Genomic DNA, 57,671 nt, shown 5'->3' with positions numbered 1-57,671 from the left:
ATCGTGTCCTTCACCGTAGCCAACTTGAGCGGCATTGTCGACGGTCACGTGAAGATCGAATGGCCTGAAGTGAGCTACTTCAACGACTATGACATTCAATTGGCATTCGACGCGTTGACGCTGGAGAAGCTTAAAGACGAAAGTACGAATCCAGACACGGGCACGAATCCGGACACAGGCACAAATCCGAACACAGGCACGAATCCAGACACAGGCACAAATACGAACACGGGCACGAATCCAAACACCGGCACGAATCCAGACACAGGCACAAATCCGAACACGGGCACGAATCCAAACACCGGCACGAATCCGGGCTCGGGTACGACACCGGAATCCGGTACGGGCACCGGCACGAATCCGACGGATACAAACGGCGGCGGAACGACCGAGCCTGCGGTCAAGTTCACCGATACGGCGGGACATTGGGCCGAGAAGTCCATCCAGCAGGCGATCGAGCGGGGCATCACCCAAGGCTTCGCGGACGGAAGCTTCCGCCCGAACGCAACGGTATCCCGCGCGGAGATCGCGGTGTTCCTCAGCCGCGCGCTGAAGCTGGCTCCGAGCGCTGCGGGCTCGGTCGGGCTGACCGACGCGGAAAAGCTCCCGGCGTGGGCGAAGGACCACATCCTTAGCGTCGCCGGCGCGGGTCTGATGACCGGCTATGCCGACGCCACCTTCGGTGCGGGCGACACGATCACGCGCGCGGAGATCGCGGTCATCGTCGCGCGCGCGCTCAAGCTGACGGCGCCGGCGAACGCGGCCTTGACCTTCGCCGACGCCGACCGCATCCCTGCATGGGCGCAAGGCGCCGTCGCAGCGGTCGTGGAAGCCGGCCTCATGGAAGGGAAGGGCAACAATATCTTTGACGCAAAAGCAGGCTTGACCCGCGCGGAAGCGCTGACCATGATCATCCGTCTGACGGATCGTCTGGAGCAGAACCAAGCTTAACGGCCAGAGCCGGAAGCATCCCTTACGGGGCTGCCTCCGGCTTTTTTTGCGTGTTCATACACTGCCCGGAGGCTCCGATGAGCGCGAGGCCGATTCTCGCAGCACCGCGGAGTTAAGCAACGGACACAGTATCCCCTATTTCCCTGGATCGATGGAATTTGGAGGGAAGACGGACATTGGGTCTGCTATGCGAGACAAAGGAGGCCAAAGTGTGCGGCGAGTAGCGCAATAACGAATCTCCTGTCCGCTACCTTGCAAAAAAGGGCAAAGTCGGGGAAAATAGCGCATCTGATGTCCGCGGGCGCCTGCGTGATGGAGTACGCTACAAAACAGCATTGACATGCCGCCAAACGGAATTCTATAATTAAAAGACACTAAAAGGTGTCCGATAGAAAGGCCAGATGACAGCAGAAATCTACATTTTTGTTAAAAATAAAGGGATAAATGGAGGGAAAGCCATGTCTTACGTCGTCGACTTTAAAAACGTGTCCACGGTAGGTTTGGAATCTTCGCCTGTAGCTGATGCGCTGGCGGGTTTGCGTGCCAACGAAGCCCGTTACTTTATGAACAAGTACGAGCATGCATTCACGGTTGTGCCGGCTAGCGAGAGCCAAGACAGCCTTGATTATGTGAACCGCATCTTGAAGGAAGAACGGGGCATCACGTTTGCCGCCAAGCCTTTGGAGACGTCGCGCTTCCAGGTAGAGGATATCCTGTTTACTTACGTCTTTTATGAAGACGGTCTGTCGCTCAACGTCATGTACACGGTCGAGGATGCCAAGAAGCGCGCCGTTGGCTTCAAGCTATCCGAGGGGATGGAAGTGCCCAAGGAGCTCGAGGAGAAGTTCAAGTTCGCGAGACAGAAGTCCAAGCTGGCCGGGACGATTCGAGGCTCGTACTTTGTCATTAAAGGCGAATATTAAATCGACGATTTAAGAAAAACGTCAGGGGAGGTCGCAGGTCGCCTTGACGTTTTTTTTGAGGTTTGGCGGACAGCCGAAACTCGATTGCGCGGAACGCCTGTCGACGGCTCATCCGACAGCCGTTCCATGGGCCGCGTGTCATCGCCAGCGTCGTTCTTTCGCCGCAATACCTGCAAATATACATCTTTTCATGCCGATATCGCCTCGTTTAATCAGGATAGATGCAAAAACGCAGTTATTTCTCTTCATCAGCCCGATTTCCGGCTTGCACTTTGCATTTACCTGCATATTTGCAGGCATTCCATCGCATCCGTTGTTTGGCGGTAAAATACCTGTATAAATGCAGGCTTTTCGACCAACCAAACCGCCAAACCGCCAAACCGCCAAACCGCCAAACCGCCAAACCGCCAAACCGCCAAACCGCCAAACCGCCAAACCGCCGAACCGCCAAACCGCCAAACCGCCGACCCGCCGACCCGCCGAACCGCCAAACATTGAAAAGCTCCGTCACGCTCAAAGCGCGCTTGCCTCGTTACCCCCGTATCCCCCGCATAGCCCGTATCCGCACGATAGAAAACCCGACTCATATGGCATGACCCGCCTCAAATTGCAGCGCCGCGCCTTTATTTTGTCAACATGATCCGCACGCTGGTATCTTATCGGTGGACGGGTATGTTCATAATGGATAGAATGTAATACGGACCACAAGCCCCAAATAATATGACGCACAAGAGAGAGTGGATGTTAATGATACAAATAACGGTACCTACGCCGGATGTCACGATTCACAAGCAGGAAGCGCCCGAGTTAAGCCACATCTACGGATTTACGGATTTTATCCTGATCCCGAGAGATAAAGCGGGAATCTTTATGTTCTATAACGACAAGGACGAGCTCCTGTTCGTCGGCAAGGCGCGGAAGCTGAGGCCGCGGATCAAGAAGCATTTCGAGGATACGGCGTCGGTTATCAAGGACAAGCGGAACGAAGTGACGAAAATCGAGGTTTGTCTGGTCGAGGATGCCGTCCATCGGGAAATTTACGAGACGTACATTATTAACGAATATAAGGCCAAGTACAACGTGGAAAAAGTGTTGTATAAATAACAAAAATGCCCCTCGTCCACTTCGGTGGTCAAGGGGCATTCTCATCTATGTGCCGGGTTGAAATTGTAAGTTGGTTGCGGGGGCAGGATTTGAACCTGCGGCCTTCGGGTTATGAGCCCGACGAGCTACCGGGCTGCTCCACCCCGCGATAGTTAACGAAGCATGTTGAACATGATCGTTGGTCAGGTTTCTCATATTACAGCAGTTCGAGACAATATGCAAGTGCCGGACGAAAAAATTATCGATTGCGCTTGTCTCGGGCGTGCTCAAGCTGTTCAAGACCTTCCCGCCGCAGCTCGGCGACATGATAAATCTGACCGTCCCGCGCCGGTCCTTGCACGTTGCCTGCCGAGATGAGCGTGTCATGGCGGATGCCGAGCAAGTCTTTGTCGTTCTCGTACAGATGCTTGTCCGTATTAGGCTCGTGAAACATTCGTTCGCGAGCGGCCGAATCGTTTAACCCCGCTAGCTGTTGCAGGCTGAGGCCATACTTCTTTAACACGTCCGGCATCGACTCGGCCATCGCCTCCTTGTTCTTCTGGAACAGGGCGGCCATCTTTTCCCCGCGGCCTATACTTTTTTCTTTCTGCTGGGCTGCCTGCTGGCGCTGTTCCTTAAGGCTAAGCGGCCGCGCGGTCGTCACCTTGAGCAGTTCGCCGATAAACCCTTCGTGCATGAACAGGCCGCCCAGCTTCGCGAGAATATCGGGATCCGAATGGAAGATGCCCATCGTGACGTTGGCGATGTTGTCCTTGAGCCATAGCGCCGAGAGATCTTTGACGTAGCTCGTAATGCCGGACACTTCGTTTAATTCATTGCCCTTCTCCGGCATCAGTTCGCCGAGCGTGCTGCTCTTGTCGACATTGTTTTTCTCGATCGGCAGCCGATCGGACGTATACAGCTCCTCTTGGATCGCGCGCATGCGCATGAGGCTGGGCTCCAGAATCTTGTACGCGATCGAATCCACGATCATCGCGACGTAAGCTTCCGCTTGCTTGGCCGTAGCGCGTTCGTACTCGGCTACAGGCGCTTCGGCTTTTGACATAAGATGCTTGGACTTCTTGCCCCCGGAAGCCGACGGCTTTTCCGGTTTAGGCTCCTTTTTCCCCAGCAGCTTGGAGACCGCGGGACGTACGACGCCTTCAATCTCCGCTTTGTGCGCGTCCATGGCGATTTTAAAGTGGTCGGTCGGTTCCGTTTTTTCCGCATCCGCGTCGGCTCTCATCTCGTGCACCGTCAACGCGTCGGTCGCGATATTGATCTGCGGCTTGCCGCTGCCCTTTTTAAAGCTTTTCGTCAAAGGCATGTCCAGGATGTCTTTCAGCGTCGCTTTCCAGTTGTTTTTCTTTAGCTTCTCGTACTGGTTAAGCGGCATCTCCGTCGACAGATGGCCTGGCTCGATCGCGATTTCCTTGTCGAGATTTTTCCTGTCGAATGCAAGTCCCGATTTCTCCAGCTCATCCATCATTTTTCCGACGGATTCGGCCTTTTTGGCTTTTTTGAGCTCCTGCTCGAAGATGTCGCTCACATGCTTGACCTGCGCGGGATCGGGCACGTTGACATCGTCCGAGATGGTGTTGACGACAAAAGGGGGCGTCACGAGCTCCAGCGCCCGGTCGGCATCCGTCTCGATCAGAAAGTGCTCCTTCGAGTAGGGCAGCGCGCCTACGGACTTGGCGACCTCGAGATGAGAGATGCCCTGCAGCAGCTCTCCCGTCTCGAATTGCGCGAATTCGAATTCCAGCCCGACTGTCGTGTATTTCTCCGTGGGGGTATCGGCTGCCTGTATTTCGCCCTCCTCCTGCTTGGTTTCCTTGATCTCCTTCTCGTCCTGCGGCTCGGTTACGCTGACCGACGGGGTCGGCGCATCCACGGACGTCCGGTTTGCTTGTCGGGCTTTTTCGGCGGACTCTTTTTTTCTTTTCTCCAGGAAGGCGTCCAGCTTCGGAGTGCTTCTTCCTTCTCCTTGCAGCGCTTCGATTTGCGCGGCATTTTGTTCGCCAAGCAGGCCTTTGAGCGACTGGCTTTGCGTCGGCACGCGGAGCATCTGAATGACCGGTCCGCCGTTCGAGACTGGACGAGAGGCACCGGTCGCCTGGAGCATTTGCAGGGCGGCCTGATTGCCAAGCTGCCGCTGGATGGCTTGCAGCTGGGCGGCAGGCCGGGGACCGATATGGCGAGCGGGGGACATGGAGGCCTGCCTATAAGAGGCCTCGTCCCCGCGTGCCGGACCTGCGGCGCCACGTTTAGGCAAGCTTTTCGACATGGGCGCGTTCGACACCTCCAGATTGAGAGATAGATTCGCCGGCCGCGCTTCGGGGCGGCGATCGACGAGCAATGCCGCTGACGTTCATTATTGCCTCCTCCCATGTGTTGGATGTTTAGGATGCATTCGACTCGCAGCGTTCCACATCCTTCCTTTTCGCAAAAATAAGTATAAAAAAAGCCTCCCTGCAACCGATGCAGTCGGGCTCGTCCGCGCTTTATTCGGCTTGTGCGCTTGCACGGACCAAGGGCAGAAAGAGCTCGTCCACGATCTGGACGATCGTGTCGCCGGTTACCCGCCCGTGCGTGGTCAGCATCTCGTACCGCAGCAGGTCGACCGGCAGGGAGACGACGCGCTCGGGCAGCTGATCCGGCTGCAGCTCGCCGCGCTTCTCCGCATGGGCGACGATCGACTTCATAGCGGCGAAGAGCGCGTCCTCGGACCGCGGCGGCAGCGGCTTGGACATCGGGTGCTCCTGGCCGGGATATTCGCTCATGAGCCCATGGATGGTCTCGGGACCGATCGCTTGCAGCGGCTTCAGAATTCCTTGCAGGAAGGTCAGCACATCCGTCCGCAGATCGCCGGTATCCGCAGCTTCGATGGAGGGCTTGGGCGCGAACTTAACGAGGGCGGCGATGACGAGCTGCGATTTGCTCGGCCATCTTCGATAGACCGCCGTCTTGTTGGTCTGCGCCCGCACGGCCACGGCTTCCATCGTCAGACGGTTATAGCCGGTCGTCTCCAGTTCGTCCCATGCCGCCTGGAGAATCGCGTTTTCAAGCACGTCTCCCCTCCGGCGCGTTCCGGCGCTGCCGCCCGGGGCTTGCTCTTTTTTCGAATCCGCCATATCGATCCCTCTCAACGTTCTTGTGACATGAAGCATACGACGCTTTTTATTTATTATATTGCATTTTTCATGGGGATCGCATATCTTATTCATATAAGGTACGGTACGTACCGTACTCTAAATTAACAAGAAGAGGTGACGTCAAATGGCAAGCGTCAATGCGGAGACGAGAGCGGTCAAACCGCCAAAAGAAAAAATAGACGCCGGCGTACTGAGGATCGCGCTGATCCTCGTCTTCGGCGCCGTCGCGTCCCAGCTGGATTCGACCATGATCAACGTGGCCATCGACAAGCTGGCAGCCGACCTGCACAGCACGGTGTCCGCGATCCAATGGGTCGTAACGGGTTATGTGCTCACGATGGGATTGGCGGTGCCGATCTCGGGATGGGCAATACAGCGCTTCGGCGGCAAAAAAGTGTATGTATGCTCGCTCGTCATATTCCTGGCCTCATCCGTCTTATGTTCGCTGGCTTGGAATACGGGCAGTCTGATCGGCTTCCGGCTGCTGCAGGGCGTCGGCGCAGGGCTGCTCATTCCGACGATGCAAAACGTGCTCGTGCAATCGGCGGGCGGCCGCAATCTCGGCAGGCTCATCGCGATCATTAGCATTCCCGCGTTGATCGGCCCAATTCTCGGTCCCGTCATCGGCGGTCTGCTCATTCAAAACCTCGATTGGCGCTGGATTTTCTACGTGAACATCCCGATCATGCTCGTCGCGATCTGGCTAAGCTGGCGCCATATTCCGACCGATGAGCCGGTCCGCGACAAGCCGAGGCTCGACCTCATGGGCCTGCTGCTATTGTCCCCGGCCTTTGCCGGCCTTATCTACGGAATATCCGAGGCCAGCACGCATGGCGGCCTGGGCAACCTGAAGGCCTCGCTCCCATTGGCGGGCGGGATCGTCCTGACGGCAGCTTACATCGCCTATGCGCTGCGCATGAAGCAATCGCCGCTGCTCGATCTGCGGCTGTTCCGATCGCGTCATTTTCTCGCTTCGAACGTGACGCTGTTCCTGACGGGGATGGTGATGAACGGGGCAATGCTGCTGCTGCCGCTGTATTACCAGCAAGTGCGCGGGGAGGGCGTGCTGGATACCGGGCTGCTGCTCATTCCGCAAGGGCTTGGCATGCTGGCGACGCGGAGCTGGATCGGCGGTCTGGCGGACCGGATGGGCTCGCGCAATATCGTGCTGCTCAGCCTGGCGGTGACGGCGATCGGTACGATTCCCTTCGCGCTCGCCGGAGCGGATACGAATCATGTCCTCCTCGCGGTCGGGCAGTTCGTGCGCGGGGCGGCGTTAAACGGCATCTTCATACCGATCATGGTGTCCGCCTATACGGGGCTGAGCAAGCAGCAGATTCCGCACGCCAGCATCTCGACGCGGATCTTCCAGACGATCGGGGGCGCGTTCGGCTCGGCGATTCTGGCGACGGTCATCGACCATCAGATCAGAAGCGCGGCGGTTGCCGGCATCGATGCGGTTGCCCACGCTTATCAGGCGGCATTCTGGTGGTCCTTCGGCTTCACCGTGCTGGCGGTCGTTCCGGCCTTCATGCTGTCGAAGGGGAAGAAATAAGGCTAGAGGCGAGGCAAAAAGCAAGGCATGAGGCATGGCAAGAAGCATGGCAAGAAGCATGGCAAGAAGCATGGCAAGAAGCAAGACAAGAAGCAAGACAAGAAGCAAGACAAGAAGCAAGACAAGAAGCAAGACAAGAAGCAAGACAAGAGGCAAGGCGAACCCGCGCGAACCTGCACGAGAGGCAGATGGGCACCTGTGCGGGTGCCTTTTGCTTGCTAGAACAGAACGTGTAAATTTAGCTGAAATTCGTCACAGGCAAGCGTACTTTCGGTATGCCAGGGTTATTCGATGGTTATTGGGTTTGCAGATTTACGGGATTGCAGGTTAGCGGGATTGCAGGTTTGCGAGTCGAAAAGCCTGCATTTGTACAGGTATTTTTCCACCGAACAACGGATGCGATGAAAAACCTGCAGATGTGCAGGTAAATTCAAATCATAAGCCGGAAATGGGCCTGATGGAAGAAAAAACCTGCACATCTGCATCTATTCGGTTTAAAAAGGCCGGCATCGGCCGAAATAGATGTATATATGCAGGCATTTACGGCAAAACGGCAAAAAGAAAGCACAGCGCTGGCGCCGATCGCCCAACCCATCGGAACGAACTGGCGGAGGATGAGCCACCGACAGGTATTCCGCTCAAATCAAGCTTGATCGTCAACCATTTGCGGGAACTGCGCGCACGTTGACAACAATAGGTTTAGATACTAAACTATGTCCATGGATAAAAACAACCGATCTCCCTCCAAGGGAAGCCGTAATCTCGGCCAATTGTTTTTGCAGCTCCGACGGCTCGAACGCCAGCCTCAGCAATTCGGAAGCGCCGGTTCGATCACGCCAAGCGAGATTCATACGATCGAAGGGATCGGCTATGAAGGCGCCGTTCTGATGAACGAGCTCGCCACCCGCCTGGGCGTAACCAAAGGCGCGGTCTCGCAGCTAGTCGTACGTCTGGAGGCCAAGCAACTGGTGACTCGTTCCGCGTATCCGCAGGATTCGAGAGCGACGTTAATCTCACTGACCGATAAGGGGAAGGAAGCGTACAAAGTCCACGAAGAGCTGCATATTCAGTTTTACGATCAGCTTCGCGCCGAGTTGGGGCAGGAGGAAATTGAGATTTTCGAGAAGTGCATTGAAAAATTAAACGCGATGCTGCAAAAATAAATTTTTTTATTAACTAGTTTAATATCTAAACAATAATCAAAGCAGCAAATCGGAGGCGGCAAAAAATGAAAAATTACATCGTAATCATCGGCGGTTACGGGCATGTCGGACAAACGATCTGCAGGGAGCTGGGCGAACTTTATCCTGGAAAGGTCTATGCGGCGGGGAGGAGTCTTGCGCGAGCGGAGGCATTCGCCCATTCTACCGGGGGCCGCGTCAGGCCGCTGCAAGTGGAGCTGAGCAAGGGCTTTGACCCGGGCTTTGCGAGCCGCATCAAGCTGGTCGTCATGTGCCTGGACCAGACGGACACCGCATTTGTGCGGTATTGCCTCGAAAACAACATTCGTTACGTCGACGTTTCCGCGAACGGCTCCTTCCTGACGCAGGCGGAAGGCCTCCATGCGGTTGCCGGCGCGAACCGGGCGACGGCGGTTCTGAGCGTCGGACTCGCGCCGGGACTGACGAACCTGCTGTCGCTTAGCGCCAAGAATACGATGGACAAGCTTGACCAACTCGATATCTCCATTATGCTGGGGTTGGGCGACCGGCATGGAAAGGCGGCCATCGAATGGACGATCGACAACCTTGTCACGCGGTATCGCGTCACTAAGGAAGGCGAGGCGGTCGAGGTTGCCAGTCTTACGGATCCTGTGACAACGAGCTTTGGCGACCGGCTGGGCCGCAGGAAAGCGTACCGGTTCAATTTCTCGGACCAGCACGTGCTGCCGCGCACGCTGGGCGTGCCGACGGTGTCCACGCGGCTATGCTTCGATTCGGCTGCGGCTACGGGATTGCTGGCATGGTCGAGAAGGATGGGGCTGTTCCGTGTCCTGCGCGTACCGTTTGCTCGCAATACCGCCGTTCGGTTATTCGGCGCGATGCGATTCGGCCAGGATCTATATGCCGTAAAAGTCGACGCGCGGGGAAAGAAGGACGGACAGCAGGCTTTGGCCGAATATGTGCTGCAAGGCAACGAAGAAGCGCGTATAACGGCCAAGGTAGCCGCTGCTGTAGCCGAAAGGGTCTATACCGCCGAGCTGCCGCACGGCGTCTATCATATCGAACAGTTGTTTCAAATGAACGATATTTTGCCCCTTATCGAGCAGGACGTCGCTTTTGAAGCTCGAATTCATGGAAGTGTGTAAAGTATTAAGGGATGGCTTCGTAAAATAAATTGTGGGAGGCTTGCAGCATGCTAAAAATTCCGTACTTCGACAACGCCGAAGTTGAACTGGTCGAGGAGCTCGATCCGGACGCGCCGGAAGAAGCGGCTACCCTTGCGGCATTTCTCTCGCTCACTGCAGCGGATCGGCTGGCGGATACCCGTCACGTGTATGCCTACTACAGAGACTTTTATGAGGCGGTTGGCGGTGAAGGCTGGATCGACGAGGAGATGGGCGTGCCCGAGGCCCCTGCCGACATCTGGAATTACGTGACACCCGGCGGGATCGAGCTGCGAAAGGGGCGGAACGGCGACGACAACTGGTACGTCCTCATGGAAGCGAACTGCGGGTGGGAAGCCGAGCACGGCTTGATGATGGTCTGGCGCAACGGCACGACGCTGAGCAAGGTCGGCGGCTACGACGGCCATGCTACCAATGTCAACGCCCGTGCCAACCCCAGCTTGGCGAACGTCGTCTACGCGGCGAGTAACCCGAAGTATACGACGCGCCTGGGCGAATAAGCTTTTAACCGGACAGGGCGGCATCCGCAAGCTGCACGCCCTTCCAACAAGATTGGATGACCTCGTTCACATGATCGGGCGTCAATTCGATGACCCCTTGAAGATGCGCCTTCAGGATGTACACGAACGACCCGTAATGCATCTGCACCATCATGCCGGGATCCAGCGCGACGAACAGCTTCTGCCGAATCGCTTCCTCGTACAATTGGTTCATGGGTCCGCACCATCCGCCGACATACACGGCTTTCTTCACGTCGTCGTAAATATAAGGCGAGAAAGAATACTGCTCGATGAATTGAAAGCCTTGCGGGTACTGCTTGCCCAGATCGACGACCCGCTGCCAGCCCAACTCGAACTTTTCGCGAATCGTCCCCCCTTGCGACAGACCTGCCCGCACGTACTCGCCGTTGAAGGTAACGATGGCTTTGTAAAGCTCGTTGACGATATCCTCTTTGCTCTGAAAGTAATGATAAATATTGCCCGTCGATACCTTCGACTCCTTCGCGATGAGCGACATCGAGGTGGCCTGCAGTTCTTTGCGGATAATGATATCGAGCGTCGTCTCGAGGACGGCGCGCTGCACTTTGTTGTAAGACTCGAACATTAGAAATCCCCCATTCCCGATACCAAACGAACGTTCATTCTATTCAGCATATACAGAATGCTTTTATCCGTCAATACAGCGGAAGAATGCTGTCGCAGCCCGTTCATTTGCAGGCATCGGGGAATGGGATCCAAGCAGGCGTCACCGATAGCTTTCAGCCATTTTCTCCAGGTAATCTTCGATCGGCATTGCGTTCCGAAGCGCCATCAGGCCGTTGCCCGCCGCGCCGACTACCGTGCGGAATCTTGTGCTCTCGCCCGTCGCCTGGGCGACGATGGCATCCACAATTGTCTGCGGGTCGTCTAACTGGCCGCTGTCGCCCGCCTTGTTCATAACCTGCTCCAATTTTCCGATCATCTCATCGTAGTCCCTGATCTGCGCGTCGCGGTTCCATACGATACTCTCTTTGAACTTGTTGCCCGCGGAGCCGCCTTGCTCGATCAGTCGGAGCTCGATATTAAACGGCTTCAATTCGTAATACAATCCTTCCGTCAATCCCTCTAATGCAAATTTGGACATGTTGTACAGCGAGCCGAGCGGCACGGCTGTCGTGATCCCCATAAAGGAGCTGATATTGATGAACATGCCGCCGTCGTTCGCTCTGAAGTGAGGCAAAAACCGGCGAATGACGTTGATCGGACCTCGCGTATTGACGGCGAACTGCCAATCGATGTCTCCCTCCTGGGCGAGTTCCAGCGGACCGTAGGTGCCCATGCCGGCGTTATTTACGACGACGTCGATTTTTCCGAATGCGGCAATCGCTTGTTCCACGGCGGAACGGACCTGCCCGACGTCGGTGACGTCCAATTTGAAGATCCGGATGTTCTCGTAGGCCGAGAGCTCGGTTTCCTTCTCGGGCGTACGCATGGTTGCCGCGACGTTCCAGCCCAGTTGCGCAAAACGAATGGCCGTCAGCTTGCCAAGTCCGGAGCTCGTGCCTGTGATAAAGACTGTTTTTGTCATGGGAATCCCTCCATATTTTCGATAGAACGTTCAATCTAATTGCGTCAAGACTTCGAGCCATATCGAGACTGCAATTCGCATCAAGGTATTAGATCGAATGTTCATTCTAATATTAATCCCGGTTTATTCGATTGTCAATGTATGTTGGCGTGCGAGGACGGGTGCCGGGCTCGAAGATGCACAATTGTAGTGCGAGCAGCCTTTATTTCCCCAGATACTTGAACGAATACATATGCGTCTTGGTCAGGTCGATTACTTCCTGGATGAACGCTTCCTTCGATTCTTGAAAGTCGTGCCGGATCCAATGAAGCACAAGCCCATAGAAGCCGTAGGCCGTATATCTCTTAAAGTAATCCATATTGACTGGGATGCTGTTGATCGTCTCGAAGACAAACTGTTCCTGGTAAATCTTCAAAATCGTCTGCGGGAATTCCGTAAGCAATCCCGGCAGCGTATCGCCATATTTGATTAGCTCGAAAAAATCCCGGTGCTCGTAGATGTAAGCCACGATATTAAAGGAGGGCGCGTTCAGCTTCTCGGTAAATACTTTTTGTCCGTGAACGTAGGGTTCGCCTACGGCGGACTCCAGCCCTTGCAGCGTAGAAATTAGCAGGTCTTCGGCGAGCTCGAATTTGTCTTGATAGTGCGCATAAAACGTACTGCGATTATAGGCCGCGCAATCGACGATATCTTTGACGGATACGGCATGAAATCCTTTTTCCTTGATGAGCTTGATCAGCGCCGACTTTAAATGCTCGTTCGTCCGGTCCCGCCGCGGCGATGTCGCGGATTTTTCGTTATTCAACGCGATATTTCCTCCCGAAAAAGACACTTTGGCGCCATCTGTCTACGAGGTAGACACTCCGTAATTTGTTGATGATTGTTACCTGCGGCCAGAATAGTACAATTAAATTGTGAACAAGATAGTCACAATTGGCGGCGCTGCCTGAGACTATTACGACATATTTTACTGGAGGCGTCAGCGATGGGCAAACTGCAGAACAAGGTAGCCGTCATTACCGGGGGAGCATCCGGGATCGGCGCGGCTACGGCAAGGCTATTCGTATCCGAGGGAGCCAAGGTGGTCCTCGTCGATTTAAATGAAGAAAAAGGCAAGGCGTTCGAGAGCGAGCTAAAGGCGCTTAACGCCGACGCATTGTTCGTTAAAGCCAATATCACAAGTGAAGAAGAAGTCGCTCATATTTTCAAACAAACCGTCGAAGCCTTCGGCAAGGTCGATGTCGTCTTCAACAATGCCGGCATCGGGCGCGTTCATTCTTCGCACGACCTGGCCTATTCGGAGTGGCGCAACACGGTGAACGTCGACCTGGATGGCGTCTTTCTGGTCGCACGCGAAGCGATCCGCGAGATGCTGAAGACCGGCGGAGGCGCGATCGTCAACACAGCGTCGATGTACGGCTGGGTCGGCTCGCCCGGGTCGGCTGCCTATAATGCGGCCAAGGGCGGGGTCATTAATTTGACGCGCTCGCTCGCGCTCGAATATGCCGAACAGAACATTCGCATTAACTCATTATGCCCAGGTTTTATCGATACGCCTATTATTCCGGAAGAAAGCAAGCAAGCGCTGGCCCAGCTCACGCCGATGAAGCGTCTCGGCCAAGCCGAGGAGATGGCAAAAGCCGTGCTCTTCATGGCTTGCGACGACTCGTCGTTCATGACCGGCAATAGCTTGACCGTCGACGGCGGCTATACAGCTCAATAAGGAGAGGTGCTTTCACATGAGTTCATTTAACGATAAAGTCATCATCATTACGGGCGCGGCAGGCGGCATCGGGAAAGCGACTGCGAAAAAGCTGGCGGATCAAGGAGCGAAGCTTGCGCTGGTCGATTTGAACCTGGACGCCGTGAATCAGGCTATCGCCGAATTGGGACTCGACGAATCGCGCGCGATCGCGCTGCAAGCCAACGTGGCGAAGGAAGAAGAGGTCAAGGCGTATGTCGAAGCAACGGTCGCGAAGTTCGGCAAGATCGACGGCTTCTTCAATAACGCCGGGATCGAAGGCATTACCGCCAACGTCGAAGACTATCCGACCGAAACCTTCGAGCTGGTGTTCAACGTCAACGTGAAGGGCGCGTTCCTCGGGCTGAAATACGTCGTTCCTGTCATGAAGAAGCAAGGCTACGGCAGCATCGTGAATACGTCCTCGGGCGCGGGCTTGATCGGTTCCCCAGGTTTCGTCGGCTACAACAGCTCCAAGCATGCGGTGATCGGCATGACCAAGGTCGTCGCGCTGGAAGCCGCTCCGCATGGCGTCCGCGTGAACGCGGTGGCCCCTGGCGTCATCAACACCCGGATGATGCGCCAGATCGAGAAAAATACGGTGCCCCAGGATGCCGAGGGCGCAAGAAAAGCGTTCGGCGCCGCAGTCCCGCTAGGCCGATACGGGGAAGCGGAGGAAGTGGCGAACGTGGCGGTCTTCCTGCTGTCCGACGACGCTTCGTACGTGACGCAATCGATTTACACGGTGGATGGCGGTCAGATCAACCAGTAATCGAGAAGAGTCAGGATATAAAAAGGGAACGCTCCGAAGTCCGGAGAGTTCCTTTTTTTGCGTGCAGGCGTGCGGCGCGGGCGAGCTCACAGCCAATCGCCGTCCTCCGGAATAACGACTTTATCCAGCAAACGGTCGTCTGCGAGACGAGTCCGCAATCGTTCGCGCGTGACATGGCAGTGATTGATGGCATCCATATGAACGGCTACGATCCGGGTATACGGCGCATAGGCGATAAGCCGGATCACGTCATCTTCGTCCATCGTTATGGCGTCGCCCGCCAGAAATCTTGCCCCGCCTGCATTGACGATGGCGACATCGGGCTTATGCCGATCAAGCGCTGCCTTCACCTCGTCGCACCAGATCGTGTCGCCGGCGATGTATAGCGTAGGTTCTCCTTGGGCTTGCAGCACGAAGCCGGACACCGCCCCCATTTTTTCGCCGATCTCGCCTGTCCCGTGCCTACCGTCGGTCCGATGGATGCTTATGCCCCGGAAGCTCGCCGTATCCTGGATTTCCGTCGTTAGAGCGAAGCCTGCTGACGCGATTGCCTCTCCATTCCCTTGTTGGCAAAAAATAGGAGACGCCATTGGCAGTGCCCGAGCGGCCGCATCATCCCAGTGGTCGGGATGCAAATGCGTCACCAGTACGGCGTCGGGTTCGAGCCACGTGGCCATCGGGCCGGGCAGCGGTACGAGCGGATTGCGCCGTTCGTCTCCGGAATTGGCAATCGGCGGCAGGCTCGCTTGATCGCTGAACATCGGGTCGACCAGGAAGGTCGTCCCCGCATATTCCAACCATAAGGTCGCGTGACGAATAAGCTGAATTCTCATCGGAATGCCTCCTTGGTTTTTGTTCTGCTATGATGATAACATCCGATGTTTTGCTTCATACATAACCTCATGAACGCATTCCGGCGAATTCACTTTCGCGCTGAAAGGTGTGGCAGGCCCGGTGGCGAACCAAGCAATCGACGAGATCGATCTGAAAATCCTCCAAGCGCTGCTGAATAATGCGCTCCTGACCAACAAGGAGATCGGAGAAACGGTCCATCTGACGGGACAGGCGGTCGGCGCGCGCGTGCGCAAGCTGCAAGACCTCGGCGTCATCGAAGGGTACACGCTTCAATGGAACCCCGAGCGCATCGGCTTGCATGTGCATGCTTTTTTAATCGTTTTTATGAACGCCAATCATACGCACCAAGCCTTCCTGGAATTTGTCCGGTCGACCGAAGCCGTGACGGAGGTGCACCGCGTAGGCGGCGAAGGCTGCTACTGGCTCCGCATACGAACGAGCACGATCGCGGCGCTCAACAAGCTGCTGGAGGACGTGCTAAGGTTCGGTAATTATAAACTAAGCATCTCCATTGAAAAGGTGAAATAGGAAATCTCTTTACGCCGCGGCAGCTCCTTTTCATTTTTTCGCGTTGCGTCCGGCGCCGCGGCGGGTTGCGGGCTATCTTTTCGTATACTATATTGAGAGAAATGGATAAGCTTGTTAGCTTTTTAAGCCGGACCTAAAGGGATCTGCCTCATGAATTCCCTCGCGGAACTTGTTTTGATGATGGCTTCGTTGGCCATGACGGGCATCATCTTCTATTTCGTATACGGGTTCAGAAGAGAGCGCGGCGTTCGCTATCTGCTCGGCCTGATCGTATGCCGGATCGTCTACTCCGCCAGCGTCATCCTGGAGAGGAGCGGCGATTTGTTGCCGGAAAAGCTCGTTTTTCGCCATATTCAATCTACGGCGACTAACTTGATGGTTCCGTTCTTTCTCCTGTTCGTGTATCAACTGGTCGGCCGCGACAAGCTGCTCCGGACGAGATGGGTGATCGCGCTATTCACGTCATTCGCGGCCTGGTCCTCGTTGTCGTGGCTGGATCCGTGGCTTCATGTGATCTACCGCTCGGTCACGCTTGAGGACGGACAGCTCATGACGGTAAGGTCGCCCTATTCGGCCGTCTTCGGCGTCATTTGTTATGCCGCATTGGCCGTGTGCCTTTACTTTGTATATCAGTATCTGCGGAACATCCGCGGCGATTTTCGCAAGCCGGGGATGTGGGTGCTGTTTCTGAGCACCTTTCCGATCGTGCTGGAGATCGTCAGGCTCGCAAGGCCCGCATGGTCCTCCTGGCTGCACCCGCTCTCGGTGTACTGCGGTTTTACGGGTACGTTGATGCTGGCGATCATGCTGCGGATCAAGTTTTTTTCTACCGTGCCGATTGCCAGAAATATCGTGCTCGATACGATTCAGGAGAGCATCCTGATCGCGAACGCTGCCGGCAAGATTATCGACAGCAATGTACAGGCCGCCAAATGGTTCTCGGAGATGGGGCATGCAGGAATCGACGGCCGGAACGTGGCAGCGCTGCTCGCCCCCTGGCCGGAATGGCTGGAGCTCTGTGAATCTATGGCGCAGGGCCGCGCGGAGATCGCCGTCATGCTGGGCGGGCAGAGAAAGGTGTACAGCGTGAGCGTGTACCCGCTGCGCATCCTGCGCAAGCAGGGACAGGGCAGCATCTCCCTGATCGTCGACATCACGGAGAAGGAGCGGCACCTGGAGCAGATCGCGCAGCTAGGCCGGCTGAAGGATCAGCTGTTCACGATCGTGTCGCACGATATCCGCAGCCCGCTCGCCTTGCAGTTTCAACTTATCGAGCTGCTCGAGGACGAGATCGACGCCGTTCATCCCGATCACCGGGAGATCGTCGAGAAGCTGGGCGAGCAGATTCGCAATACGCTCAGCATGACCAACAATTTGCTGGAGTGGTTCCGCAGCCAGCGGGAAGACATGGCGCTTCGTCCGCAGTCTCTCGCGTTGTCCGAGGTCGTGGGAGACGGTTGTCAGCTGCTTCGTCTGCACAGCGAGGCCAAGCGTATCCAGGTGACCCATTCGATCGGTCCTGACATGCAGGTGTATGCCGACAGGGAAGCGTTGGGACTCGTCATTCGCAACCTGTTGTCCAACGCCATTAAATTCACCGGTCCGGACGGATCCGTCCGCGTGGATGCCCGCTTATCGGAGGACATGGTCGTCGTATCGGTCCGCGATAGCGGCATAGGCATGAGCGAGGAGCAGGTGCGCCGCCTGTTCGAGGAGAAGCAGCTAAGCTCGCTGCCGGGCACCTCTGGCGAGAAGGGATCCGGACTCGGACTGCTCGTCAGCCGGCAGTTCGTGCTGCGAAGCGGCGGGACGATATGGGCGGAGAGCAGTCCTGGCCAAGGGAGCGTATTTTATTTCACCATGAGGGGCGGGGCAGAGGGATGAAGGTGCTCATCGTGGACGATGAACCGGCCATGCGGCTTGCGATGAAGCGGCTGCTGTCGAAGATGGAAGGCATAGAGCTCGTAGGCAGCTTCGATAGCGCGGCAGGCGTACTGGACTTCGTCAGCGAAGGGAACGCGGATCTCGCCTTCCTCGACATCCGGATCGCCGCGGACGACGGATTGGCGTTGGCCCGAAGCTTGCGCGCCGTTCGCGCCGATCTCGACATCGTGTTTACGACCTCTCACGCGGATTATGCCATCGAGGCTTACGACGTATATCCGCTCGACTACATGGTGAAGCCGATCTCCAGGATCCGCTTGGAACAGACTATCGCGAGAGCCGCCGGCAAGCGCCATGCGTCTGCAGCCGGGGCGGGCGAGTCCGAGTCCCAGGTTATTCGGCTGATGGTTCGAGGGTTGGGCTGCTTAGAGGCCGGCAGCAAGCACGCGGGCGCCGTGAAGTGGATGTCCAAGAAAAGCATGGAACTGTTCGCCTATATGCTCGTCCATCGCGGTCGCAGCGTCCCCAAGGCTCGTATTCTAGAGGATATTTTCCCGGACATGCCCCTGAAAAACGCGGAAACGTATCTGCATACGGCGGTCTATCAGCTGAGGAAGGCGTTGTCGCCGCACGGCTTCAAGGATATGATCGTCTCCGCGCAGGAACAGTACAGCATGGACCTGGAGCAGGCCGAGGTCGACTTTATTCGCTTTGAGCAAGGCGTTGAACGACTAACTGACATCCATGCGGCAAATGAAGCGGCGGCCATCGAGCTGGAAAAACAATTTGCGGGCGGGCTGTTCGAGAATAAATCGTATCCGTGGGCGATTGCGGAGCGCGAGCGGCTTGCGATCGTATACGATGCCTTCGCCAAGCGGCTGGCCGGCTGGCTGCTGACCCGGGAGCGATACCGGGAAGCGGTGCAGATCGCGAGAAAAATCGTGTCCCAAAATGAATTCGAGGAAGATTCGAATCTGCTGCTGCTGCATCTGTACGGCGCTATGGGAGACAGACAGTCCTTCCACAGCCACTACGCCCACTACTCGCGGTTGCTGCTTCAGGAGCTCGGGCTGCAGCCTTCGGAAAAGGCGTTGCAGCTTTGTGAGCGATACGCATAGGTCCCCTCCCATGTGGAGGGGTTTTTGACTTGGAACGCGTCGGCAGCTCCTGGATAGCACCATTCAGTTCGCGGTACGGTCCTCCGCCTGAACCAGCAGCCGGACGGCGCTGGCGACGGACGCTCGCAAGGCGTCCACATCCTTCGCGGCTTCCGGATTAAGCGACGGGCCAAAGGGATTGGTCGAGGCCCAAGCGGTAGCGATCGTCATGATGGATGTTAACAAGAACGGCGGCGGAAGCGCCGACCTTAAGCGGCCTGCGCTTTGCGCTAGGCCGATTTGCCGTATTTTTTCCTCGTGGGCGGTTTCTCGTCGGGGGGGATTGTCCGTCTTTTGCTCAAGATTCGCCCACATCAACAATCGCATGACATCGGGATGCGTCATGGCAAAGTCAAATACGTTAACCGCGAACTCCGGGAGGCGATCCGGCGAGAAAGGAATCTCCTCGAACGCGCGATCGAGGTTTTTTTGCAGCACGGTGGTAAAGAGCGTTTCTTTGCTATCAAAATAAACGTAGATCAAGTTTTTGTTGCACCCGGCGGATTTGGCGATGCGATCGACCCTTGCGCCGGCAATGCCATACGCGGAGAACTCGTCCATCGCAGCGTCTAAAATCCGCTCGCGCGTGGCTTCGGCATTTCTCATCATGCAGCCATCCTTACTGTATTCGCGGTTAGGCTTCGTTTCAGCATAGTATATCATTTGACTAAACGGTTAGAACAACCTATATTATAACTAACCGGTTAGTTATATAAAATCGGTACTTCGAGAAAGAAGGTTATAAAGATGGCACAGCGCACTTGGTTAATCACGGGTATCAGCAGCGGTTTTGGCAGGCATATGACTGAGCAACTGTTGGAGCGGGGCGATCGCGTCGCGGGTACGGTCCGCAATCTCGACGCGGCGGACGATCTGAAGGCGGCCTACGGCGATCGCCTATGGGTCGCGAACCTTGACGTGACGGACACGCCGTCCATTCATAAGGTCGTCGACCAAGCCTTCGCCCAGCTGGGCAGCATCGACGTCGTGGTCAGCAATGCCGGATACGGCCTGATCGGCGCGGCCGAGGAGCTGACCGACGAGCAGATCACCCATCAGATCAACACCAATCTGATCGGCTCTATCCAGCTGGTGCGCGCTGTCCTGCCGCACTTGCGCGCGCAAGGCGGCGGTCGCATCATCCAGCTCTCTACGGTAGGCGGGCAGGCCGCATTCCCGGGAGGCTCCCTGTATCACGCGACGAAATGGGGAATCGAGGGCTTTGCCGAAGCGGTGATGCAGGAAGTCGCGCCGTTCAACATCGGCGTGACTATCGTAGAACCGGGCGGAGCGCGGACGAATTTCAGGCATCATAGCTTGAAGTTAGGGCCGCGGATGGAGGCTTACGACATCTCTCCGGCCGCGGGCGCCAGGCGCATTGCCGAGGATAAGACGGCCGTGTCGATGGGGGATCCTGCGAAAATGGCCAAGATCATGATCGACAGCGTCGACCGGCATCCGGCGCCTAAAAGAATCGCGCTGGGCAGCGACTCCTACCTGGCGATTCACAAAGCGCTCACGGGCCGTCTCGAAGCGCTGGAGGCGCAGAAGGAGCTCGCCTTTTCGACGGATTTTCCGAAGGAGCAGTGACGATCCGTCCGGAATAACCGGGACATAACGGGCAATCCCATGATAAGCTGGTTAAAAAAGGCGTGACATGAATGGGAAATCGTTACGAGCTGCGACCTTTAAAGGTACCCGGGGACTATGAGGGTTTGGCGGCGCTGCTGAACACCTTTTTCTCGGAGCCGATATCCGCGGAGCGCCTGCAGGAAGACGATACGCGTCTGTTCGAGGTAGGCCATACGTACATGGACGACAACGGGCTGCTGGCCGGCTATGATCGCACGCGCTATGTCGCGGTGACCGAGGATGATCTGATCGTCGGCTATGTCTGGTCTTGGCGGGCGCCCTGGACCGAACCGGGCTATCTTAACAATACCGTCGTCGTGAAAAAGGAATATCGCGGACAAGGCATCGGCGAACGTCTTGTGCGTCACTTATTGCAGTGGGGCGAGGGGCTGGGGGCAATCAAGCTCGTCGCGGAGATTTGGGACGACGATCCTGCGGCTCGACTGTTCGCCGAGCATAGAGGATTCTCTGTGGACCGGCATGCGTTCCAATCCGTGCTGGAGCTGGAGCATGCGGACGAACGAATTTTAAACGAAACCGGTCTGTTCGAGCGGCTCGAAGCTCAAGGCATCCGGATCCGGACGTTCGCGGAAGAAGGCGTAACGGAAGAAAACGAAGCTAAGATATACCAGGTCTATCTGGAGACGCTGGCCGATATTCCGGGATTCATGGGCGAAGTGCCCGACCGGGAGGAATGGTCGAAGTGGCACTTGCGGGTCGAGGGCTATGCCCCAGAACGGGTGCTGCTTGCAGTCGACGACAACAATGGCAGGTACGCTGCCGTGTCGAACATTCCTTACAAGGAAGCCACTGGCGGCATGTATCACGAATACACCGGCGTCCGCCGGGAATACCGGGGCCGCAAGATCGCGCAAGCGCTCAAGACTCGCGCCGTTCAAATGGCCAAGCGGCAAGGCGCCGTCTACTTGAAGACGGACAACGATTCTTTAAACGGCGCGATCCTGAAGGTGAATCAAAGCCTGGGTTATGCGCCGCAGCGAGGCTCCTATCGCATCGTGGGAGACTTGCGAACGGTCAAGGAAGCGATCGCGAACATCGAGAAATAAAAAACGGCTCTTCGTACGGATGCGCTTAGGCATCCCTCGAAGAGCCGTTTATCATTTACACAGACTTATGCGTTCGGTCGCCTTCATCAGGCACGAGCAACTGGCCGCTCTCGCACAGCCGGACAAAGGCCGAGACGCAATCGGGATCGAAGTGCGAGCCGCTGCCTTCGACAATGACCTGCAGCGCGCGTTCCTGCGGCCATGGCTCGCGGTAGGATCTTCGCGAGGTCAACGCGTCGTATACGTCCGCAATGGCAAGGATTCTGGCGAGCAGCGAGATCTCCGTGCCTTTGAGCTTGTCCGGATAGCCCGTTCCGTCCCACTTTTCGTGATGGTGGCGGATGACGGACAGCTCTTCGCTCATGAAGCCGATATATTTGCACATCTCGTAGCCGACCACCGGATGCTGCTCGATGACGAGCCGCTCGTTCGCATCCAGCTTTCCCGGTTTATTCAGAATCTCGCCGGGGGTCTGGGTCTTCCCGACGTCATGGATGAGTCCGCCGCGGGCGAGCGCCAGCAGCATCTCCGCATCCAGCTTCATGGACTGCGCAAGCTGCAGCCCGTACATGGCGACGCGGTAGTTGTGGCCCGCCGTATAAGCATCCTTCGTCTCCGTGGCGACGATCAGATCCTGCATGCTGCCGGATATGCTGATACGCAGCTTATCTTGCGATGACTGCCGATTCTCCTGCTGGAAGGTCTGCTTCACCGCGACGTTCGACCGATACTGGGCGATAATGCCATACAACAGCAGCAGGGCCGATGCGGCGAGGACGACGTGATACAGCCACCAGGCGAGGGTCCACATCATGGTGCTGATCATGAAGCATTCCGTGATCGCCAGCAGCACGGAGCCGAATACGATGGCTGCATGCAGCGGAAACTGGACGACCCGGAATTGCTGATAATATCGGATGGCCGCGAAAATGAACAGGAGGACGGTGATCGCCGCCATAAGGTAGTTCAGCGGCTCGATGTCGATCGGAATGAATTCGGAAAGGTCGGGGTTCACCAGCGCCGCGACGTTCAACAGGACGATCAGCGTCACCCAACCGACGACGATGCGCCTCCGATGCTTGGATACGCTGCGAATGAAAGGATGGTCCGAAGACAGGGTGGAGAGAAAAATCCAGGCTGCGCAGGTCGTCAACGCGACTTGCGAGGCAACGCCCGCCAGATGGTATTGATCATGGATAATAAAGCCCGGAGTCGATAGCGCGTGGATCAGAAAAAATCCGTTTAATGAAAAGATGGCCAAGGCCAGCATGAGTACGCTCATATCCCGCAGCCGAATCCCCGTCCACCCCAGGATGATCGCGCTGACGGCCAAGGCCAGAAGCGTCGGGGAGATGACGTAGAAGTGGAAACGAGGCAGGTCGTACATGGTTTCATGGCCAGGGAAAGAGGCCAGATACGCATACGCCAAAAGCAGAACGACAGACGTTGCAGACATGATGCTGATCAAAACGCGGGGTGAACGTGGCATAATCGTTCCAACCTTCCCAATTTAAGCTAACTTCCGTTGCCTATAGCCAAAATTCGACACAAAGCGTGTTGAATCCTGCCGGCGGCATCGGCGTTTAGCGCTTAAATCGGGAAGAGAAATTACGCGGGACGGAGGCGTCGGGAAGCCGCCGCTCCTTGACCTGCTTCAGCGACGCGACGATGAGAAAGCTGATGATGACGAGCAGCAGCCAGGAGCTGATCTTGCCGAGCGAGACGAGATGCCAGGTATCGGATTGATTGGGATATTTCCAGGCATTGAAGAAGGTGGCGACGTTCTCGGCGATCCAGATGAAGAAGCCGATCAGCGCGAAGGTGAGGACAAGCGGCATCCGGTACCGGCGCCGGCCGACCTGATAGGTCACCCAAGCCTGCCGGAATACGATCAGCACGAGGGCCGACAGCCACCAGCGAAGATCGAACCAATAATGGTGCGTAAAAAAGTTCAGGTAGATGGAGGCTGCAAGCGGGACGGCGAGCCGGAGCGGCGGCCAACCTTCCAGACGGACATGCAAGCGCCGCCACGCCTGGCAGAGATAGCTGGCTACGCTGGCATACATGAATCCGCTATAGAGCGGAACGCCGCCTATTTTCGCCCAGCCCTCCCCGGGATACGACCAGGACCCCATATGCACCTTGAACAGCTCCAGCGCGAGGCCGATCAGATGGAACACGGTAATGACCTTGAGCTCGTCGCGCGTCTCGAGTCCGGCGAGCAGCATCCATGCCTGCATGGCCAGGCAAATAAGGAGCAGCCAGTCGTAACGGGGCAGCCAGGGCAGGGAAAATTGCTGCGTTACGGCGAGGGAGACGAAGATGACGACGGGAAACACGCAGGACATGGATTGCACCCAACCGAAACGCACGAGCTGCCGTATACCGCGGGGAAGGCCTGCCGTATCGGCCGCTCTCCTCAGACTTAGAAGATTCATTGCTCATCCTCCTCTTCATCCGTGTATTCAAGAATATCGCCGGGCTGACACTTCAATGCTTTGCAGATGGCCGCGAGCGTCGAGATCCGGATCGCCTTCGCTTTCCCGTTTTTGAGGATGGAGAGATTCGCCATCGTGATCCCGACCCGCTCCGACAGCTCGGTCACGCTCATTTTTCGCTTCGCCAGCATGACATCGATGTTGATGACAATCGCCACAGGATTCACCTCAGATCGTTAATTCGTTTTCCGATTGTATATCGATGGCGTTCTGGAGCAGCTTCTGCAGCACGGCGGCAAAGACGGCGATCACGAAGGCAGAGAACGCGACGACCAGGCCGATGGCGAGGACGCCCGGCGCGTCGTCTTTGTCGGCGATCTGGTAGAGAAAGGGCAAGCAAGCGATATACAGGAGGCTGATCGCGCACGCGCAGTATTTGATGACGTGGAGCGCGCGGACGGACAAGGCCGAGAACGCGCTGTTGTCGTCGATATAACGTAACAGGCTCATCGCCTGGACCAATGCGACATAAAAGGGAATTGCCGAGGCATACATGCAGATGAAGAGAGGCAAGTAGGTCCACATCGGATAATTCGCGGTCGCATCTTCGAAGGTCGAAGGCAGACCGACGACGCACAAGGCAAGAACCGCGATGCCAATCAGGAATATGACCGCCCGCAGCATGAGCGTTTTCCGTTTCATTTCCAGCACCCCGCTTATGTATGGTGAAGTGATCTTAGCATGGAATTTATCGATTTACAATAAATTATTTTCGATTTGGAACATGTTTTTGTTGAGAAAAAGCCCGGCCGCTCCGGCGCATGCCGAAGGGCAGGGCTTTTTACTGCCGCCGCTATGTCTTATTCAATCGCGTTTTTCGTAGACTCGTACATCTTTTCCGCATATTGATCGATCTCGTCCCGCGACATGCGCAGACGGCCGACCGAAGTGCCGTAGCCGATCTCCGCCAGGCCCGCTTCAAGCCCCTGAAAGATGCCGTCCGCAAAGGCATCCAGGGGCTCTCCGTGAACGTGCAGTCCCGTACCGCCCAGGTCCGTATTGACGGCCGGAGGGGCGACCTCGATCACTTCTACGGAAGTATCGGACAGCTGCAGCCTGAGGCTCATGGTAAAAGAGTGCAAAGCCGCCTTGGACGCCGAATAGATCGGAGCGATGGCAAACGGCGTGAAGGCCAAGCCGGACGTCACGTTGATAATCGCTGCCGCGTCCTTGGCCGCAAAAAACGGGGCAAAGAGCATGGAGAGGTGGAACGGCGCCTCGATGTTGGTGGCGATCTCTTGGCTCAGCGCCGTCCAATCGTTTTTCGCATCCGCCTTCAGCACGTTGAAGCGCTGTTGAATCCCTGCATTGTTCACCAATACGTTGACTTCCGTATGGTTGGCGGCGATCCATTCGAACAAAGACGTGCGTTCGGACGCGACAGCCAGATCGCATACGCGAGTGATGAGGTCGGGGTATTTCTCCTTGGCTTCCTGCAGCGCTTGCTCGCGTCTGCCGCAGACGATGACCCGATTGCCCGCCTTCATGAAGCGCTCCGCAAAAGCGAGGCCGATGCCGGCGCTCCCGCCCGTGATCAGGATCGTATTGTCCGTGAGTCTCATGCGATTTCCTCTTCTCCGTTTATTTTCGTCCGAGCTGCTTGGTATACCGGTCGATCTTATAATCAATACCCTTCAAGCTTTCCGTCATCAATGCCATCTCGTCCAGCACGGCTTGCTTATGGTTGTTCATCATCTCGAGCCTGCGCCCTAGCGTGCTCTCCCCCTCTACGATCCAATCCACGTACTGCTTGATGTCGCTGATCGGCATATGCGTGTTTTTCAAGCACATGACGGTGCCGAGAAGCGTCATCTGATTTTCCGAAAAGATTCGTCTCCCGGCTCTGTCGCGCTCGATTAAAGGCAGCAGTCCCATTTTCTCGTAGTAACGGATCGTGGAGTCGGGAATATCGAGCTCGGCCGATGCTTCGCTGATGGTACGGTATGTCATCCGGAGGCCTCCAAGTTAAGTGCAATCATGTCGACAACAATAGGATACGACTTGAAGTATGGTTTAAGTCAACAGGAAGAAACGCAGCGTTTGTTGCGGACATTCCGATGGGATACACTATACCAAAAGCATAAACAAACGGACGGAGGCCGAATCGGTGTCGACATTAGGTATGAAGGAACATCCATGGAAACTCAAGACGCCGCCGCAGACGTCCGAATACGAGATGTACAAGGACGAGAAGGACGGCAAGGAAATTCTCGTCTGTACGGTGGGCAAGACGGTGTTGCATTATGAATATCGCTGTCTGGCCGACTTGCATGCGATGCTGCGGCAGCACGGAGACTGGATCGAGCTGGGCAGCGCGGACGAGCAGAAGCCGGCGAAGGAAGGCACGGTAGAGGCGTGGGCCCGCTCGGCGGACAATCCGGTCGGCGGCTGGTACGGACTGAAGAAGGGTTTTCGCGGGCGATTCGGCATGTATATCCCTCCGCTCATGGAGGAGCTGGGTCTGGCAGAGGTCGAGCATCACCCGAGGAACAATCGGATGAAGGCGATTTAAACTTATAGCCAAGCAGGGAACAACGACGTGGAGGGGGAGTCGCGCTGTATGGACATCAATCAGCAGATCGCGTTATGGAATCATGCCGATTGCAAAGTCGTGGACGTTCGCCGTACCACGATCGGAGCGGGCGAGTCCATCCTCGGCTACCGCGTGCCCTCCAGTCTGTTTCTGATGTCCGTACGCGGCGATGCCGTAGCCCGTCTGGACGGCGAAGCTCACCGGATGCTGCGCATCACCGTGCTTCATGCAGGCAAAGGCGCCGTGCTCGATCTCGTTGCGGGCAGTGCGGGACTGGATTACTATAGCGTTTATTACAAAGCGGTCATAGGCTCTTCCGGCCAGTCGGAGCTAGCTGAGTTTACGGAGGGGGGGCTATCCGCCGGCCGGACCTATAGCGTCGCGCCGGACCATCCGGCAGCGCTGCATCGGATCGCGGCCGATATGTTCCGGGCTTGGGCGAAGCCGCAGCCGCTAGCGCGTTTGCGCGTCCGGACGCTGCTCTATCAGTTCGCGCACGAGCTGCTGCAGCAGATGGCGGAGCATGGCCAACGCTCGGCCAAGCGAGATCTGGCTTCCCGGGTCGCGGCCATCATTCACGAACATTATGCGGATACGATCACACTCGAATCGTTGTCGGAGAGCCTGAATTATAGCGTTCCCCATTTATCGTCGTACTTTAAGCTGCGGACGGGACTCAGCCCGATCGACTACTTGATCAAGGTTCGCATCGATAAGGCCGCTGCGCTGCTGCTCGAGACGGATGCGACGCTGAGGGAGATCGCGGCGGGCGTCGGCTATCAAGATCCGGGCTATCTGGGCAGGCTGTTCAAAAAGTACAAGGGCGTTTCCCCTATTCGTTATAGAGAGGCGTATGCCGAAAAGAAGAAACGAGCAGATCGTCCTGCCATAATCATGGGATCCTCCATTGTCCCGCCCGATCCGTTTCCATATACTGATTTTGATGATAACGATTATCAGTATCAAGGTAGCAGAGAGGGAGATCTCATGTTTAAAAAGGGAAGGCCGACGCTGGCATCGGCACTGCTGTTAAGTCTCATGCTGTTGCTCAGCGCATGCGGCTCGAACGGCGCTGCGACGGAGACGGCCGCTTCGCAGTCCAATCCGAGCGAGGCGCCGGCGGCTTCGGCGGAGCCGCAAACTAAAAAGATACAAACGGTCAACGGCGAGGTGGAAATCCCCGTCCATCCGCAGCGAATCGTGGCAGGCGAGTATCTCGGCAGCCTGATCGCGCTGGGCATTACGCCGGTCGGCACGTCCGATCATCATATTAAAAATCCGTATTTTCAGGAATATTTGAAAGACGTAACGAACATCGGAGAGGGAAACGGCAACGTAGAAAAGATCTTGGCGCTTAAACCGGATCTGATCATCGTCGATGATTTCTATCCGGAGGTGAACGAGCAGTTGGCTAAGATTGCGCCTACCGTCGTCATCCCGTACGCTTCGCTAAAGACGGTGCACGAAGAGGTCGCTTATTTCGGCGAGCTGCTGGGCGAAAAGGAAAAGGCCGACGCCTGGCTCGCGGACTACGACAGCCGTATCGCGAGCGCCAAAGAACGCGTTTTAAAGGTGGTACCCGGGGACAGCACTTTCTCGGTTATCGAGCTCAATGGAAAAGAGCTGATGGCTGTCGGAACCGACTACGGCAAAGGCGGACAGCCGATCTACAACGGATTCGGGTTCAAGCCCCCTGCGGCGATCGCCGCCGAGATGGCCGATCCGGGCTGGGCTGCGTTCTCTGCCGAGGCATTGTCGAAATACGCGGGAGACTATATCGTTCTGACTTCCGATTCAAAGACGCTGGACGATATCAAGGCGGATCCGATCTGGGGCTCGCTGCCTGCCGTCAAGAACAATCATGTGTTTCTATGGACCAGCGCCCGCTCAGGCTACTGGGACCCGATCGCGATTCTGAGTCAGACGGAAGAGTTGGCCGATTGGTTGACAAGCCAGTAAGGGGCGGCAAGCTAATTGCCGAAAACAGAAAACGCGAAACGAACGGAAGCCGAGGACGAGAGGCTTCCGTTTTTGCTGTGAGGATCATTCGAAAGTATAAAATTGGGCGGCCACTCACGGAAAGGTGAGCGCGCTCGCTTTCGGCGTGCCGGCGCTTTTCGGTATTTTGCGGGTCGCGGGTCGCGGGTTGCGGGGCGCGGTTTTGCGGTTTGCGGTTTTGTGGGTTGCGGGTCGAAAAGCCTGCATTCGTACAGGTATTTTCCGCTGGTGCGCGATACTTGATGGAATGCCTGCAAATATGCAGGTAAATGCAAAGCACAAGCCGGAAATTCGGCTGATAAAGAGAAATGCCTGCGCATTTGCATCTATTTTGTACATAAAGGTCCGAAAACAGAAAAAAAGATGTATATTTGCAGGCATTGCGCCGAAAGAACGGCGCTGGCGGCGATACGCGGGGTCCATCGGAACGGCTATCGGATGAGCCGGCGCTAGGCTTGCCTCGCGAATCCGGTTTCGGATATCGCCAATCCTTAAAAGGAAAGTCAAGGCGATTTACGAGACCGCTGAGAAACTGCTGACTTCAGAAAAATGATAGATTTAAGGGGGACAAGATGTCTTCCTGAACGCGGAACGAGCCTTAGAAGCGATTCTAGAGGCTCGTTTTCCATTACCTACCTATGCTGTTCCGTACCATTATCCGGACTTTTTCAGTGGCCTCGCAATTTGCCCCTGTCGGTTTTTTTCATGCGGATTGGAGTCGGTCCGTACGATGCGTTGCTGAGCCGATCAGCGAGATCGCCTAGCCTGCAGGTCTCGGACGAAGTCCTCGGCCAATCGCCGGGGGGAGAGCTGGGCGGGCTCGCGTCCGCTCAGAATCCAGAAGAAGGCCGGACCGATAAGCAGTGCCGTAGCCTGATCCGGCGGGAAGGGCAGCGCCTCCGCTCCGAAGGCGCGCTCGATTACGACCCGGGCGCTATCGCCGAGCGGATCGTTTGCGGACAGCAGCTTGGCCACGGCACCGTCGTGCTGCGCTTCGCCAAGAAGCGCCCGGTAGGCGGCGCCGGCCGGCGAATGCGCGAGGAAGCGCACGAGCGCCTCTAAGTAGGCGATGAGTTCCGCCAGCGGCGAGTCGGCGGAGGCGATCGCAAGTTCATGCTTGGCATCGATCGCGCTGGCCTCGAACAGGATCTCCGCCTTGCTGGACCACCAGCGGTACACCGTCTGCCGGGACACACCGGCGCGTTCGGCAATGCCTTTCATCGTCATCTCCGCATAGCCGATCTCGACCAAGAGGTCGTCGACCGCATGCAGCACTGCCGTTCTGGCTTGCTCGCTGCGGGGGCGGCCGCCAACTGAATTTTCTTTTTCCATGCCTCCACTATACAGGGGGACCGCTTTCTTTGTCCATGTCTCAGGCGGGCGGACATCCTGAGCGCGGGAGGCTAAATAAATTCGTTGCTGGACACTGTGTATCGAATCTTGTATATTATGAGACATAGTGTCTCGTTAATGGCGAAACTGGCGCCATTTTAAGCGCGGTTTCTAACGGTGCGAGCGCCGTAAATGAAAAGCCGGCCCGCCGAAGGGCTGCAAGGGGGCAACATACATGCGTGTATTTGTAACGGGAGCAACGGGGTGGATCGGATCCGCCGCCGTGGATGACCTGTTGGAGGCGGGCCACGAAGTCGCAGGGCTGGCACGGTCGGAGGCGGCTGAGGCGTCGCTCCGCGCGAAGGGAGCGAAGGCCTTGCGCGGAGATCTCGACGATCTCGATTCCCTGCGCCGCGGAGCGACTGAAGCGGATGCTGTCGTCCATCTGGCCAACAAGCACGATTGGGCGAACCCGGCGGAGTCGGACCGTGCCGAGCGGGCCGCGGTGGAGACGCTTGCCGAGGCGCTGGCAGGCAGCGACCGTCCTTTTCTGGTTGCGAACGGTTTATCGGATCTTGCGCTGGACCGGCCGGCATTGGAGACGGATCCATCGCCTGCCGTCGGACCGGGAGCCAGACGGGGCGGCACGGAGAACCTCGCGCTAGACTATGTCAATCGCGGCGTACGGAGTGTCATTGTCCGATTCGCGCCGACGGTTCATGGAGCCGGGGATTGGGGCTTCGTCAACTTTCTGATGTCCGCCGCGCGCAAGCATGGCGTATCCGGGTATATCGGCGACGGGTCGCACGCGTGGTCCGCGGTGCACCGTTCCGATGCAGCCCGGCTTATCCGGCTGGGGATCGAGCGGGCGCCGGCCGGGTCGCGTCTGCATGCGGTCGCGGAGGAAGCGATCTCCACCCGAACGATCGCCGAGGCCATCGGCAGCGCGCTCGGCATCCCGGCGGTCTCGGTCGCGCGGGAGGAAGCCGGTCCGCATTTCGGCTTTGTCGGCAGATTTTTCGGACTGACGATGTCCGCCTCCAGCGAGCGCACGCGCGAACTGCTCGGTTGGGCGCCGACCGGTCCTACTTTGCTCGATGATCTCATAGCCGGCGCATACGGCAAAGCCGCAGCGCGATGAGCAATGAGAGATTCGCAGTCGCTTTGGGCGGTATGCGGTCCGTAGCCAGGATCTCGTCAGCGCCCAAGGCGTCACAATCGTCGGCCCGCGCTGACGGCTTGCTTCCGGACGCATCTGACGTCGAGCGTCCGACAGCGCGAGCCGATGCCGCGTACGGGCGCCGAGGCGAATCCTTCTGCGCCCCATGAATCTGACATTGGTAATGCGAAGCTGCTCCATTCCTCCTAGGATGGAGCAGCTTTGCGTTATTCTAGGCCCTGTTGAGTCGCTTGCTGCGATCTCGCGGCGTTTTGTTATACTTAGGAAAATGCAATGAAAAATTGCAACGGATGATGGCGATGAGAGGCCAGGCGTCCGGTTCGTTTCCCGAGAACGACGGAATTTCTTTAAAAAATGTGCCGGCATTTTTTCGGATATGTAGAAATCGTGCAAGCCGAAACGACAGACTTATGTAACTAAAATCCTGCGGTCTACAGGAGGCTAATCGTATGAATTACACGCTGTTGTTTTATGAAACGGAAGAGGACTTCGCTGCCCGAAAGGACCCGGAACGCCAGGAAGCCTATCTGGCAGGCTGGACGCATTATGTTCATGCGCTGCGGGAGTCGGGGATCGTGGTGTTCGGCTCTGGATTGTATGCGCCCGAGACGGCCGCGACCCTGAAGCGCCGCGGTGGGGATCTGCTCGTTCAGGACGGACCGTTTCCCGAGACGAAGGAGCAGCTTGGCGGGATCTTCGTGATCGACGTGCCGGATATGGAGACCGCGTTGGAATGGGCGGCACGGGGGCCGGTCGACACGGCGGAGGTCAGGCAGAACATTCCTGCGCTGAAGTAGCCCGGATGGAATCGCATCGAATCGTCGAACAGACGGCGCGCGAGGCATATGGCCGGCTGCTCTCCTACCTGACGGTTCATTGGCGCAATCCGCAGGACGTGGAGGATGCGCTCGGTGATGCCTTTCTGTCGGCGCTGGAAGCTTGGCCTAAGACAGGCATTCCGGATAAGCCCGAGGCTTGGCTGGTTACGATCGCCCGCAGGCGGCTGATCGATCGCGCCCGCCGCGGCCGGGTCTCGGCCGAGGCGCTGCCGACGCTCCTCGCGATGTCGGAGAGGGCCGGGCATTCGAGTGCGCCGTCCGGCGCCGAGCTGCAGGACGAACGGCTCGCCATGATGCTGCTGTGCGCGCATCCAGCAATTGATCCGGCGATGCGTACGCCGCTCATGCTGCAGACGGTGCTGGGGATGGATGCGGCACGTATCGCATCTGCGTTCATCGTCAAGCCCGCGACCATGGGCCAGCGCCTGACTCGGGCGAAGGCCAAGATTCGCGCCGAGCGCCTTACGTTTGAAGCGGCGGACGCGGAGGATGCGGCAGAAATTGCGGCGCGTCTTGACTCGGTTCTGGAGGCGGTCTACGCCGCTTACGGGAGTGGGTGGGGCGAGGAGGCCGGCACCGGAGCGCCTGCGGGGAGCTTGGCCGGGGGCGGGTTGTCCGGGGAAGCGATCGAGCTGGGCAGGCTGCTGCTCCAGTTCGTGCCGGGGGAGGCGGAGGTCTACGGCTTGCTCGCGCTGATGCTGCATTGCGAGGCCCGCCGCGAGGCGCGGCATGACGAAGCGGGGGAGTATGTTCCCCTCTCCGAGCAAGATTGCGCCGGATGGGATCGGGGCTTGATTGCGGAGGCGGAGCGGTTTTTGCATGCGGCTGCGCACGCCGGACGAATCGGGCGGTTCCAGCTCATGGCGGCGATTCAATCGGTTCATGCCCAGCGTCTGCGGACAGGGCGTACGGAGTGGGAAGCGATCGCGCAATTGTACGAAGGACTTGTCAGCGTGCGGCCCACGCTGGGTGCTTATGTCAGCCGCGCTGCTGCGGTCGCGGAGGCTTACGGTCCAGATCGCGGGATGGTCCTGCTGGCGTCGATCCCGTCCGGGGAGGTTGCGAGTTATCAGCCCTATTGGGCGCTTGCCGGTCATTTGTACGCGCGGCTGCATAGGCTTGACGAAGCGCGCTCGGCATACGGCCGGGCGATCGGACTCAGCGCGGACGAGGCCGTTCGGCGGTTTTTAAGCCGCCGGTTAGCCGAGCTGTGAATGCAACGCGGACACAGAAAAAACAGAACTCTACAGAAAAAGCAGAACCCTTTTGGAAGAACGCCGAAGGCAGGTGTCTCTAGAGGGTTCTGTTCTGTGCCGCAATCCTCGTTTGAGCGTTCGTTCGCGTGTATAATGGCGTTGACGATATCATTCCTTGCGAGAGTTGGGAGTTAGCCATGGAACCCTTTTACGGGAAAGACAAACCGCTTCCGGAAGAACTTAGAATCGCGTTCCTCGGAGACAGCATTACCGACGATGGCACGTACATCGCCTATTTGGATGCCTACTTTCGCCGGCACGCCCCGGCTTCCCGGATCGAACTGATCAACCTGGGCGTCAGCAGCGAGACGGCTTCGGGCTTGAGCGAGCCCTTCCATCCGTTCCCGCGGCCGTGCGTGCACGACCGGTTGGCGCGGGCGCTGGCCGAGACGCGGCCAGACTGGGTGGTCGTCTGCTACGGCATGAACGACGGCATCTATCATCCGCTGTCCGAGGCGCGGTTTGGCGCCTACCGGGCCGGCCTTCTCCGGCTGCTCGGCCAGATCCGGCAGGCGGGCGCCAAGGCGATCGCCATGACGCCGCCGCCGTTCGATCCGGCGTCGCTGCCGGATGGGGCGAAGCGGCTGCTGCCCCAAGGCCTGCCAGAGTCGGCGTACAGCTACGAGACGCCCTTCGCCGATTACGAGTCCGTACTGAAGCGGTACGCGGACTGGGTGCTGTCGCTCGGAGACGAGGCCGCGGACGCGGTGGTGAGCATCCACGACGAGCTGCTGGCGCACATCGCGGCGGAACGGGCTGCGGATCCGGCTTACTTGTCGGGAGACGGCATCCATCCGTTTGCGCCGGGTCACGCCGTTATGGCGCAGTCGCTCCTGCGCACGCTGTTCGGCGTCTCGCCTGAGCATGCTCGGGCACTCGCTGCCGAGCTGGACGGCTCGGCGTACGCTGAGCTGATCATGCAGCGGCACCGGCTGATGAGCGCAGCCTGGAAAGAGCATGTCGGGCATACCAATCCGAACAAAGCGGAAGGGGCGCTGCCCTTGGCGGAGGCGAGAGCTGCGGCGCAAGCGCTGGAAGCGCGCATCCGGGAGCTGGCGGCAGACTCTAGTACTCCGGCTATACCGTAACATCCTAATTCGTGTCCGACCGTGTGCCGGGAGAAGTATCGGCCAGCGACACTTGGCAATAACCGGCGGCCGATGCCTTAGCGGAAAAAAGTTCCGCAAAGGTGCGAGTAAGCGGGACTGGCTGGTGCGATAGCGGAAAAGAATTCCGCTAAGGTGCGAGTAAGCGGGGCTGGTTGGTGGGATAGCGGAAAAGAGTTCCGCAAAGGTGAGTGTAAGTGGGGCTGGTTGGTGGGATAGCGGAAAAGAGTTCCGCTAAGGCATCCGGCGCGACCGAAGCGATAGCGGAAAAGAATTCCGCTTATTTTGCCACACATGCGCCAGAACGCCACGAGAGGCGGACACCAGATCCGTTATCTTCGCATTTTCGCCGGATTACCCGGCCATGCAGCAGCAATAACGTACCGAGTGTCCGCAAAGTCGCGTAAATCGGTGGTTTTGGAGTAAATAACGGATTGTCTGTCCGCGCTTGCACCAGCACGAGAACCAGCACGAGCACCAGCACCAGCACGAGCACCAACACCAACATCGCACCCGCGGCGCCACTTCACTTTCTTACTTTGGCTATTTCCCAGATGGCTTTTCCTTTAACTTTAAGCAGGCCATCCTTGTCTCTCTTGGCGGCATTCAACATCGCTTGCGCCAATATTTCCGTCCGCAGCGGCTTTTGGGAGCGGAGCAGTCCTAATTTGTTTAGAAACGGCAAGATTTTCGATGCGGCGACCTCTAGTGCCCGATCGCTATTTTTCCGGACCAGTAAGGGCGGGTTAAGTATAGTCAACCGTGCAAAACCTAACGCCTTTACGGCTTCTTCCAGCTGTCCGCGAATAAAAGTTACGGGAAGCGGGCGATGCAAAGTCGGCCGACACCAGCACGCAGGCAGGGACGCCGTTTTCACTGGCGGCTTTAGCAAACGCGTACTGGTATTCGTAATCGATTTTCCATTGCGCTTCCTGGCTCCCCGCGGTCTTAAGGGTCGTCCCCAAACACGAAAACAAGACATCTCCTTTAACCAGTTCGCCCCACTGGTCCGGGTTATCAAAGTCGATCACATGAACCTTTAGTTTCTCATGCTGAATACCTGGGTTACGTCTCACGAAAATATCGACCTGCCGGAAGGCATTATCCTGTAGCAGCAAGTTCAGCAAGTCCGCGCCTGTAGCGCCTGTAGCTCCGATTACGATGGCTTGCATGGCCCGACACCTCGTCCTCATTTTCAGCCTTGGTTTTGTTGGAATGGATTTCCTAAAATTTTGGCCGCCAGGGCGGTGAATTGTGTGCGCTCGGCCGGGGTTATGCCGGCCGCGGCGTCCAGAATCTGCCGCTCGATCTCCGCGCCGGCGGTCTGCACGAGCTGCCGTCCGGCGTCCGTCATCCTGACGTTGAAGCCGCGCCGGTCGTTGGGCGTCGCCGTGCGCTCCACCAGTCCCCGGCGCTCGGCCCGGTCGACGAGGCCGGTGACGCTGGACTTGTCGAGGCCCAGGTGCCGGGCAAGCTGGAGCATGGTCGGCTCCCTGTCCCTCAGGATGCCGAGCAGGCGAATCTGAATGACCGACAGATCGTGCTCGGCGCCGATTCGGCCAAGAATCGCCTGAACGAGGAACGATAGTTGCACCAGGCCGTCAACGATGGACAGATCGCCATGCCGGCCGGAAGCTTTGTTGTTCAAGAGGTTCACCTACGCTTCTCTACTGTATGCACACATTGTAGCACAGCGGCCATTGACTTTGTACGTGAAACAAACTAAATTGTTTGTAAGGCAAACTAAATGCGCTGAAGCCGGAAAGGGCGACACTTAAGCGTATGGAGAAACTTAAGCGGATGGAGGCAATCATTATGATGCATGCAGCAATCGTACGTTCTTTTCAATCGGCCCCGACGTACGGAACGATCGAGACGCCGCAGCCGGCGGGCGACCATGAAGTCGTCGCCGACGTATTGGCCGCGGGCTTGCACCCTCGCGTGCGGTCGCAGGCGAACGGGTCTCACTATACCAGCAATGAGGCGCTGCCGCTCATTCCGGGTATCGACGGCGTGGCACGGCTACCGGACGGCGGCATGGTTTACTTCGTCGCGCCCGATACGCCATACGGCACGATGGCCGAAAAGTCGGCGGTAGATCTGCGACGCAGCGTGCCGCTTCCCGAGGAAGCTGATCCCGTCACGATTGCCGCCGCGATGAATCCCGCCATGTCTTCGTGGGTGGCGCTTCGGCGTCGACTGGACTTTCAGCCTGGCATGCAGGTGCTCGTGCTCGGCGCCACGGGCAATTCCGGGCAAATGGCGGTCCAGATCGCCAAGCTGCTTGGCGCGAGCCGGGTGATCGGCGCGGGCCGTGATTCGGACCGCCTCCGGAAGCTGGCCGCGCTGGGCGCGGACGAGGTGAATTCGCTGGCCGGCGATCCGGAGGAGGCTGCGCATAGCGTAGCCGTCGCGGCGTCCGAGGTCGATGTCGTCGTCGATTATTTGTGGGGCAAGCCGGCCGAGCTGACGATGCTCCCCCTGCTCAAGCGCAGATCGGATCGCAGCCGGACGCTGTCCTGGATTCAGATCGGTTCCGTTGCGGGTCCGGCGGCCGCGGTGCCTTCGGTCGCGCTGCGTTCCGCCGACTTCCGCCTGATCGGCAGCGGCCAGGGCTCGGTCACGACGGAGGGCTATCTCGCCGAGTTCCCGGCGCTGATGGACGCGATCGCTTCCGGCAAGCTTCGGGTCGATGCGAAGCCGGTGCCCCTTCACCAAGTAGAGGAAGCTTGGACTGCGCCATCCGATCCGGAAAAGCGGATCGTGTTGGTCCCTACGATCTAGCAGCGATGGAAAGTAAACCCTAGGAAAATATGTACAGTCAAAACAAGTCGTGCTATTATTTTTCGTGGCACTATTTTCCTAACTCATATGCCTAAGGAGAGAAAGCGACTTGTTTAAGAAATGGTTCGCCTATGCTGCTTCAGCCCTACTGGCCGCCGCACTTGTCATTCCCGGATTCGCCGCCGCAGCGGACGATACCTCGTTCAAGGACGTAGGGGGGACGTTCTGGGCCAAGGATGAGATCAATAGCCTTGTCCAGATGGGCGTCTTGAAGGGCTATCAAGATAATACATTTAAGCCGCAAGCGCCAGTGACGCGCGAAGAGTTCGCGAAGATCATCACGTCGGCGTTCTATCTGGACCTTCCCGCGTCGGATGCGCCGCAGTCCTTCGTCGACGTAGGCAGATCGCGCTGGTCCTTCGCTCCGGTCGAAGCGGCCAAGGACTTTCTGACCGGCTATTACCCGCCGAGCGGCAAGGCGTTTTTCGACCCGACCGGCAAGGCGACGCGCGAGGATGTCGCGGTCGCTCTCGTAAAGACGCTGGGCTATCAGCCGGACGAATTGCAGGACGCGGATATTCTGGATCGTTTTTACGACTCGGAAGACGTCTCGCCGAATCTGGAGACTTATGTCGCAATCGCGGTAGAAAAGAAGCTGCTGACCGGCTACAACGATTACACGCTCAAGCCGGGCAACAGCGTTACGCGGGCGGAAGCCGCATCTTTGCTCTACCGCGTCATTAAAAATTCCGCGACAGACAGCGGGAACGCGCTCACTTTAAACGTCGACGCGCCGGAAACGATCAACGCCCCGACCTTCTATATTACGGGCGATGTCACCAAGGGAGCGGAAGTCACCATTAACAACGAAAAAGTCGAGGTCGTCCAAGGCGCATTCCGTGTCGGCATCCGTCTCGAGCAAGAAGGGACCTACACCTACACGATCTCCGCCAGAATGGCCGGCGGCAAGACGGAATCCGTCACGAAGAAGGTGACCTTCGAGAAAGGCGCGCCGACCCTCGAGGTCAAAGGCGTGCCGGAATCGTCGGACAAGCAGTCGATCACCGTGTCCTGGACGGTCAAGGACGCGAACGACAGCAGCCCTAGCGTTTACCTGAACGGACGCCAGCAGTACGGGAACTCCGCGACCGTCGCGCTGGAGGAAGGCGACAACGTCATTACCGTGAGAGCCGAGAACGCGGCCGGCAAGTCTGCCGAGGTCACCAAGCATGTCGCGTTTACAAGCGGCGGTCCGGTCCTGACGGTTGCGGACCTTCCGGAGACGACCGACAAAGAGACGATCACGGTCCGCTGGACCGTAAAGGATAAGAACGATACGTCCCCTCGCGTCTACGTCAACGATCGTGAGCAGTACTATAGCGACTCGACGACCGTCACGCTAAAAGAAGGCGTAAATACGATCGTGTTCAAGGCGACGAACGATCTCGGCAAAAGCACGACGGTGACGAAGACGATCACGTTCAGCGTGGGCACTTCCGCGTTAACCGTTGGCGATCTGCCGGCTACGACGGACAAGGACTCGGTTAACGTGACTTGGTCCGTTAAGGATACGAACGATTCGAGTCCTCGCGTCTATCTGAACGACAAAGAGCAGTATTACTCGACCTCCGCCAACGTAGCTCTCGTGCCGGGTACGAATACGATCACGGTTCGCGCCGTCAACAAGCTGGGCAAAGAAACGACCGTCACGAAGACGATCGCATTCGAGCCGACCGCGCCGACGCTCACGCTGCTTCACGCGCCGGAGACGACCGCCTCCAGTTCGATCTCGATCAGCTGGACGGCGTCCGACAAGAACGATACCTCGCTTAAAATGTACGTCAACGACAAGGAAGTTTACTACAGCACGAGCTATACGGCTACCTTGCAGCCAGGAGAAAACAAGTTCAAGATTACCGCAACGAACAAGTACGGCAAATCGACGGATGTAATCTACACTGTCACTTACACGCCGGCAGCATAAAGGAATGGCCCCCTTCGTCTTGTTGAAGGGGGCCGATTTTTAATAGGCGTCATACCAGCCGCCGGTACAAGTCAACGACCTCCGCCGAAGGCTGAATGCCTAGCTCCTGTTCGAGCAGCTCCTCGTACCGCCTGAATCGGGCCTGCAGCGAGCTTCGGTCCCGGGCTGCCGCCAACGCCTCGAACAGCAGCAGGTTCGCTTCCTCGTCCAGTTCGTTGCGCAGCACGAGCTTTTTGGCGATGGGCATGGCCAGATGCAACCGCCCGCGGTCCATCAACCCCCGGCTCAGGCGCCTCGCGAACGTCTCATACAAGTCGCTCAGCCGCTCCCGCTCGGCAATCGCCCATCCATAAGGCAAGTTCTCGAACAAATCTCCGGTATACAGCTCTTCGAGGGCGATCGCGGCCGCTTCGTTGCCCGCGTCGATCGTGTGGAACTCGGACAGCCGGTCCTCGAATGCGATAAAGTCAACGCGAGTCCGGTCCAGGCGCAGCCGATAATGATCGCGATCGGTGATCAGGATGTCTTTCATGCCATGCGCGGACAGCGCCTTGCGAAGCTGATACACAGCCGTGTTCAGATAAAGGTCCGAGCTTTTTAACTCCCGTTCGGGAAATACGTCTTCGAGCGTCCGAATCTTGGCGGCAGCATGGCCGCGGTAGAGCAGCAAGTAGGCGAACAGCTCCCTGCTTTTCCGGGAGATCCATTTGACCGCGCCTCCCGCTTCGCTGCCGACCCGCAGCCCGCTCAAGGCTTCTATGGTCAGTCGCGGCTGGCTGTCCGTCTCTGCCTTTAATTCTTTCTCCGCACCTGCATGACCGGCATCGGCCTTTTGCGCCTTGGCGCTTGCGGCTCTCGCGACCGTCTCGGCCAGGCGCTTCCCGGAGACGGGCTTAACGATATAGTCAAGCGGGTACACCTCGAACGAATCCAGCGCATATTCCTTATGGGACGTCACGAACACGATGTCCAGCCCGGCATGCATCCGCCGCAGTTCCTTTGCCAGCGTCAATCCGTCGTCCTCCGCGATCTGGATATCGATAAAGGCGAGGTCCACGCCATGCTGTTCCGCATAAGCGATCGCTTCAACGGCGCTGCCCAGCATCGCGGCATTCGCTACGCCTGCCGTTCGGGACAGCAGCAGCCTCATCGCCGTCAGCATCGCCGGTTCGTCGTCAATCACGATGACTTTCATCGCTTACTCCCCCCTCGTCGCGGCCGGCAGCGTAAAATAAAACGTGCTTCCTTGCCCCGGCGCGCTCTCCGCCCAGATTTGTCCGCCGCTCATTCGTGCGAATGAGCGGCACACCTGCAGACCGAGCCCGGTTCCCTTCTCGCCTGCCGTACCGGCGGTGGAACCGAGATTCAGCGGATCGAACAGCGAACGCGCCCGCTCCTGCGTCATGCCGACGCCCCTGTCGCCGACCGATACGACGACCTGGCCGCCGTCCCGCTGCGCACGTATCCTCACGCTCCCGCCCGGATGCGAATATTTGATCGCGTTGGTCGCCAGATTGCGGACGATCAACGCGACGGCTTCCCTGTCCGCGTTCACCGCAACGTCATCATCAATATCCGCCAGAAGGTCGATCTGCTTCATATCGCTTTTGACCTTCAGCATGCGGCAAACCTCGCCGACCTCGTCCGCCAACCGCAAGGTTTGCGGTCGCAGGAGGATTTCGTCCTTCTGGCTGCGGTACCAATCCAGCAAATTTTCGATCATGTTATACGTATTGTGAACCTGCCCGCTCAGCGCATCGATCGCATCCTGCTGATCCCGGCCGAGCAGCGGCTTGTCCGCCTCCAGCGTCTCCAGCAAGCTCATCTGCACCGCCAGCGGATCGCGAATGTCGTGAGAGACGACGGCGAACAGCCGGTCCTTCAACTGATTGAGCCGGACGATCTCTTCCAGCCTTCTTTGCTTGTCCGTAATATCGAACAGCACCGATACGGTCCCCTGCCTGTCCTTGCCCCGGGGAGTCAGCGGATACACCTTGACCGAATAAACGCGCTTCTCGCCGCCCGCCAGAGCTTCGATCTCCAGCTCGCCGGGCGCCATGTCCTCGCAAACGCGCAGCCATTCCGGCCAGGGCGCGAGCAGGTCGCCGATCTGCCGCTCCGCGAGCGGACCGTCAACGCGTCCCGCGAACAAAGGCTCGACATACTTGTTGCTGTCGATGACGCGGCCGCTGCGGTTCGCGATCAGAATCCCCTCCCTCATCGTCTCGACGACGATGCTGCGGGCCAGCGGCACGATGGAGAACAAGCGGTATCGGATCACGATCCAGAGCATCGTCATGCCAAAAAAGCCGCAGTACACCGAGGCGGGCAAAATCCACGGCGTGAATCCGGGATTCGTCAGCTTGACGACCTCCATCACGGAGGGGATACATCCGCAGAGGAGCAGCCACATGCCGGGCGTCCGAATGTCGCGACGAATGTGACGCAGGTAATCGAACAGAAAAAAGATGCAGGCGGCAAGCAGCAGGTAGCAGGCGATATTGAAGGAGAGCGAGAGATTGGTTTTGTCGACTTCCAGATGGCCCCCCCGGAGGATCGTGCGGGCGTAAAGCAGATGATGAAGGGGATTCGTCCATACCAGCAGCGACCAAAGCGCGAACAGGGACACAAACAGGCTTCGATGAAGCCGGCGCATCGCGTTATTTTTCCCCAGCAAATCCAGCGTAAAAAACAGCACGAGCGGAACGGAGCAAATAAGCGAGGTCTGCTGGATGTTGCGAAACAACAGCTTGGCGTGCAGACTGCTGCCGGTCATCTCCAAAATGACGCTGCCCGCGTAGATCACGCGACCGGCCATAATCCAGGCAAAATATCGGATGCCCCGCTCTCGCCTGTGCAAAATGGCATAGCCCAAAAACGCAAGCATGAGACAGACGGAGACAAGCATGGCGAAATTGGGAAGCGTTGTATTCATCTGACGGCAATCTCCTCGGGTTGTAAGCTTCCGGTTCTTCTCTAAGTATAGCTTAAAGCGACGTGCCGTTAACATTTATTTCTATTAACAGAGCGACAGGACGCGTTCGCCGGACGTCCTCTTTCATAGTTCTTTCATAGGGCCGTGATAGAGTCTGAGGAAGTCTCATAGAAGTGCGGCAAAGAAAGGATGTTGGGGATTGAAGAAGGGTGTTCTGGTTTTTATCGTGTTGTGGCTGATTGTCGGTCATTTGCTTTTGCCGCCCAAGGCGAGCGCAGCGGGCGTGAAGTTCACCTCCGTCTCGAGCCAGCTAGCCATTACATTGGCACTGGACGAAGACGGAGCGATTTGGGCCTGGGGTTATAATCAATACGGTCAGTTCGGCAACGGAACCTCATTGAACGATTACAGCGCTCCCGCGCGAATCGATGTTACGGATGGCGGCGGCGCGCCGGTTGCCTTCAAGCAAGTGCAGCCGGGCTTCTTCAGCTCGATCGCGCTGGATACCGACGGGGGGATCTGGATGGCCGGCGAAGACAGGCAGGGATCGCTTGGCAATGGTGTGGCTCTTGACTCCTACAGCTGGGAGAAGCTTGTCGTCACGGACGGGGGCGTACCGGTGACGTTCGCCGAGGTCGCGGCTATTCGGGATACAAGCTACGCGCTGGATGACACGGGACGTTTATGGGGATGGGGCCGCGTATTCGGGGGCCAACCCGATCAAGTGCCGACCCTGGTTCCGATCACGGATGGCGGCGGCAACCCTGTCGCATTAAAGTCGATTTCCGGTAGTAATTCCATGCTCATCGGCATCGACTCGAATGATCATCAGTGGCAAATTCAACTGGTCGGTCTTAATCTTGTAGCGTTCATGCTGGATGACGGCGGTGTCGCGCCTCAGTTCAAAGCGATCTCCGCCGGGGCCGGTTTTGGAGACGGAGGACATCTTGCAGCCGCACTCGAGAACGACGGGGACATTTGGGTGTGGGGCGCTAACAATTACGGCCAACTGGGCGATGGCGGCGTCGGTCCGACTGTATGGGAGCCAAAGAAGCTGACGATCATGGACGGAGGCAGTGCGGTCAAGTTCGCTCAAATTTCCAGCGGCAATCATTTTATGCTGGCCCTGGATACGATCGGCAACCTGTGGGTGTGGGGAAGAAACGACCAGGGGCAGTTGGGAGACGGCACGAAGACAAGCAAGACGGCCCCTCATAAAATTACAATTATGGACGGTGGGACGCCGGTCCAATTGGCGTCGGTCACTGCAGGCTACGAGCGATCGTTCGCGATCGATGCGGACGGTCGAATATGGAGCTGGGGAGAGGGACAGACCGTCGCGGCGAAGCTGGCGTTCTCGTCGGTGGTTGCCTTGTCCGCCTCGAAGTCTTCCTCCACCTATCTGGAGGAAATCACGCTGACGGCCGCGGTCACAGGTGCCCTGGATACGCCGACCGGTTCGGTCGCGTTCAGAGAAGGCGCGACCGTGCTGGGCACTGTGCCGCTGGCTGGCGGGATTGCGGAGCTCGATATCTCGACGCTGTCCGCCGGGCCTCATTCGATCGAGGCTTATTATTCAGGAGAAGAGAATTATGCGGAGAGCGTGTCGACTGCGCTCGTGCATACGGTCGTCATGCCGGCTGCGCCGGTCATCACGCTGACGCCTTCGTTGACGAGCGATACGTTCGGTCCGGTGACCGTGTCCGCCAGCGTGCAGATCGACGGCGCCGGCAACGGATTGAGCGTGCTGAAGTGGCTTGCCGGGAACCGCGCCGCATCGGACTTTGCGAGCGCAGGCACGGATATTACCGTCGCGCAAAGCTTGGCTGCCGCAAGCAACGGCACCTATACGGTATACGCCAAAGACGCTGCGGGCAATGAGGCAGTGAAAACGATCAGCATCTCCAATATTTTGACGGTGGGCGATCCGGCCGCGCTGTTGGCGGCGATCGCGGATGCGCAGCAGGCGCTGAGCGACCATCCGGCGGGCACGGATGTGGGCCAGGTGCCGGCGGGTGCGCGGAGTACGCTGAGCGCAGCGATCGGGGCGGCGCAGGCGGTCGCGGCTGACGCTCCGAATCGGACGCAGGCGCAGTTGAATGCGGCGCAGGCGACGCTGGAGACGGCGATCACGACGTTCAGCGGCGCAGTGATTGGTGCAGGAGATCCGGCCGCGCTGGTGGCGGCGATCGCGGATGCGCAGCAGGCGCTGGCAGATCATCCGGCAGGCACGGATGTGGGCCAGGCGCCGGCGAGTGCGCGAAATACGCTGAGCACGGCGATCGGGGCGGCGCAGGCGGTCGCGGCTGACGCTCCGAATCGGACGCAGGCGCAGCTGGACGCGGCGAAGACGACGCTGGAGGCGGCGGTCGATGCGTTCAGCGGCGCCGTGATTGGCGCGGGCGATCCGGCCGCGCTGGCGGCGGCGATCGCGGATGCGCAGCAGGCGCTGAGCGATCATCCGGCAGGCACGGATGTCGGGCAGGCGCCGGCAGGCGCGCGGAGTACGTTGAGCGCAGCAATTGGGGCGGCGCAGGCGGTCGCGGACGATGCCGCGAATCAGACGCAAGCGCAGCTGGATGCGGCGCAGGCGACGCTGGAGAGCGCCGTCGATGCGTTCAACGGCGCCGTGATCGGCGCTGGCAACGCGACCGCGCTCAACGCGGCGATCGCGGATGCGCAGCAGGCACTGAGCGACCATCCGGCGGGCACGGAGGTTGGGCAGGCGCCGGCTGGCGCGCGGAGTACGCTGAGCGCAGCGATCGGGGCGGCACAAGCGGTCGCGGCTGACGCCGCAAATCGGACGCAGGCGCAGTTGAATGCGGCGCAGGCGACGCTAGAGGCGGCGATCACGACGTTCAGCGGCGCCGTGATCGGTGCTGGTGATCCGGCTGCGCTGGAGGCAGCGATTGCGGATGCGCAGCAGGCGCTGGACGATCATCCGGCGGGCACGGATGTCGGGCAGGCACCGGCTGGCGCGCGGAGTACGCTAAGCGCGGCGATTGGAGCGGCGCAGGGGGTCGCGGATGACGCCGCGAACCGGACGCAGGCGCAGCTGGACACAGCGCGGACGACGCTGGAGAGCGCCGTCGGCACGTTCAACGGCGCCGTAATCGGCGCGGGAGACGCGACTGCGCTCAACGCGGCGATCGCGGATGCGCAGCAGGCGCTGAGCGACCATCCGGCGGGCACGGATGTCGGGCAGGCACCGGCTGGCGCGCGGAGTACGCTAAGCGCGGCGATTGGAGCGGCGCAGGGGGTCGCGGATGACGCCGCGAACCGGACGCAGGTGCAGTTGAATGCGGCGCAGGCGACGCTGGAGACGGCGATCACGACGTTCAGCGGCGCAGTGATTGGTGCAGGAGATCCGGCCGCGCTGGTGGCGGCGATCGCGGATGCGCAGCAGGCGCTGGCAGATCATCCGGCAGGCACGGATGTGGGCCAGGCGCCGGCGAGTGCGCGAAATACGCTGAGCACGGCGATCGGGGCGGAACAAGCGGTCGCGGCTGACGCCGCAAATCGGACGCAGGCGCAACTGGACGCGGCGCAGGCGACGCTGGAGAGCGCCGTCGATGCGTTCAACGGCGCCGTGATCGGCGCAGGCAACGCGACCGCGCTCAACGCGGCGATCGCGGATGCGCAGCAGGCGCTGAGCGATCATCCGGCGGGCACGGATGTCGGCCAGGCGCCGGCGAGTGCGCGCAATACGCTGAGCACGGCGATCGGAGCAGCACAAGCGGTCGCGGCTGACGCCGCAAACCGGACGCAGGCGCAGCTGGACGCAGCGCAGGCGACGCTGGAGAGCGCCGTCGATGCGTTCAACGGCGCCGTGATCGGCGCAGGCAACGCGACCGCGCTCAACGCGGCGATCGCGGATGCGCAGCAGGCGCTGAGCGATCATCCGGGGGGCACGGATGTCGGCCAGGCGCCGGCGAGTGCGCGAAATACGCTGAGCACGGCGATCGGGGCGGCACAAGCGGTCGCGGCTGACACCGCAAATCGGACGCAGGCGCAACTGGACGCGGCGCAGGCGACGCTGGAGAGCGCCGTCGATGCGTTCAACGGCGCCGTGATCGGCGCAGGCAACGCGACCGCGCTCAACGCGGCGATCGCGGATGCGCAGCAGGCGCTGAGCGATCATCCGGCGGGCACGGATGTCGGGCAGGCGCCGACAAGCGCGCGCAATACGCTAAGCGCTGCAATCGCCGCTGCACAAGCAGTCGCGGACGACGCCGCGAACCGGACACAGGCGCAGCTGGACGCTGCGCAGGCGACACTGGAGAGCGCCGTCGACGCGTTCAACGGCGCCGTGATCGGCGCAGGCAACGCGACCGCGCTCAACGCGGCGATCGCGGATGCGCAGCAGGCGCTGAGCGATCATCCGGCGGGCACGGATGTCGGCCAGGCGCCGACGAGCGCGCGCAATACGCTAAGCGCAGCGATCGCGGATGCGCAGGCAGTTGCGGACGATGCCGCAAACTACACGCAGGTGCAACTGGACGCAGCGCGGGCGACACTGGAGGCAGCGATTGCGACATTCCGGGCGGTCGTCGTCGGCATCGTGCTGACGCCGCCGAACGCAGGCTTGTATGGTACAGGTGACACGCTTGCTTTCACGCTGACCTATCGGGACGAAGTAATCGTAACCGGCAAGCCCCGTATCGCAGTCACGCTCGACGGCGGCTCGGAGCCCTTGGTCGTGTATGCTGCGTACACCGGCGATTCCGGCACCCCCGTTACCTCGCTGACGTTCGCTTACGAAGTGCCGGCCGGATTGGCGGATACAGACGGCATCGGGCTCGCTTCATCCGTCGACTTGTCGGAAGGCGCTGCTATCGAGCCGGCATCGGGCGTCGGGACGGCTTTGCTGGCGTACGCCCTGCCCGATACGAGCGCGGTGCGCGTCGTATCGATCCCGCCTGCGCTTGCACTGAGCGCAGACTCGACTCCCGGATCCACGGCTGAAGTCACCGTGGCCGCCGCCGTCTACGGCGAAGCATCGGCGGGCAATGCGCTTGCCGAGCTGCGATGGCTCGCCGGCAGCAAAACGGCGGCCGACTTCTCCGGCGGAGACGTTGGCGCGGATATTCTGTCTGCGCGCGCATTCACTGTCGGCGCGAACGGTATCTATACCGTCTATGCCCGCGATGCAGCGGGCAATGAAGCGGTGCAGGCTGTCACCGTGAGCGCGATCGTTGCACCGTCCGGCCCGGAGCCTGACCCGATCGAGCCGGAAGACCCGCTGCGCAAGTACATCGTCCGATGGACGGCTGATAAGGCCACCCGCGATACGAAGTGGAAGCAGGAGGAGCTCGCCGCCGGGGCGATTGTGCTGGACGGCCGGGCATTATTCGCAAATTCGGCGAACGCCTGGACGCTGACCTTGCCTCGGGCTACCGTCAGTCTGCTCGATCCGGGCGGCGTTCTGCAGGTCCGTACGGGCCTTGCGGATTATGAGCTGCCTGTAGCGATGCTGTCCGATCTGTCCGATCGTCCGTTCGATGAGCTTCGCGTAAGGCTGTCTCATCCGAGCGATTCCGAACAGAGCGGGTTGGAACACGCTGCGGCACAACTGGGCGCAGCCTTGTACGGACAGCAGCTCAAGCTGGAGGTGATCCTCGTTGCGGGCGGAGTCGAGCGGCCGCTGTCCCCGTACGGTTATTACATCACGGTTACGGTCCAGCGGCCGGCACCGGCGGTTCAAGGCACGCTGTCGGGCGTACTCTACGTAGAGGGTCAGCAGACGCTTGCGCCCGTACCCGCTATATCAGTGGATACAGCCGTCCAATGGAAGACGCAAACGGGCGGTATCTACGCCTTGCTGGCCTACGACAAGCAGTTTGCCGACGTTCAGGGTTCGTGGGCGGAGGAAGCCGTTCGTACGCTGGCTTCCATGCTCGTCATCAACGGCGTCGACGACGACAGTTTCGCGCCTCGCGCCGCCGTCACTCGCGCGGAGCTGACGGCGATGATCGTGCGTGCACTCGGCTTGCAAGGCACAGCCGGGACGCTTCCGGCCTTCGGCGATGTGGACAGCGGCAGCTGGTATGCAGGCGCCGTCACGGCCGCCGTGCAGGCGGGCATCGTCCAGGGCGATGCCAACGGGCGATTCCGCCCGGATGCGCCCATCAGCCGGCAGGAAGCCGCGGTCATGCTCATGCGCGCGATGACGACGGCGGGTCATTCCCCGGCGGCAGGCTCGCCGACTGCGCTCGCCGGCTTCGCCGATGCAGGCCAGGTCTCGGCCTGGGCCCGGGAAGCGATGACGGCTGCCGTCCATAGCGGCTTGATTCAGGGAGATCCGGCGGGGCGCCTTCGCCCGCAGCAGCAGATTACGCGCGCGGAGACTGCGGCGATGCTCCTACGTACGCTGCGCGCCGTCGGCTTCCTCTACGCCTGAGCGTCGGACCGTTCGAACGCGGACCAAAGAATCTCAATTCCATAGCAATCCTATCGAGAGGAGCCGGCGGCTCCTCTTTTTATGCCGCTTTTCCTGTAAGGATCAATGCCGACGGACGGCGCGCGAGACACCGGCCTTCCAGTCCGGTTGATACCGACCATCTAGTAACCGCTCTCATTTCGTTGTAAAATGGGGCAACCCTCGCAAGGAACGGATGCGAACGGAAAGGGAGCGCGCGCATGAGAAAGTTCCGGCTGAACCGCAAATACATCCCGTTTACCTATAAGACGATGCTGCCGTATCTGGTACTGGTGCTGCTGACGGATATTCTGGTGGGCTACATCTCTTACACCATGCTCGTCGAATCCCGGACCGAGATGGCGGAGACGAATATCCGCACCGCGATGCGGCAGACGAGCAACAATATCGAATACCAGATGGACGAGATCACGCGCATGACGAACTCGCTTTTTCTCAATACGACGTTCCAGAATGCGCTGCAGTTCAAGGGCGATACCCGAGAGAATATGCTGAAAATGAAGGACGACATCGTGCCGTACATGAAGGCGCCGCTCCAGCTGTACGGCAACAAGCTGCGGCTCGTCCTGTACGCGGTTAACGAGACGATGCTCGAGATCACGGGCGACGACATGTCGCAGCCGATTGGCCGCAGCGATTATTACGTCCTGTCCGCGCAGAGCGTCGCGCAGGCGGATTGGTTCAAGTCCGTCGCCCCGTCGAGCAGGGACAAGCTGTGGCTGCAGATCGACACCGACCGCGAGCTCGGGAATATCTCCTATTTTCGCAAGCTGTTCGCGTCCAACGGCGCGCAGTCGCTCATCGGCTACATTCGCGTGACGGCGAGGTTCGACGAGCTGCTCGGCAACTTCGATACGTTTCCGATCGAGCAGGGCATCGCGCTCCGGTTGAAGGATAAGGCGGCGGGCGCGAACCTGTACGAGCGCGGATCCGTGGCGTCGAATGCCGGCGCGGGCGCCTATCTCGTCGTCAGCGAAGACATCCCCGACTCCGGCTACGCGATCGAGACCTGGGTGCCTCACCGCTACCTGAACAAAGACGCGAGCAAGATGCGCCGCGTGATCGGCGCCGTCTGCGCGATCAGCTTCGCGGTGATGGCGCTTATCGGTTTCCTGGTCGCCAGGCTGTCGGGCAAAAAAATGAAACGGATCGTCTCGCTCGTGCGGTCGTTCCAGGAGGGCAACTTCTACAAGCGGATCGGCTTCGCCGGCAACGACGAGTTCGTGTATATCGCCGACGCCTTCAATCAGATGGCCCAGAGCATCCAGGAGCTGATCCGCGACGTCTACGAGCAGGGCATGCAGAAAAAGCAGGCGGAGCTCGACGTGCTTCAGGCGCAGATCAGCCCGCATTTCCTGTACAACACGCTCTCGACAATCGGCAGCCTGGCGAATATGGGCGAAGCCGACAAGGTGACGAAGATGGTGCAGGAGCTTTCCAAATTTTACAGGCTGACGCTGAACGAAGGGCAGGTCTATATTTCTCTTGAAGCCGAATTGGAGCAGGTCAAGGCGTATCTGGATATCCAGCGGGTCAAGTATGCGAACGCCTTCCAGGTGTACTTCGACATCGACCCCGGCATCTTGCACGTGCGCATCATCAAGCTGGTATTGCAGCCTTTCGTGGAAAATATATTCAAGCACGCCTGGTTCGGGGAATCGATCGCGATCCGAATCACGGGCAGGCGGCTCGGCGGCGACCGGATCGAGCTGAAGGTCATCGACAACGGCATCGGCATGCGGCCGGATACGCTCAAAAGGATGCGTTCGAGTGAACCGAGCGCAGGCGGCTACGGCCTGAAAAACGTGGAGGAGCGAATCAAAATGAGGTACGGCAGCGACTTCGGCATCCAGATCGGGAGCTACTACGGCGCGGGGACGACGGTCGAGCTTATTTTGCCGATGGAAAACGCGGAGATTCGGGAAGACAAGGAGCGCGGCGATCAATGACGGACAACGATATCAACGTCCTGCTGGTGGACGACGAAGCGGTCGATCTCGAATGGCTGAGACGCAGGGTGGCGGGTCACGAGCAGTTGGCGGGCGCCAGCGTGCGTACGGCCACGAGCGGATTCGCCGCGCTTGAGCTGTTGAAGGGGCAGCGCGTCGACATCATCCTCTCCGACATCCGCATGCCGATCATGTCGGGGACCGAATTCGCGCGGCAGGCCAAGGAGATCAATCCGCAGGTGTCGATCGTGTTCATCAGCGGACACGAGGACTTTAACTATGCCAAGCAGGCGATTCAGTTGAACGCGCACGGCTATTTGCTCAAGCCCGTCGAGGACGGCGAGCTGAACGCGACGTTGACGGAGCTATGCGGCAAGATCGAGCGGGAGCGCAAGCAGCATACGTCGCTGACCGAGACGCTGTCGCTCGTCAACCAGGAGCTGCTGCTGCGCTGGTTCAACGAGTCGGCGCCGGGCGACGTCGAGGCGCATATCCGCAGCTTCCTCGCGCCGATGCTCCAGGGCGGCACCGCGGTCGCCATCGCCGAGATCGACGATATCGCGTGGAAGATCGGCGGCTCGACCGCGGAGGAGCGTCGCGCCTGGCTCGCCGGCGCGGCGCAGTTTATTCGCCGGTTCGCGCAGGAACGCAATATGGGCCTCGTCATCGACGCCTACGACAGCCGCTTCGTCCTGCTGGCTGCCGTGCCCGAACCTTCTTTCTCCGCCCTGCTCGAGGAGCTGATCCTCGCTTTTTACGCCGAGTTCGCCTTCTCCGTCACGATCGGGACCGGCATGTACACGACTGCGTTCGACCAGCTGCACGACTCTTACCGGCAAGCGCAGGCCGCGCTCAGCATCAAGTGGATCGTCGGCAAAAATCGGCTCATCAAGGACGCCTCGCAGTGGCGCCCCAAAGAGCGGATCGCTCCGAACCTCGAGGAGATCGTCGACCGGATGCTGAAGGCGATGCTCGAGTACGACCTGACTACGATCGACGATTGCTTGCTGCAGCTGTTCGACGGCGATCATCCGCTCTCGCAGAAGCACGAGATTTACGATCTCATCATTCGCATCAAGTCCAAGCTTCACGCGGATCTGCGGCAGCTCAACGAGCATCTGTACGAGATTTTGAATTGGGATGCCCATCAGCCGCTCATCCTGTTTCAATTCGAGACGGTGCACGACATATTGTCCTGGCTCAGAAGGCGGTTTTTCGAGCTGTCCGAGCTGCTCTACCTGAAGCGGCAGCGGCAGAAGCGCAAGCTGATCGACGACATTACGGCTTACGTGAAGGACAGGCTGGAGCAGAAGATCACGCTGAACGAAGTGGCCGCGCATTTTAACTTTACGCCGAACTATCTGGGCCAGCTGTTCAAGGCCGAGACCAACAGCCTGTTCAGCGATTTTCTGAACGACCTGCGCATGAAACGGGTATGCGAGCTGCTCGAAGATACGACCAAGAAGATTTACGAGATCGCGGAGCAGGTCGGCTACAAAAACATCATCTACTTCAACCGCCAGTTCAAGCAGCACATGGGCATGTCCCCCGGCGAGTACCGCAAAAAGCACAATATCTGAATCGGCGCCCCTGTCGCGAGACTCCTGTTCCCGCGGGTACAGGGGCCTCTTTTTTCTACGACAGCATACCCGCTGCGGCAGGCGATAGCGGCAACGCGTACCGCTAAGCCCTGTGGATTTCGGCGGAATAGCGATGTGCCGCATCCTTATTTCACACAATACTGGTCGAAGCGGCGAAATAGCGATGTGCCGCATCCTTATTTCACACAATACGGGTCGCAGCGGCAAAATAGCGATATGGCGCATCCTTATTTCACGCAATACTGGTCGCAGCGGCGAAATAGCGATGTGCCGCATCCTTATTTCACGCAATACTGGTCGAAGCGGCGAAATAGCGATATGGCTCATCCTTATTTAACAAAATACTGGTCGCAGCGGGCCACGCGCCGCCGGAGCCGACGCATCCGATCGTATGCGTTTTCACTTCAATCGTTGAATTTGTATTAACTTTAGTTGTTCCGCTGAATTATGCCGCTTCGTTCTGCCTTCTATAATGAGAACTACAGAGGAGAGAGGGGGAGCGGATATGCGGCTGCGCAGCTTCTGGCACGATGTAAAAAAGTACAAAATGTTCTTGTTGATGCTGACCCCTGCGGTCGTCTTCTACCTTTTGTTCGCTTATATCCCGATGGCGGGCATCGTCATCGCGTTCAAGCGCTACGATTACGCCGGCGGCATTTTCGGCAGCGCGTGGAACGGACTGGACAACTTCCGCTTTTTCTTCGACTCGGGCAACGCCTGGCAGGTGACGCGCAATACGGCGCTGTACAACGTCGCTTTTATCGTCGTGAACAACGCCCTTCAGATTTTCGCCGCGATTCTGCTGTTCGAAGTCGGGGGCAAGTGGTTTCGCAAAATCATTCAGTCGTCGCTGTTTCTCCCGTACTTCATCTCCTGGGTCGTGGTCGGCGCGATCGCCTACAACCTGCTGAACTACGACATCGGCACCGTGAACGCCATGCTCAGAGGACTCGGACTCGAGCCGGTCGACATTTACAACACGCCTGCCTACTGGCCGTTCCTGCTGGTGCTGGTGTCCGCCTGGAAGGGGCTCGGGTACGGCACGGTCATGTATCTGGCCGCCATCACGAGCATCGACACCGAGATGTACGAGGCGGCGGAGATCGACGGGGCGAACATTTTCCAGCGTATCCTGAAGGTGACGATCCCGAACCTGTACCCGACGATCATCATCCTGGTGCTGCTGGCAGTTGGTAACATTTTCCGCGGGGACTTTGGGATGTTCTACAACATGGTGGGCAACAACGGGATGCTGTTCTCCTCCACGGACGTCATCGACACCTTCGTCTTCCGGTCGCTGATCACGTCCAACGACATCGGCATGTCGGCCGCGGCCGGCGTCTTCCAGTCGGTGCTCGGCTTCGCCACGATCATGGCGGTCAACTATGCGGTAAGGCGGTACGACAAAGACCGCGCGTTATTCTAAAGAGGAGGCTTATGACATGAGCGCAACGGAGCTGAATGCGGACAAGTCGTTCGCCAAAACCTCGGGCGTCAAAAAGACGGATCAGAAAATATTTGCCGCCATCGGGTACGGGGCGCTGACGATCATGGCGCTGCTCTGCTTGCTGCCGTTCCTGCTGGTGGTGTCGTCGTCCCTGACGAGCGAGAACCGGATCATTACGGCGGGGTATCAGTTCATCCCGACGGATTTCTCGGTCGAGGCTTACAGCATTTTGTTCAAATACCCGACCGAGATGATCCAGGCCTACCTGGTGACGATCGGGGTGACGATTGGCGGGACGCTGCTGGGTCTGTTCCTGACCTCGATGACGTCCTACGCGCTGTCCCGCAGGGACTTCAAGTGGCGCAACGGCTTTTCCTTCTTCTTTTTCTTCACCACCCTGTTCAGCGGCGGGCTCGTCCCGTGGTACCTGCTCATCGTGAACTACCTGCATATGAAGGATACGGTGCTCGCGCTGATCGTGCCGCTCGTGCTTAACGTCTTTTACATCATCGTCATGAAATCGTTCCTCGGCGGCATCCCGGAGGCGATCGTCGAGTCGGCCAAGATCGACGGCGCAGGCGACTTCCGTATCTATGCGCAGCTGATCCTGCCGCTCTCCAAGCCGGCGCTCGCGACGATCGGGCTGTTCCTGGCATTGGCCTACTGGAACGACTGGTACAACGCCCTGCTGTTCGTATCCGACGAGAAGCTGATGCCGCTGCAATACTACTTGTACAAAATGCTGGGCAACATGGACGGCATGCGCAAGGCGATGATGGGCGCGGGTGCGGTCGTCACGACGGCCATCCCGACCGAGAGCCTGAAGATGGCGATGACGGTCGTCGCGACGGGGCCGATCCTGCTGGCTTATCCGTTTGTGCAGCGCTACTTCGTTCAGGGCCTCACGATCGGCGCGGTAAAGGGATGAATACGGGGCGACCCGGTTTATCGATATAGCTTCTTCAGACAAGGTTAAGACTATCATTAGGGGGAAGATGGGCATGTTGAGAAAAAGCAGATGGACGATGTTCACGCTTTTGTTCGCTTTTGTGATGATCATGAGCGCATGCGGCGGCAATGACAAGAATGCGGGGTCGTCCGCAAGTTCAAGCGCGGAACCTTCGAAAAGCGCATCGGCTACGGCCTCGGCGTCGGCATCGGGCAGCAGCGCCGCCGCGCCGTCCGAAGGCGCCGTCGACACGTCCAAAGAAGTGAAGCTCAAGATGATCTTCGTCGGACCGAAGCCGGTGGACTACGATTCCGTTTTTGCCGAGATTAACAAGAAGCTGAAAGAGAAGATCAACGCAACAATCGAAGGCGAATTCCTCGATTGGTCCGACTGGGCGCAGAAGTATCCGCTGAAGTTGGCCGCCGACGAGAACTTCGACCTGATCTACTCGGCCAACTGGGCCGGCTACAACGACCAGGCGCTGAAGGGCGGCTTCCTCGAGCTCACGGACGATATGCTCTCCAAATACATGCCGCAAACGTGGAAGAACATGTCCAAGGTCAGCTGGGACCAGGCGAAGGTCAACGGCAAGCTGTACATGGTGCCGCAGAACCGCGGGGAATCCGTAGAGAAGCTGATCCTGTACCGCGAAGACCTGCGCAAAAAGTACAACCTGCCTGAGATCAACAGCCCGGAAGCGTATGCCACTTACTTGAAAACGATCGCCGAGAACGAAAAAGGCATCGTGCCGTTCACGCCGGAGACCGGCGACTGGAAATTCCACAACCTCGACCGCGTGCTGCTCAAGCAGCAGAACGAGTGGAACATGTTCGACCTGGATATGCCGTTCGCCTTCAAGCTGACGGACGAGAAGGGGCAAGTGTTCAACGTTTACAACACGCCGGAATTTAAGCAATTGGCGACGTATTACAAGGATCTCGCGGACCACAATGCCTGGTCGAAAAACGTCCTGAACAGCAAAAACGACCATCAGGCGGACTTCAAGGCGGGCAAGACGGCTTCAATCACGCATAACAACGGCACGCTCGGCGCGCTGATGGCGCTTATGCGCCAGGAAAATTCGCCTTATGAAGTTGCGCTGGCGGACATCAACCAAGGCAAGAAAAAGTCGGTGGCGATCTCGACGCAAAACGGCACGTCGGTGCACGCGACCTCCAAAAACCCGGAGCGCGCCCTGATGGCGATCGATCTGATGCAAAACGATAAAGAGATGCACGACCTGATCATGTACGGCATCAACGGCGTTCACTACGAGCCGGTCGGCGACGACAAGTACAAGGCGCTCGACAAGAACCCGAACTACACGGGCTTCTCCAACTGGAGCTTCAACTCGCCGCTCAACCGCGACAACGAAGCGTTCCCGCAGGAAGCGTCCGACCTGGTCAAGAGCTGGGAAGCGAACGTGTACCACTATCCGCTCGAGACGTTCGTGTTCGACAACAGCAAGGTCAAGACCGAAATCGCTAATGTCGGCAACGTCATGCTGCGCTACGGCATCCCGCTCGAATACGGCCTGGTCAAGGACATCGACAAAGGCCTGGCGGATCTGAACAAGCAGCTGGACGCGGCCGGCATCGCCAAGATCCAGACCGAGCTTCAATCGCAGGTCGACGCGTTTTTGGCAAAGCAGTAAGGCGGTAGACGGGGCGGCTGCAGCGCAGCCGCCTCGGTAAACCGGGCGCTGACGTAACGCGTCCGTTAATCAGGCGGCATGCTGCGGTCCCGGCGCGATCAACGCGCGGGGCCGTTTTTTTGCGGTGAGTGCGTGGGTGATCGGTTGCCCGATTGGCCAAGTGTGAACGTAGATCAACAGTTTGCGGACTAGCCGACCACGAGTACCCGAGGTGTGAATGTAGATCAAAGCAAAACGGGATGAAGCAGAGATGTTGTCTGCTTCATCCCGTTTGCGTTCAGTGGATGGTCTTCTGAGTGGCGGGGCGATCATGTTTCTATCCAGGAACACTGGAGCGCATTTGGTGGGGCTTGGGCCGGATTTGCTTCTACCTGGAAATGCCTCAGCGCATTCGGCGCATCGCGGCTCGCGTTTGTTTCTAACTAATAACTCCTCAGCACACTTGGCGCCCACGGGCGGATTTGTTGCAGAAGGGGGCATTTTCCCTATTCAGGTTAACGGATGTTCATGATCTTGAATCCTGATCATATCCATCCGCTCGCGGCGGGTGCGATAATGAGCCCGAATTTAAAACAAAGACTGGCGGTGGACTTATGAGGGCAAGGATGTCGGCAATCGAATTCGGTATTTCCGGCAAGCTGCTGTTGGTGATTGCTTTAATGTTCGGGTTGGTCGGGCAGTTGGGCGCGCGCAGCGTTTATGCGGAGGAGGATGCGTTTGACGCGATGAGGACCAAGTGGTTTGATTTCTTGACCGGAGGCACGGGTTACGATACGCAAGATCCGGATATCGCCTTTAAGCTGAACGCGGTGAGCCAGACGAGCTGGGCATCGATGGACAAATCTTCTGGAAGAACGTTCCTATGGTCCGACATGACCAGCACGACGAACTCCTCGTATATCACCAACGCGTACGGTCGTCTGAGAGGAATGGCGCTGGCCTACCGTACCTACGGATCCAGCGTTTACGGCGACCAGGCGCTTAAGGCCGATATCGTCGGCGCCCTCGATTGGATGTATGCGAATCGCTACAACGAGAACAAGGCCGAGTACGATAACTGGTGGGACTGGGAGATCGGCACCCCGCTGCAGCTGAACGATATCGTCACCCTCATGTACGACGATCTCACGTCTACCCAGATTCAAAATTACATGAACGCCGTCGGGCATTTCTCCCCCGATCCGACGCGGGTGAACAAGCCGTTCCAATTCGTATCGACCGGCGCCAACCGCGCCTGGATGTGCATGGTCGTCGGCCTCCGGGCCGTCCTGATCAAGTCGAATACCGATCTGACCGCTGCCTCCGATGCGCTCGATCCGCTTTTCGACTATGTCACGAGCGGGGACGGCTTCTACGAGGACGGCTCCTTTATCCAGCACAATATTTACGCGTATAACGGCAGCTACGGCGCCAGTCTGCTTCAGCAGTTGGTTAACGTGCTGTATTTGCTTGACGGCTCGGACTGGGAGC

General features: G+C 58.5%; 51 protein-coding genes and 1 tRNA gene (2 of these 52 only partly in view). 31 read left to right on the top strand and 21 right to left on the bottom strand.

Annotation, left to right across the window (positions count from 1 at the left end):
* A protein-coding gene (locus ACFOTD_RS08065; RefSeq protein WP_378117505.1) for an NEAT domain-containing protein crosses the window boundary here: on the top strand, nt 1–951 show its 3' portion. Its footprint begins 2,514 nt before the window's first position; only the last 951 of its 3,465 coding nucleotides appear in the window; the start codon falls outside the window, past its left edge; its stop codon occupies nt 949–951.
* Between the two features lie 458 nt (nt 952–1,409).
* Complete coding sequence (locus tag ACFOTD_RS08060) at nt 1,410–1,874, top strand: phage tail protein (protein ID WP_378117502.1); 465 nt, start codon at nt 1,410–1,412, stop codon at nt 1,872–1,874.
* A 138-nt stretch (nt 1,875–2,012) separates the two neighbouring features.
* Here ACFOTD_RS08060 and ACFOTD_RS08055 read toward each other — a convergent pair whose 3' ends face one another.
* Nucleotides 2,013–2,369, bottom strand: coding sequence for a hypothetical protein (locus ACFOTD_RS08055; protein WP_378117500.1), 357 nt, complete (start codon nt 2,367–2,369; stop codon nt 2,013–2,015).
* Between the two features lie 252 nt (nt 2,370–2,621).
* On the opposite strand from ACFOTD_RS08055, the gene ACFOTD_RS08050 reads away from it, so the two are divergent.
* Nucleotides 2,622–2,978: a nucleotide excision repair endonuclease gene (locus tag ACFOTD_RS08050; protein WP_378117498.1), complete on the top strand. Its 357-nt coding sequence runs from the start codon at nt 2,622–2,624 to the stop codon at nt 2,976–2,978.
* A 71-nt stretch (nt 2,979–3,049) separates the two neighbouring features.
* On the opposite strand, the gene ACFOTD_RS08045 is transcribed toward ACFOTD_RS08050, so the two are convergent.
* From ACFOTD_RS08045 to ACFOTD_RS08035, 3 genes are all read right to left on the bottom strand, one after another.
* Nucleotides 3,050–3,126, bottom strand: a tRNA-Met gene (locus ACFOTD_RS08045).
* A 90-nt stretch (nt 3,127–3,216) separates the two neighbouring features.
* On the bottom strand, nt 3,217–5,244 hold the full coding sequence (locus ACFOTD_RS08040) for a hypothetical protein (RefSeq protein WP_378117496.1): 2,028 nt from the start codon (nt 5,242–5,244) through the stop codon (nt 3,217–3,219).
* 217 nt (nt 5,245–5,461) lie between these two features.
* Nucleotides 5,462–6,091 (bottom strand): TetR/AcrR family transcriptional regulator, encoded by a 630-nt coding sequence (locus tag ACFOTD_RS08035; RefSeq protein ID WP_378117494.1) that lies wholly within the window; start codon nt 6,089–6,091, stop codon nt 5,462–5,464.
* A 145-nt stretch (nt 6,092–6,236) separates the two neighbouring features.
* Between ACFOTD_RS08035 and ACFOTD_RS08030 the strand changes: the two genes are divergently transcribed.
* The 6 genes from ACFOTD_RS08030 (at nt 6,237) to ACFOTD_RS08005 (ending at nt 10,514) form a co-directional block, all read left to right on the top strand.
* Entirely contained in the window at nt 6,237–7,667 is a 1,431-nt protein-coding gene (locus ACFOTD_RS08030) for an MDR family MFS transporter (protein ID WP_378117492.1), read from the top strand.
* Nucleotides 7,668–7,694: 27 nt separating this feature from the next.
* Entirely contained in the window at nt 7,695–7,889 is a 195-nt protein-coding gene (locus ACFOTD_RS08025; RefSeq protein WP_378117490.1) for a hypothetical protein, read from the top strand.
* A 235-nt stretch (nt 7,890–8,124) separates the two neighbouring features.
* Complete coding sequence (locus ACFOTD_RS08020; RefSeq protein ID WP_378117488.1) at nt 8,125–8,355, top strand: hypothetical protein; 231 nt, start codon at nt 8,125–8,127, stop codon at nt 8,353–8,355.
* A gap of 31 nt (nt 8,356–8,386) precedes the next feature.
* Nucleotides 8,387–8,830, top strand: a complete 444-nt coding sequence (locus ACFOTD_RS08015) for a MarR family winged helix-turn-helix transcriptional regulator (protein WP_378117574.1) — start codon at nt 8,387–8,389, stop codon at nt 8,828–8,830.
* 65 nt (nt 8,831–8,895) lie between these two features.
* Complete coding sequence (locus ACFOTD_RS08010) at nt 8,896–9,975, top strand: saccharopine dehydrogenase family protein (RefSeq protein WP_378117486.1); 1,080 nt, start codon at nt 8,896–8,898, stop codon at nt 9,973–9,975.
* A 47-nt stretch (nt 9,976–10,022) separates the two neighbouring features.
* The gene (locus ACFOTD_RS08005) at nt 10,023–10,514 is read left to right on the top strand and encodes a DUF6985 domain-containing protein (RefSeq protein WP_378117484.1); all 492 of its coding nucleotides are present in this window, start codon (nt 10,023–10,025) and stop codon (nt 10,512–10,514) included.
* 4 nt (nt 10,515–10,518) lie between these two features.
* Here ACFOTD_RS08005 and ACFOTD_RS08000 read toward each other — a convergent pair whose 3' ends face one another.
* The 3 genes from ACFOTD_RS08000 to ACFOTD_RS07990 form a co-directional block, all read right to left on the bottom strand.
* A complete protein-coding gene (locus tag ACFOTD_RS08000; RefSeq protein WP_378117482.1) occupies nt 10,519–11,118 on the bottom strand; it encodes a TetR/AcrR family transcriptional regulator in 600 nt (199 codons plus the stop codon).
* A 141-nt stretch (nt 11,119–11,259) separates the two neighbouring features.
* On the bottom strand, nt 11,260–12,081 hold the full coding sequence (locus tag ACFOTD_RS07995; protein ID WP_378117480.1) for an SDR family oxidoreductase: 822 nt from the start codon (nt 12,079–12,081) through the stop codon (nt 11,260–11,262).
* A gap of 202 nt (nt 12,082–12,283) precedes the next feature.
* Nucleotides 12,284–12,886 (bottom strand): TetR/AcrR family transcriptional regulator, encoded by a 603-nt coding sequence (locus tag ACFOTD_RS07990; RefSeq protein ID WP_378117478.1) that lies wholly within the window; start codon nt 12,884–12,886, stop codon nt 12,284–12,286.
* Nucleotides 12,887–13,066: 180 nt separating this feature from the next.
* On the opposite strand from ACFOTD_RS07990, the gene ACFOTD_RS07985 reads away from it, so the two are divergent.
* Nucleotides 13,067–13,804 (top strand): SDR family NAD(P)-dependent oxidoreductase, encoded by a 738-nt coding sequence (locus tag ACFOTD_RS07985; RefSeq protein WP_378117476.1) that lies wholly within the window; start codon nt 13,067–13,069, stop codon nt 13,802–13,804.
* 16 nt (nt 13,805–13,820) lie between these two features.
* Nucleotides 13,821–14,594 carry an SDR family NAD(P)-dependent oxidoreductase gene (locus tag ACFOTD_RS07980; protein WP_378117474.1) on the top strand — a complete coding sequence of 258 codons (774 nt, stop codon included), beginning with the start codon at nt 13,821–13,823 and terminating at the stop codon, nt 14,592–14,594.
* Between the two features lie 86 nt (nt 14,595–14,680).
* On the opposite strand, the gene ACFOTD_RS07975 is transcribed toward ACFOTD_RS07980, so the two are convergent.
* Nucleotides 14,681–15,427, bottom strand: coding sequence for an MBL fold metallo-hydrolase (locus ACFOTD_RS07975; RefSeq protein WP_378117472.1), 747 nt, complete (start codon nt 15,425–15,427; stop codon nt 14,681–14,683).
* A 121-nt stretch (nt 15,428–15,548) separates the two neighbouring features.
* On the opposite strand from ACFOTD_RS07975, the gene ACFOTD_RS07970 reads away from it, so the two are divergent.
* From ACFOTD_RS07970 to ACFOTD_RS07960, 3 genes are all read left to right on the top strand, one after another.
* Nucleotides 15,549–15,977 carry an Lrp/AsnC family transcriptional regulator gene (locus tag ACFOTD_RS07970; protein WP_378117470.1) on the top strand — a complete coding sequence of 143 codons (429 nt, stop codon included), beginning with the start codon at nt 15,549–15,551 and terminating at the stop codon, nt 15,975–15,977.
* A 177-nt stretch (nt 15,978–16,154) separates the two neighbouring features.
* On the top strand, nt 16,155–17,861 hold the full coding sequence (locus ACFOTD_RS07965; protein ID WP_378117468.1) for a sensor histidine kinase: 1,707 nt from the start codon (nt 16,155–16,157) through the stop codon (nt 17,859–17,861).
* Nucleotides 17,858–18,979 carry a response regulator gene (locus ACFOTD_RS07960; protein ID WP_378117466.1) on the top strand — a complete coding sequence of 374 codons (1,122 nt, stop codon included), beginning with the start codon at nt 17,858–17,860 and terminating at the stop codon, nt 18,977–18,979. Before ACFOTD_RS07965 ends, ACFOTD_RS07960 begins: the two co-directional genes overlap by 4 nt.
* A gap of 63 nt (nt 18,980–19,042) precedes the next feature.
* Here the strand turns inward: ACFOTD_RS07960 and ACFOTD_RS07955 are convergent, their stop codons facing one another.
* Nucleotides 19,043–19,624 carry a TetR/AcrR family transcriptional regulator gene (locus tag ACFOTD_RS07955; protein WP_378117464.1) on the bottom strand — a complete coding sequence of 194 codons (582 nt, stop codon included), beginning with the start codon at nt 19,622–19,624 and terminating at the stop codon, nt 19,043–19,045.
* A gap of 141 nt (nt 19,625–19,765) precedes the next feature.
* Between ACFOTD_RS07955 and ACFOTD_RS07950 the strand changes: the two genes are divergently transcribed.
* Complete coding sequence (locus tag ACFOTD_RS07950) at nt 19,766–20,608, top strand: SDR family oxidoreductase (protein ID WP_378117462.1); 843 nt, start codon at nt 19,766–19,768, stop codon at nt 20,606–20,608.
* Between the two features lie 71 nt (nt 20,609–20,679).
* The gene (locus ACFOTD_RS07945; RefSeq protein WP_378117460.1) at nt 20,680–21,717 is read left to right on the top strand and encodes a GNAT family N-acetyltransferase; all 1,038 of its coding nucleotides are present in this window, start codon (nt 20,680–20,682) and stop codon (nt 21,715–21,717) included.
* A 55-nt stretch (nt 21,718–21,772) separates the two neighbouring features.
* On the opposite strand, the gene ACFOTD_RS07940 is transcribed toward ACFOTD_RS07945, so the two are convergent.
* The 6 genes from ACFOTD_RS07940 to ACFOTD_RS07915 all read right to left on the bottom strand — a co-directional run bounded on the left by ACFOTD_RS07940 (nt 21,773) and on the right by ACFOTD_RS07915 (nt 26,165).
* Nucleotides 21,773–23,206, bottom strand: coding sequence for an HD-GYP domain-containing protein (locus ACFOTD_RS07940; RefSeq protein ID WP_378117458.1), 1,434 nt, complete (start codon nt 23,204–23,206; stop codon nt 21,773–21,775).
* Between the two features lie 94 nt (nt 23,207–23,300).
* Nucleotides 23,301–24,155, bottom strand: a complete 855-nt coding sequence (locus ACFOTD_RS07935) for a DUF817 domain-containing protein (RefSeq protein WP_378117456.1) — start codon at nt 24,153–24,155, stop codon at nt 23,301–23,303.
* Nucleotides 24,152–24,373, bottom strand: a complete 222-nt coding sequence (locus ACFOTD_RS07930; RefSeq protein ID WP_378117454.1) for a helix-turn-helix domain-containing protein — start codon at nt 24,371–24,373, stop codon at nt 24,152–24,154. Before ACFOTD_RS07930 ends, ACFOTD_RS07935 begins: the two co-directional genes overlap by 4 nt.
* A gap of 10 nt (nt 24,374–24,383) precedes the next feature.
* The gene (locus ACFOTD_RS07925) at nt 24,384–24,857 is read right to left on the bottom strand and encodes a DUF2975 domain-containing protein (protein ID WP_378117452.1); all 474 of its coding nucleotides are present in this window, start codon (nt 24,855–24,857) and stop codon (nt 24,384–24,386) included.
* 158 nt (nt 24,858–25,015) lie between these two features.
* A complete protein-coding gene (locus ACFOTD_RS07920; RefSeq protein ID WP_378117450.1) occupies nt 25,016–25,777 on the bottom strand; it encodes an SDR family oxidoreductase in 762 nt (253 codons plus the stop codon).
* A 19-nt stretch (nt 25,778–25,796) separates the two neighbouring features.
* On the bottom strand, nt 25,797–26,165 hold the full coding sequence (locus ACFOTD_RS07915; protein WP_378117448.1) for a MerR family transcriptional regulator: 369 nt from the start codon (nt 26,163–26,165) through the stop codon (nt 25,797–25,799).
* A gap of 157 nt (nt 26,166–26,322) precedes the next feature.
* On the opposite strand from ACFOTD_RS07915, the gene ACFOTD_RS07910 reads away from it, so the two are divergent.
* Nucleotides 26,323–26,727, top strand: a complete 405-nt coding sequence (locus tag ACFOTD_RS07910) for a DUF6855 family protein (RefSeq protein WP_378117446.1) — start codon at nt 26,323–26,325, stop codon at nt 26,725–26,727.
* Between the two features lie 48 nt (nt 26,728–26,775).
* Nucleotides 26,776–28,707, top strand: a complete 1,932-nt coding sequence (locus ACFOTD_RS07905) for an AraC family transcriptional regulator (protein ID WP_378117444.1) — start codon at nt 26,776–26,778, stop codon at nt 28,705–28,707.
* Nucleotides 28,708–29,493: 786 nt separating this feature from the next.
* Here the strand turns inward: ACFOTD_RS07905 and ACFOTD_RS07900 are convergent.
* On the bottom strand, nt 29,494–30,078 hold the full coding sequence (locus ACFOTD_RS07900) for a TetR/AcrR family transcriptional regulator (RefSeq protein WP_378117442.1): 585 nt from the start codon (nt 30,076–30,078) through the stop codon (nt 29,494–29,496).
* Nucleotides 30,079–30,313: 235 nt separating this feature from the next.
* Here ACFOTD_RS07900 and ACFOTD_RS07895 point away from each other — a divergent pair, with 235 nt between their 5' ends.
* From ACFOTD_RS07895 to ACFOTD_RS07880, 4 genes are all read left to right on the top strand, one after another.
* Entirely contained in the window at nt 30,314–31,219 is a 906-nt protein-coding gene (locus ACFOTD_RS07895) for an SDR family oxidoreductase (protein WP_378117440.1), read from the top strand.
* A gap of 488 nt (nt 31,220–31,707) precedes the next feature.
* Nucleotides 31,708–32,055 carry a YciI family protein gene (locus ACFOTD_RS07890; protein WP_378117438.1) on the top strand — a complete coding sequence of 116 codons (348 nt, stop codon included), beginning with the start codon at nt 31,708–31,710 and terminating at the stop codon, nt 32,053–32,055.
* Between the two features lie 5 nt (nt 32,056–32,060).
* A complete protein-coding gene (locus ACFOTD_RS07885; RefSeq protein WP_378117436.1) occupies nt 32,061–33,311 on the top strand; it encodes an RNA polymerase sigma factor in 1,251 nt (416 codons plus the stop codon).
* Between the two features lie 179 nt (nt 33,312–33,490).
* A complete protein-coding gene (locus tag ACFOTD_RS07880) occupies nt 33,491–34,441 on the top strand; it encodes an SGNH/GDSL hydrolase family protein (RefSeq protein ID WP_378117434.1) in 951 nt (316 codons plus the stop codon).
* A gap of 298 nt (nt 34,442–34,739) precedes the next feature.
* Here ACFOTD_RS07880 and ACFOTD_RS07875 read toward each other — a convergent pair whose 3' ends face one another.
* The 3 genes from ACFOTD_RS07875 to ACFOTD_RS07865 all read right to left on the bottom strand — a co-directional run bounded on the left by ACFOTD_RS07875 (nt 34,740) and on the right by ACFOTD_RS07865 (nt 36,116).
* On the bottom strand, nt 34,740–34,967 hold the full coding sequence (locus ACFOTD_RS07875) for a hypothetical protein (protein ID WP_378117433.1): 228 nt from the start codon (nt 34,965–34,967) through the stop codon (nt 34,740–34,742).
* 238 nt (nt 34,968–35,205) lie between these two features.
* Complete coding sequence (locus tag ACFOTD_RS07870; RefSeq protein WP_378117431.1) at nt 35,206–35,631, bottom strand: NAD(P)H-binding protein; 426 nt, start codon at nt 35,629–35,631, stop codon at nt 35,206–35,208.
* A 23-nt stretch (nt 35,632–35,654) separates the two neighbouring features.
* Nucleotides 35,655–36,116: a MarR family winged helix-turn-helix transcriptional regulator gene (locus ACFOTD_RS07865; RefSeq protein WP_378117429.1), complete on the bottom strand. Its 462-nt coding sequence runs from the start codon at nt 36,114–36,116 to the stop codon at nt 35,655–35,657.
* A gap of 158 nt (nt 36,117–36,274) precedes the next feature.
* Between ACFOTD_RS07865 and ACFOTD_RS07860 the strand changes: the two genes are divergently transcribed.
* Nucleotides 36,275–37,243 carry a quinone oxidoreductase family protein gene (locus ACFOTD_RS07860; protein ID WP_378117427.1) on the top strand — a complete coding sequence of 323 codons (969 nt, stop codon included), beginning with the start codon at nt 36,275–36,277 and terminating at the stop codon, nt 37,241–37,243.
* Between the two features lie 109 nt (nt 37,244–37,352).
* Nucleotides 37,353–39,227, top strand: a complete 1,875-nt coding sequence (locus ACFOTD_RS07855) for an S-layer homology domain-containing protein (protein ID WP_378117426.1) — start codon at nt 37,353–37,355, stop codon at nt 39,225–39,227.
* A gap of 49 nt (nt 39,228–39,276) precedes the next feature.
* Here the strand turns inward: ACFOTD_RS07855 and ACFOTD_RS07850 are convergent, their stop codons facing one another.
* Together ACFOTD_RS07850 and ACFOTD_RS07845 are read right to left on the bottom strand one after the other, a co-directional pair.
* Nucleotides 39,277–40,422 carry a response regulator gene (locus ACFOTD_RS07850; protein WP_378117424.1) on the bottom strand — a complete coding sequence of 382 codons (1,146 nt, stop codon included), beginning with the start codon at nt 40,420–40,422 and terminating at the stop codon, nt 39,277–39,279.
* Nucleotides 40,423–40,425: 3 nt separating this feature from the next.
* Entirely contained in the window at nt 40,426–42,162 is a 1,737-nt protein-coding gene (locus ACFOTD_RS07845) for a sensor histidine kinase (protein WP_378117422.1), read from the bottom strand.
* 199 nt (nt 42,163–42,361) lie between these two features.
* Here ACFOTD_RS07845 and ACFOTD_RS07840 point away from each other — a divergent pair, with 199 nt between their 5' ends.
* From ACFOTD_RS07840 to ACFOTD_RS07810, 7 genes are all read left to right on the top strand, one after another.
* Nucleotides 42,362–48,562 (top strand): S-layer homology domain-containing protein, encoded by a 6,201-nt coding sequence (locus ACFOTD_RS07840; protein WP_378117420.1) that lies wholly within the window; start codon nt 42,362–42,364, stop codon nt 48,560–48,562.
* Nucleotides 48,563–48,801: 239 nt separating this feature from the next.
* Nucleotides 48,802–50,550, top strand: a complete 1,749-nt coding sequence (locus ACFOTD_RS07835; protein WP_378117418.1) for a sensor histidine kinase — start codon at nt 48,802–48,804, stop codon at nt 50,548–50,550.
* Entirely contained in the window at nt 50,547–52,130 is a 1,584-nt protein-coding gene (locus ACFOTD_RS07830; RefSeq protein WP_378117416.1) for a response regulator, read from the top strand. The genes ACFOTD_RS07835 and ACFOTD_RS07830 overlap by 4 nt, the downstream gene beginning before the upstream one ends.
* A 526-nt stretch (nt 52,131–52,656) precedes the next feature.
* Nucleotides 52,657–53,577, top strand: coding sequence for an ABC transporter permease (locus ACFOTD_RS07825; protein ID WP_378117414.1), 921 nt, complete (start codon nt 52,657–52,659; stop codon nt 53,575–53,577).
* Nucleotides 53,578–53,593: 16 nt separating this feature from the next.
* Nucleotides 53,594–54,526, top strand: coding sequence for a carbohydrate ABC transporter permease (locus ACFOTD_RS07820; protein ID WP_378117412.1), 933 nt, complete (start codon nt 53,594–53,596; stop codon nt 54,524–54,526).
* Between the two features lie 73 nt (nt 54,527–54,599).
* Nucleotides 54,600–56,201, top strand: a complete 1,602-nt coding sequence (locus tag ACFOTD_RS07815) for an ABC transporter substrate-binding protein (RefSeq protein WP_378117410.1) — start codon at nt 54,600–54,602, stop codon at nt 56,199–56,201.
* 605 nt (nt 56,202–56,806) lie between these two features.
* On the top strand, nt 56,807–57,671 hold the 5' end (the start) of the coding sequence (locus ACFOTD_RS07810) for a polysaccharide lyase family 8 super-sandwich domain-containing protein (RefSeq protein WP_378117408.1). It continues 3,341 nt past the right edge of the window; only the first 865 of its 4,206 coding nucleotides appear in the window; the start codon lies at nt 56,807–56,809; the stop codon falls past the right edge of the window.

Origin of the sequence: Cohnella sp. GCM10012308 (assembly GCF_042649185.1) — a bacterium.
Lineage (GTDB): Bacteria > Bacillota > Bacilli > Paenibacillales > Paenibacillaceae > Cohnella.
This window is presented reverse-complemented; position numbering and strand designations above follow the sequence as displayed.

Excerpts from the sequence above, each read along its gene's own strand:
- ACFOTD_RS07860 (WP_378117427.1), top strand. The coding sequence starts at position 36,275 with ATGATGCATGCAGCAATCGTACGTTCTTTTCAATCGGCCCCGACGTAC.
- ACFOTD_RS08060 (WP_378117502.1), top strand. The coding sequence starts at position 1,410 with ATGTCTTACGTCGTCGACTTTAAAAACGTGTCCACGGTAGGTTTGGAA.
- ACFOTD_RS07975 (WP_378117472.1), bottom strand. The coding sequence starts at position 15,427 with ATGAGAATTCAGCTTATTCGTCACGCGACCTTATGGTTGGAATATGCG.
- ACFOTD_RS07830 (WP_378117416.1), top strand. The coding sequence starts at position 50,547 with ATGACGGACAACGATATCAACGTCCTGCTGGTGGACGACGAAGCGGTC.
- ACFOTD_RS07880 (WP_378117434.1), top strand. The coding sequence starts at position 33,491 with ATGGAACCCTTTTACGGGAAAGACAAACCGCTTCCGGAAGAACTTAGA.
- ACFOTD_RS07920 (WP_378117450.1), bottom strand. The coding sequence starts at position 25,777 with ATGAGACTCACGGACAATACGATCCTGATCACGGGCGGGAGCGCCGGC.
- ACFOTD_RS07985 (WP_378117476.1), top strand. The coding sequence starts at position 13,067 with ATGGGCAAACTGCAGAACAAGGTAGCCGTCATTACCGGGGGAGCATCC.
- ACFOTD_RS08000 (WP_378117482.1), bottom strand. The coding sequence starts at position 11,118 with ATGTTCGAGTCTTACAACAAAGTGCAGCGCGCCGTCCTCGAGACGACG.
- ACFOTD_RS08050 (WP_378117498.1), top strand. The coding sequence starts at position 2,622 with ATGATACAAATAACGGTACCTACGCCGGATGTCACGATTCACAAGCAG.
- ACFOTD_RS08035 (WP_378117494.1), bottom strand. The coding sequence starts at position 6,091 with ATGGCGGATTCGAAAAAAGAGCAAGCCCCGGGCGGCAGCGCCGGAACG.
- ACFOTD_RS08005 (WP_378117484.1), top strand. The coding sequence starts at position 10,023 with ATGCTAAAAATTCCGTACTTCGACAACGCCGAAGTTGAACTGGTCGAG.
- ACFOTD_RS08020 (WP_378117488.1), top strand. The coding sequence starts at position 8,125 with ATGGAAGAAAAAACCTGCACATCTGCATCTATTCGGTTTAAAAAGGCC.
- ACFOTD_RS07925 (WP_378117452.1), bottom strand. The coding sequence starts at position 24,857 with ATGAAACGGAAAACGCTCATGCTGCGGGCGGTCATATTCCTGATTGGC.
- ACFOTD_RS07940 (WP_378117458.1), bottom strand. The coding sequence starts at position 23,206 with ATGCCACGTTCACCCCGCGTTTTGATCAGCATCATGTCTGCAACGTCT.
- ACFOTD_RS07870 (WP_378117431.1), bottom strand. The coding sequence starts at position 35,631 with ATGCAAGCCATCGTAATCGGAGCTACAGGCGCTACAGGCGCGGACTTG.
- ACFOTD_RS08055 (WP_378117500.1), bottom strand. The coding sequence starts at position 2,369 with ATGTTTGGCGGTTCGGCGGGTCGGCGGGTCGGCGGTTTGGCGGTTTGG.
- ACFOTD_RS07995 (WP_378117480.1), bottom strand. The coding sequence starts at position 12,081 with ATGACAAAAACAGTCTTTATCACAGGCACGAGCTCCGGACTTGGCAAG.
- ACFOTD_RS07915 (WP_378117448.1), bottom strand. The coding sequence starts at position 26,165 with ATGACATACCGTACCATCAGCGAAGCATCGGCCGAGCTCGATATTCCC.
- ACFOTD_RS07960 (WP_378117466.1), top strand. The coding sequence starts at position 17,858 with ATGAAGGTGCTCATCGTGGACGATGAACCGGCCATGCGGCTTGCGATG.
- ACFOTD_RS07850 (WP_378117424.1), bottom strand. The coding sequence starts at position 40,422 with ATGAAAGTCATCGTGATTGACGACGAACCGGCGATGCTGACGGCGATG.
- ACFOTD_RS07835 (WP_378117418.1), top strand. The coding sequence starts at position 48,802 with ATGAGAAAGTTCCGGCTGAACCGCAAATACATCCCGTTTACCTATAAG.
- ACFOTD_RS08030 (WP_378117492.1), top strand. The coding sequence starts at position 6,237 with ATGGCAAGCGTCAATGCGGAGACGAGAGCGGTCAAACCGCCAAAAGAA.
- ACFOTD_RS07905 (WP_378117444.1), top strand. The coding sequence starts at position 26,776 with ATGGACATCAATCAGCAGATCGCGTTATGGAATCATGCCGATTGCAAA.
- ACFOTD_RS07965 (WP_378117468.1), top strand. The coding sequence starts at position 16,155 with ATGATGGCTTCGTTGGCCATGACGGGCATCATCTTCTATTTCGTATAC.
- ACFOTD_RS07845 (WP_378117422.1), bottom strand. The coding sequence starts at position 42,162 with ATGAATACAACGCTTCCCAATTTCGCCATGCTTGTCTCCGTCTGTCTC.
- ACFOTD_RS07950 (WP_378117462.1), top strand. The coding sequence starts at position 19,766 with ATGGCACAGCGCACTTGGTTAATCACGGGTATCAGCAGCGGTTTTGGC.
- ACFOTD_RS08040 (WP_378117496.1), bottom strand. The coding sequence starts at position 5,244 with ATGTCGAAAAGCTTGCCTAAACGTGGCGCCGCAGGTCCGGCACGCGGG.
- ACFOTD_RS07895 (WP_378117440.1), top strand. The coding sequence starts at position 30,314 with ATGCGTGTATTTGTAACGGGAGCAACGGGGTGGATCGGATCCGCCGCC.
- ACFOTD_RS07820 (WP_378117412.1), top strand. The coding sequence starts at position 53,594 with ATGAGCGCAACGGAGCTGAATGCGGACAAGTCGTTCGCCAAAACCTCG.
- ACFOTD_RS08025 (WP_378117490.1), top strand. The coding sequence starts at position 7,695 with ATGAGGCATGGCAAGAAGCATGGCAAGAAGCATGGCAAGAAGCATGGC.
- ACFOTD_RS08015 (WP_378117574.1), top strand. The coding sequence starts at position 8,387 with ATGGATAAAAACAACCGATCTCCCTCCAAGGGAAGCCGTAATCTCGGC.
- ACFOTD_RS07955 (WP_378117464.1), bottom strand. The coding sequence starts at position 19,624 with ATGAGAAATGCCGAAGCCACGCGCGAGCGGATTTTAGACGCTGCGATG.
- ACFOTD_RS07815 (WP_378117410.1), top strand. The coding sequence starts at position 54,600 with ATGTTGAGAAAAAGCAGATGGACGATGTTCACGCTTTTGTTCGCTTTT.
- ACFOTD_RS07900 (WP_378117442.1), bottom strand. The coding sequence starts at position 30,078 with ATGGAAAAAGAAAATTCAGTTGGCGGCCGCCCCCGCAGCGAGCAAGCC.
- ACFOTD_RS07890 (WP_378117438.1), top strand. The coding sequence starts at position 31,708 with ATGAATTACACGCTGTTGTTTTATGAAACGGAAGAGGACTTCGCTGCC.
- ACFOTD_RS07875 (WP_378117433.1), bottom strand. The coding sequence starts at position 34,967 with ATGTTGGTGTTGGTGCTCGTGCTGGTGCTGGTGCTCGTGCTGGTTCTC.
- ACFOTD_RS07825 (WP_378117414.1), top strand. The coding sequence starts at position 52,657 with ATGCGGCTGCGCAGCTTCTGGCACGATGTAAAAAAGTACAAAATGTTC.
- ACFOTD_RS08010 (WP_378117486.1), top strand. The coding sequence starts at position 8,896 with ATGAAAAATTACATCGTAATCATCGGCGGTTACGGGCATGTCGGACAA.
- ACFOTD_RS07935 (WP_378117456.1), bottom strand. The coding sequence starts at position 24,155 with ATGAATCTTCTAAGTCTGAGGAGAGCGGCCGATACGGCAGGCCTTCCC.
- ACFOTD_RS07945 (WP_378117460.1), top strand. The coding sequence starts at position 20,680 with ATGGGAAATCGTTACGAGCTGCGACCTTTAAAGGTACCCGGGGACTAT.
- ACFOTD_RS07980 (WP_378117474.1), top strand. The coding sequence starts at position 13,821 with ATGAGTTCATTTAACGATAAAGTCATCATCATTACGGGCGCGGCAGGC.
- ACFOTD_RS07885 (WP_378117436.1), top strand. The coding sequence starts at position 32,061 with ATGGAATCGCATCGAATCGTCGAACAGACGGCGCGCGAGGCATATGGC.